This window comes from Mesorhizobium sp. P2_C5_2 (assembly GCF_056404535.1).
In genome coordinates this window covers 57,672-111,450 of the sequence record NZ_JBFUDV010000010.1, presented here as the reverse complement: position 1 = coordinate 111,450, position 53,779 = coordinate 57,672, and the positions used below count along the sequence as shown (strand labels likewise).

General features: G+C 63.6%; 60 protein-coding genes and 1 riboswitch (2 of these 61 only partly in view). Of the genes, 29 read left to right on the top strand and 31 right to left on the bottom strand.

Going from position 1 to position 53,779, the window contains the following annotated elements; genetic code table 11:
• Positions 1–652, top strand: partial view of a diaminopimelate decarboxylase gene (gene lysA / locus AC1D1B_RS29070; protein WP_477336657.1) — the 3' portion only. 617 nt of this gene lie to the left of the window's left edge; the window shows 652 of its 1,269 coding nt (coding positions 618–1,269); its start codon lies beyond the left edge, outside the window; the stop codon is at positions 650–652.
• A 20-nt stretch (positions 653–672) separates the two neighbouring features.
• Here lysA and AC1D1B_RS29065 read toward each other — a convergent pair whose 3' ends face one another.
• Positions 673–975, bottom strand: coding sequence for an ArsR/SmtB family transcription factor (locus AC1D1B_RS29065; protein WP_477263180.1), 303 nt, complete (start codon positions 973–975; stop codon positions 673–675).
• Positions 976–1,025: 50 nt separating this feature from the next.
• On the opposite strand from AC1D1B_RS29065, the gene AC1D1B_RS29060 reads away from it, so the two are divergent.
• From AC1D1B_RS29060 to AC1D1B_RS29050, 3 genes are all read left to right on the top strand, one after another.
• Complete coding sequence (locus AC1D1B_RS29060; RefSeq protein WP_477336655.1) at positions 1,026–1,967, top strand: threonine/serine dehydratase; 942 nt, start codon at positions 1,026–1,028, stop codon at positions 1,965–1,967.
• Between the two features lie 137 nt (positions 1,968–2,104).
• On the top strand, positions 2,105–4,717 hold the full coding sequence (locus AC1D1B_RS29055) for a TIGR02302 family protein (RefSeq protein ID WP_477336653.1): 2,613 nt from the start codon (positions 2,105–2,107) through the stop codon (positions 4,715–4,717).
• Between the two features lie 41 nt (positions 4,718–4,758).
• On the top strand, positions 4,759–5,130 hold the full coding sequence (locus tag AC1D1B_RS29050) for a glyoxalase superfamily protein (protein WP_477336651.1): 372 nt from the start codon (positions 4,759–4,761) through the stop codon (positions 5,128–5,130).
• Positions 5,131–5,148: 18 nt separating this feature from the next.
• Here the strand turns inward: AC1D1B_RS29050 and AC1D1B_RS29045 are convergent, their stop codons facing one another.
• Positions 5,149–6,012 (bottom strand): LysR substrate-binding domain-containing protein, encoded by an 864-nt coding sequence (locus AC1D1B_RS29045; RefSeq protein WP_477336649.1) that lies wholly within the window; start codon positions 6,010–6,012, stop codon positions 5,149–5,151.
• Positions 6,013–6,234: 222 nt separating this feature from the next.
• On the opposite strand from AC1D1B_RS29045, the gene AC1D1B_RS29040 reads away from it, so the two are divergent.
• Complete coding sequence (locus AC1D1B_RS29040) at positions 6,235–7,185, top strand: DMT family transporter (RefSeq protein WP_477336784.1); 951 nt, start codon at positions 6,235–6,237, stop codon at positions 7,183–7,185.
• A 6-nt stretch (positions 7,186–7,191) separates the two neighbouring features.
• Here the strand turns inward: AC1D1B_RS29040 and AC1D1B_RS29035 are convergent, their stop codons facing one another.
• The 3 genes from AC1D1B_RS29035 to AC1D1B_RS29025 all read right to left on the bottom strand — a co-directional run bounded on the left by AC1D1B_RS29035 (position 7,192) and on the right by AC1D1B_RS29025 (position 8,841).
• Complete coding sequence (locus tag AC1D1B_RS29035; protein WP_477336647.1) at positions 7,192–7,563, bottom strand: response regulator; 372 nt, start codon at positions 7,561–7,563, stop codon at positions 7,192–7,194.
• Positions 7,564–7,627: 64 nt separating this feature from the next.
• Positions 7,628–8,170 (bottom strand): hypoxanthine phosphoribosyltransferase, encoded by a 543-nt coding sequence (hpt, locus tag AC1D1B_RS29030; RefSeq protein WP_023673315.1) that lies wholly within the window; start codon positions 8,168–8,170, stop codon positions 7,628–7,630.
• 26 nt (positions 8,171–8,196) lie between these two features.
• Positions 8,197–8,841, bottom strand: a complete 645-nt coding sequence (locus tag AC1D1B_RS29025) for a hypothetical protein (protein WP_477336782.1) — start codon at positions 8,839–8,841, stop codon at positions 8,197–8,199.
• Positions 8,842–9,021: 180 nt separating this feature from the next.
• On the opposite strand from AC1D1B_RS29025, the gene ftsE reads away from it, so the two are divergent.
• The 3 genes from ftsE to AC1D1B_RS29010 all read left to right on the top strand — a co-directional run bounded on the left by ftsE (position 9,022) and on the right by AC1D1B_RS29010 (position 11,523).
• Entirely contained in the window at positions 9,022–9,681 is a 660-nt protein-coding gene (gene ftsE, locus AC1D1B_RS29020; RefSeq protein WP_023685344.1) for a cell division ATP-binding protein FtsE, read from the top strand.
• Positions 9,674–10,663 carry a cell division protein FtsX gene (locus tag AC1D1B_RS29015; RefSeq protein WP_477336645.1) on the top strand — a complete coding sequence of 330 codons (990 nt, stop codon included), beginning with the start codon at positions 9,674–9,676 and terminating at the stop codon, positions 10,661–10,663. Before ftsE ends, AC1D1B_RS29015 begins: the two co-directional genes overlap by 8 nt.
• 134 nt (positions 10,664–10,797) lie before the next feature.
• Positions 10,798–11,523 carry a YdcF family protein gene (locus AC1D1B_RS29010; protein WP_477336643.1) on the top strand — a complete coding sequence of 242 codons (726 nt, stop codon included), beginning with the start codon at positions 10,798–10,800 and terminating at the stop codon, positions 11,521–11,523.
• Positions 11,524–11,594: 71 nt separating this feature from the next.
• Here AC1D1B_RS29010 and AC1D1B_RS29005 read toward each other — a convergent pair whose 3' ends face one another.
• Positions 11,595–12,227 carry a pyridoxamine 5'-phosphate oxidase family protein gene (locus tag AC1D1B_RS29005; protein WP_477336641.1) on the bottom strand — a complete coding sequence of 211 codons (633 nt, stop codon included), beginning with the start codon at positions 12,225–12,227 and terminating at the stop codon, positions 11,595–11,597.
• 115 nt (positions 12,228–12,342) lie between these two features.
• On the opposite strand from AC1D1B_RS29005, the gene AC1D1B_RS29000 reads away from it, so the two are divergent.
• Together AC1D1B_RS29000 and AC1D1B_RS28995 are read left to right on the top strand one after the other, a co-directional pair.
• On the top strand, positions 12,343–13,248 hold the full coding sequence (locus AC1D1B_RS29000) for a LysR family transcriptional regulator (RefSeq protein ID WP_477336639.1): 906 nt from the start codon (positions 12,343–12,345) through the stop codon (positions 13,246–13,248).
• A 115-nt stretch (positions 13,249–13,363) separates the two neighbouring features.
• Positions 13,364–14,164, top strand: a complete 801-nt coding sequence (locus tag AC1D1B_RS28995; RefSeq protein WP_477336637.1) for a lysophospholipid acyltransferase family protein — start codon at positions 13,364–13,366, stop codon at positions 14,162–14,164.
• A gap of 18 nt (positions 14,165–14,182) precedes the next feature.
• Here AC1D1B_RS28995 and AC1D1B_RS28990 read toward each other — a convergent pair whose 3' ends face one another.
• The 3 genes from AC1D1B_RS28990 to AC1D1B_RS28980 all read right to left on the bottom strand — a co-directional run bounded on the left by AC1D1B_RS28990 (position 14,183) and on the right by AC1D1B_RS28980 (position 16,976).
• Positions 14,183–14,809 carry a LysE family translocator gene (locus tag AC1D1B_RS28990; protein ID WP_477336635.1) on the bottom strand — a complete coding sequence of 209 codons (627 nt, stop codon included), beginning with the start codon at positions 14,807–14,809 and terminating at the stop codon, positions 14,183–14,185.
• A 93-nt stretch (positions 14,810–14,902) separates the two neighbouring features.
• Positions 14,903–15,850: an aldo/keto reductase gene (locus tag AC1D1B_RS28985; protein ID WP_477336633.1), complete on the bottom strand. Its 948-nt coding sequence runs from the start codon at positions 15,848–15,850 to the stop codon at positions 14,903–14,905.
• 157 nt (positions 15,851–16,007) lie between these two features.
• Positions 16,008–16,976 carry a GlxA family transcriptional regulator gene (locus AC1D1B_RS28980; protein ID WP_477336631.1) on the bottom strand — a complete coding sequence of 323 codons (969 nt, stop codon included), beginning with the start codon at positions 16,974–16,976 and terminating at the stop codon, positions 16,008–16,010.
• Between the two features lie 158 nt (positions 16,977–17,134).
• Between AC1D1B_RS28980 and AC1D1B_RS28975 the strand changes: the two genes are divergently transcribed.
• Positions 17,135–18,115 (top strand): quinone oxidoreductase family protein, encoded by a 981-nt coding sequence (locus AC1D1B_RS28975; RefSeq protein ID WP_477336629.1) that lies wholly within the window; start codon positions 17,135–17,137, stop codon positions 18,113–18,115.
• Here AC1D1B_RS28975 and AC1D1B_RS28970 read toward each other — a convergent pair.
• Positions 18,105–18,650: a gamma-glutamylcyclotransferase gene (locus tag AC1D1B_RS28970; protein ID WP_477336627.1), complete on the bottom strand. Its 546-nt coding sequence runs from the start codon at positions 18,648–18,650 to the stop codon at positions 18,105–18,107. The genes AC1D1B_RS28975 and AC1D1B_RS28970 overlap by 11 nt on opposite strands.
• 122 nt (positions 18,651–18,772) lie before the next feature.
• Here AC1D1B_RS28970 and AC1D1B_RS28965 point away from each other — a divergent pair, with 122 nt between their 5' ends.
• Positions 18,773–19,771 carry a DUF2125 domain-containing protein gene (locus AC1D1B_RS28965; protein WP_477336625.1) on the top strand — a complete coding sequence of 333 codons (999 nt, stop codon included), beginning with the start codon at positions 18,773–18,775 and terminating at the stop codon, positions 19,769–19,771.
• A 60-nt stretch (positions 19,772–19,831) separates the two neighbouring features.
• Positions 19,832–20,767, top strand: a complete 936-nt coding sequence (locus tag AC1D1B_RS28960) for a sugar kinase (protein ID WP_477336623.1) — start codon at positions 19,832–19,834, stop codon at positions 20,765–20,767.
• Between the two features lie 9 nt (positions 20,768–20,776).
• On the opposite strand, the gene AC1D1B_RS28955 is transcribed toward AC1D1B_RS28960, so the two are convergent.
• Together AC1D1B_RS28955 and hisC are read right to left on the bottom strand one after the other, a co-directional pair.
• Positions 20,777–21,712 (bottom strand): prephenate/arogenate dehydrogenase family protein, encoded by a 936-nt coding sequence (locus AC1D1B_RS28955; protein ID WP_477336621.1) that lies wholly within the window; start codon positions 21,710–21,712, stop codon positions 20,777–20,779.
• A 4-nt stretch (positions 21,713–21,716) separates the two neighbouring features.
• Positions 21,717–22,826, bottom strand: a complete 1,110-nt coding sequence (gene hisC / locus AC1D1B_RS28950; protein WP_477336619.1) for a histidinol-phosphate transaminase — start codon at positions 22,824–22,826, stop codon at positions 21,717–21,719.
• A gap of 128 nt (positions 22,827–22,954) precedes the next feature.
• A riboswitch (SAM riboswitch) is annotated at positions 22,955–23,032 on the top strand.
• 60 nt (positions 23,033–23,092) lie between these two features.
• Between hisC and metX the strand changes: the two genes are divergently transcribed.
• Together metX and metW are read left to right on the top strand one after the other, a co-directional pair.
• On the top strand, positions 23,093–24,262 hold the full coding sequence (metX, locus tag AC1D1B_RS28945; RefSeq protein WP_477336617.1) for a homoserine O-acetyltransferase MetX: 1,170 nt from the start codon (positions 23,093–23,095) through the stop codon (positions 24,260–24,262).
• On the top strand, positions 24,259–24,873 hold the full coding sequence (gene metW / locus AC1D1B_RS28940; RefSeq protein ID WP_112562220.1) for a methionine biosynthesis protein MetW: 615 nt from the start codon (positions 24,259–24,261) through the stop codon (positions 24,871–24,873). The genes metX and metW overlap by 4 nt, the downstream gene beginning before the upstream one ends.
• 8 nt (positions 24,874–24,881) lie before the next feature.
• On the opposite strand, the gene AC1D1B_RS28935 is transcribed toward metW, so the two are convergent.
• Positions 24,882–25,202 (bottom strand): DUF1330 domain-containing protein, encoded by a 321-nt coding sequence (locus AC1D1B_RS28935; RefSeq protein WP_477336615.1) that lies wholly within the window; start codon positions 25,200–25,202, stop codon positions 24,882–24,884.
• Between the two features lie 282 nt (positions 25,203–25,484).
• Here AC1D1B_RS28935 and AC1D1B_RS28930 point away from each other — a divergent pair, with 282 nt between their 5' ends.
• The 3 genes from AC1D1B_RS28930 to AC1D1B_RS28920 are packed head-to-tail and all read left to right on the top strand — an operon-like array spanning position 25,485 to position 27,416.
• The gene (locus tag AC1D1B_RS28930; RefSeq protein WP_477336613.1) at positions 25,485–26,264 is read left to right on the top strand and encodes a glycosyltransferase; all 780 of its coding nucleotides are present in this window, start codon (positions 25,485–25,487) and stop codon (positions 26,262–26,264) included.
• The gene (locus AC1D1B_RS28925) at positions 26,258–26,479 is read left to right on the top strand and encodes a hypothetical protein (RefSeq protein WP_477336611.1); all 222 of its coding nucleotides are present in this window, start codon (positions 26,258–26,260) and stop codon (positions 26,477–26,479) included. Before AC1D1B_RS28930 ends, AC1D1B_RS28925 begins: the two co-directional genes overlap by 7 nt.
• Before the next feature lies 1 nt (position 26,480).
• Complete coding sequence (locus AC1D1B_RS28920; protein WP_181061838.1) at positions 26,481–27,416, top strand: glycosyltransferase family 2 protein; 936 nt, start codon at positions 26,481–26,483, stop codon at positions 27,414–27,416.
• A gap of 52 nt (positions 27,417–27,468) precedes the next feature.
• Here AC1D1B_RS28920 and AC1D1B_RS28915 read toward each other — a convergent pair whose 3' ends face one another.
• The 3 genes from AC1D1B_RS28915 to AC1D1B_RS28905 form a co-directional block, all read right to left on the bottom strand.
• On the bottom strand, positions 27,469–28,263 hold the full coding sequence (locus AC1D1B_RS28915; protein WP_477336609.1) for a DUF1194 domain-containing protein: 795 nt from the start codon (positions 28,261–28,263) through the stop codon (positions 27,469–27,471).
• 64 nt (positions 28,264–28,327) lie between these two features.
• On the bottom strand, positions 28,328–30,151 hold the full coding sequence (locus AC1D1B_RS28910) for an ABC transporter ATP-binding protein/permease (protein WP_477336607.1): 1,824 nt from the start codon (positions 30,149–30,151) through the stop codon (positions 28,328–28,330).
• 137 nt (positions 30,152–30,288) lie between these two features.
• Complete coding sequence (locus tag AC1D1B_RS28905; RefSeq protein ID WP_477336780.1) at positions 30,289–31,071, bottom strand: class I SAM-dependent methyltransferase; 783 nt, start codon at positions 31,069–31,071, stop codon at positions 30,289–30,291.
• Positions 31,072–31,203: 132 nt separating this feature from the next.
• Here AC1D1B_RS28905 and gloB point away from each other — a divergent pair, with 132 nt between their 5' ends.
• Both gloB and AC1D1B_RS28895 read left to right on the top strand, forming a co-directional pair.
• Complete coding sequence (gloB, locus tag AC1D1B_RS28900; RefSeq protein ID WP_477336605.1) at positions 31,204–31,971, top strand: hydroxyacylglutathione hydrolase; 768 nt, start codon at positions 31,204–31,206, stop codon at positions 31,969–31,971.
• A gap of 20 nt (positions 31,972–31,991) precedes the next feature.
• Positions 31,992–32,411, top strand: a complete 420-nt coding sequence (locus tag AC1D1B_RS28895; RefSeq protein ID WP_477336603.1) for a cupin domain-containing protein — start codon at positions 31,992–31,994, stop codon at positions 32,409–32,411.
• Here AC1D1B_RS28895 and AC1D1B_RS28890 read toward each other — a convergent pair.
• Genes AC1D1B_RS28890 through AC1D1B_RS28880 form a run of 3 tightly spaced genes read right to left on the bottom strand, consistent with a single transcriptional unit; the run spans position 32,408 to position 34,796 of the window.
• On the bottom strand, positions 32,408–33,082 hold the full coding sequence (locus AC1D1B_RS28890) for a lysoplasmalogenase (protein WP_477336601.1): 675 nt from the start codon (positions 33,080–33,082) through the stop codon (positions 32,408–32,410). The two genes, AC1D1B_RS28895 and AC1D1B_RS28890, sit on opposite strands and share 4 nt — an antisense overlap.
• Positions 33,079–33,966, bottom strand: coding sequence for an aromatic amino acid exporter YddG (gene yddG, locus AC1D1B_RS28885; protein WP_477336599.1), 888 nt, complete (start codon positions 33,964–33,966; stop codon positions 33,079–33,081). The genes AC1D1B_RS28890 and yddG overlap by 4 nt, the downstream gene beginning before the upstream one ends.
• Before the next feature lie 29 nt (positions 33,967–33,995).
• Positions 33,996–34,796 (bottom strand): DUF3108 domain-containing protein, encoded by an 801-nt coding sequence (locus tag AC1D1B_RS28880; RefSeq protein WP_477336597.1) that lies wholly within the window; start codon positions 34,794–34,796, stop codon positions 33,996–33,998.
• A 262-nt stretch (positions 34,797–35,058) separates the two neighbouring features.
• On the opposite strand from AC1D1B_RS28880, the gene rpmB reads away from it, so the two are divergent.
• The 3 genes from rpmB to AC1D1B_RS28865 all read left to right on the top strand — a co-directional run bounded on the left by rpmB (position 35,059) and on the right by AC1D1B_RS28865 (position 36,897).
• Positions 35,059–35,355 (top strand): 50S ribosomal protein L28, encoded by a 297-nt coding sequence (rpmB, locus tag AC1D1B_RS28875; protein WP_023670682.1) that lies wholly within the window; start codon positions 35,059–35,061, stop codon positions 35,353–35,355.
• 121 nt (positions 35,356–35,476) lie between these two features.
• Positions 35,477–36,157, top strand: coding sequence for a queuosine precursor transporter (locus AC1D1B_RS28870; RefSeq protein ID WP_477336595.1), 681 nt, complete (start codon positions 35,477–35,479; stop codon positions 36,155–36,157).
• A 65-nt stretch (positions 36,158–36,222) separates the two neighbouring features.
• The gene (locus AC1D1B_RS28865) at positions 36,223–36,897 is read left to right on the top strand and encodes a hypothetical protein (protein WP_477336594.1); all 675 of its coding nucleotides are present in this window, start codon (positions 36,223–36,225) and stop codon (positions 36,895–36,897) included.
• A gap of 59 nt (positions 36,898–36,956) precedes the next feature.
• On the opposite strand, the gene AC1D1B_RS28860 is transcribed toward AC1D1B_RS28865, so the two are convergent.
• From AC1D1B_RS28860 to AC1D1B_RS28830, 7 genes are all read right to left on the bottom strand, one after another.
• Positions 36,957–37,433: an SRPBCC family protein gene (locus AC1D1B_RS28860; RefSeq protein ID WP_477336592.1), complete on the bottom strand. Its 477-nt coding sequence runs from the start codon at positions 37,431–37,433 to the stop codon at positions 36,957–36,959.
• Positions 37,430–37,801, bottom strand: coding sequence for an ArsR/SmtB family transcription factor (locus AC1D1B_RS28855; protein ID WP_477263113.1), 372 nt, complete (start codon positions 37,799–37,801; stop codon positions 37,430–37,432). Before AC1D1B_RS28855 ends, AC1D1B_RS28860 begins: the two co-directional genes overlap by 4 nt.
• A 30-nt stretch (positions 37,802–37,831) precedes the next feature.
• The gene (locus AC1D1B_RS28850; RefSeq protein WP_477336590.1) at positions 37,832–38,926 is read right to left on the bottom strand and encodes a hypothetical protein; all 1,095 of its coding nucleotides are present in this window, start codon (positions 38,924–38,926) and stop codon (positions 37,832–37,834) included.
• A gap of 457 nt (positions 38,927–39,383) precedes the next feature.
• Complete coding sequence (locus AC1D1B_RS28845; RefSeq protein WP_477336588.1) at positions 39,384–40,409, bottom strand: esterase-like activity of phytase family protein; 1,026 nt, start codon at positions 40,407–40,409, stop codon at positions 39,384–39,386.
• On the bottom strand, positions 40,406–42,304 hold the full coding sequence (gene cobT, locus AC1D1B_RS28840) for a cobaltochelatase subunit CobT (protein WP_477336586.1): 1,899 nt from the start codon (positions 42,302–42,304) through the stop codon (positions 40,406–40,408). The genes AC1D1B_RS28845 and cobT overlap by 4 nt, the downstream gene beginning before the upstream one ends.
• A gap of 11 nt (positions 42,305–42,315) precedes the next feature.
• Positions 42,316–43,302 (bottom strand): cobaltochelatase subunit CobS, encoded by a 987-nt coding sequence (gene cobS, locus AC1D1B_RS28835; RefSeq protein ID WP_181058211.1) that lies wholly within the window; start codon positions 43,300–43,302, stop codon positions 42,316–42,318.
• 123 nt (positions 43,303–43,425) lie between these two features.
• On the bottom strand, positions 43,426–44,055 hold the full coding sequence (locus tag AC1D1B_RS28830) for a J domain-containing protein (RefSeq protein ID WP_142866468.1): 630 nt from the start codon (positions 44,053–44,055) through the stop codon (positions 43,426–43,428).
• Between the two features lie 168 nt (positions 44,056–44,223).
• Between AC1D1B_RS28830 and AC1D1B_RS28825 the strand changes: the two genes are divergently transcribed.
• Positions 44,224–44,526 carry a BolA family protein gene (locus AC1D1B_RS28825; RefSeq protein ID WP_477336584.1) on the top strand — a complete coding sequence of 101 codons (303 nt, stop codon included), beginning with the start codon at positions 44,224–44,226 and terminating at the stop codon, positions 44,524–44,526.
• A gap of 4 nt (positions 44,527–44,530) precedes the next feature.
• On the opposite strand, the gene AC1D1B_RS28820 is transcribed toward AC1D1B_RS28825, so the two are convergent.
• The 5 genes from AC1D1B_RS28820 to AC1D1B_RS28800 form a co-directional block, all read right to left on the bottom strand.
• A complete protein-coding gene (locus AC1D1B_RS28820) occupies positions 44,531–46,084 on the bottom strand; it encodes an acetolactate synthase large subunit (RefSeq protein WP_477336582.1) in 1,554 nt (517 codons plus the stop codon).
• A gap of 113 nt (positions 46,085–46,197) precedes the next feature.
• On the bottom strand, positions 46,198–46,995 hold the full coding sequence (locus tag AC1D1B_RS28815) for an alpha/beta hydrolase (RefSeq protein ID WP_477336580.1): 798 nt from the start codon (positions 46,993–46,995) through the stop codon (positions 46,198–46,200).
• A 76-nt stretch (positions 46,996–47,071) separates the two neighbouring features.
• The gene (locus tag AC1D1B_RS28810; protein ID WP_477336579.1) at positions 47,072–47,968 is read right to left on the bottom strand and encodes an HlyC/CorC family transporter; all 897 of its coding nucleotides are present in this window, start codon (positions 47,966–47,968) and stop codon (positions 47,072–47,074) included.
• On the bottom strand, positions 47,965–49,089 hold the full coding sequence (gene aroB, locus AC1D1B_RS28805; RefSeq protein WP_477336577.1) for a 3-dehydroquinate synthase: 1,125 nt from the start codon (positions 49,087–49,089) through the stop codon (positions 47,965–47,967). The genes AC1D1B_RS28810 and aroB overlap by 4 nt, the downstream gene beginning before the upstream one ends.
• Complete coding sequence (locus AC1D1B_RS28800) at positions 49,086–49,697, bottom strand: shikimate kinase (RefSeq protein ID WP_477336575.1); 612 nt, start codon at positions 49,695–49,697, stop codon at positions 49,086–49,088. Before AC1D1B_RS28800 ends, aroB begins: the two co-directional genes overlap by 4 nt.
• A gap of 172 nt (positions 49,698–49,869) precedes the next feature.
• Between AC1D1B_RS28800 and AC1D1B_RS28795 the strand changes: the two genes are divergently transcribed.
• The 5 genes from AC1D1B_RS28795 to AC1D1B_RS28775 form a co-directional block, all read left to right on the top strand.
• Positions 49,870–50,022, top strand: a complete 153-nt coding sequence (locus AC1D1B_RS28795; protein WP_142866477.1) for a histidine kinase — start codon at positions 49,870–49,872, stop codon at positions 50,020–50,022.
• Between the two features lie 26 nt (positions 50,023–50,048).
• Positions 50,049–50,960 (top strand): site-specific tyrosine recombinase XerD, encoded by a 912-nt coding sequence (locus tag AC1D1B_RS28790; protein ID WP_477336573.1) that lies wholly within the window; start codon positions 50,049–50,051, stop codon positions 50,958–50,960.
• Positions 50,961–51,058: 98 nt separating this feature from the next.
• A complete protein-coding gene (locus AC1D1B_RS28785) occupies positions 51,059–52,009 on the top strand; it encodes an acetyl-CoA carboxylase carboxyltransferase subunit alpha (RefSeq protein ID WP_181058202.1) in 951 nt (316 codons plus the stop codon).
• 235 nt (positions 52,010–52,244) lie between these two features.
• Complete coding sequence (locus tag AC1D1B_RS28780; protein ID WP_477336570.1) at positions 52,245–53,540, top strand: L,D-transpeptidase family protein; 1,296 nt, start codon at positions 52,245–52,247, stop codon at positions 53,538–53,540.
• A 4-nt stretch (positions 53,541–53,544) separates the two neighbouring features.
• A protein-coding gene (locus AC1D1B_RS28775; protein ID WP_477336568.1) for a sulfurtransferase TusA family protein crosses the window boundary here: on the top strand, positions 53,545–53,779 show its 5' portion. It continues 8 nt past the right edge of the window; 235 of the gene's 243 nt are visible here — the first part of the coding sequence; its start codon is at positions 53,545–53,547; its stop codon lies beyond the right edge, outside the window.

Genomic DNA, 53,779 nt, shown 5'->3' with positions numbered 1-53,779 from the left:
GTTGCAGCCCTTTGACGACGCCTTCGCGCTTCTAGCGGAACTGGTCGGCGCGCTGCGCGCCGATGGCCATGCCGTCGAGCACGTCGATCTCGGCGGCGGCCTCGGCATCCCTTACCGCACCGACAACAGCCCGCCGCCTCTACCCGATGCCTATGCCGAGATCGTCAGGAAGAATCTCACCAAGCTTGGGGTGAAGGTGATGTTCGAGCCGGGCCGGCTGATCGTCGGCAATGCCGGCATCCTGGTCTCGGAAGTGATCTTCGTGAAGGAGGGCGACGCCAAGAATTTCCTCGTCGTCGACGCCGCCATGAACGATCTGATCCGGCCGACGCTCTACGATGCCTTCCACGACATCAAGCCGGTGGTGCAGCCGCCGGCCGACACGCCGCGCATGGCGGTCGATGTCGTCGGTCCGGTCTGCGAGACCGGCGACTATCTCGGCCTCGACCGTGACCTGCCCCGGCTGAAGTCTGGTGACCTGATTGCCGTCGCCACCGCCGGTGCCTATGGCGCGGTCCAGTCCGGCACCTACAACACAAGGCTTCTGGTACCCGAGGTTCTGGTCGACGGCGACTGTTTCCACGTCGTGCGCCAGCGCCAGACCTATGACGAGCTGATCGGCTTGGATTCAGTGCCCGACTGGCTGAAATAGAAGCCGCCGTGCCGGCTGCGCTACAGCCGGTTCTGGATGAGCATCCTTGTGTCGGCGATCCTGTCCTCGTCGCGGCGGTAGAACGTCCATTGCTTGATGCGCTTGGGGCGCAGCAGGCCGGCCTGGGTAAGCACGCGCATATGTTCGGAGAGCGTCGCCTGCGTAATGCCGAGCTTCTCTGCGATCAGCAGCGCGCAAACGCCGTCTTCGACCAGATCGCCGTCTGCCTGGGCCGGGAAATGCGCCCGCGGATCCTTCAGCCAGTCGAGGATCTGCAGCCTGCGTTCGTTGGCGATCGCTTTGAAGACATCAACCTCTTGCATTTAGTTATTTTGCCAAGTTACTAATTGCTGTCAATCCCAAGGAGATGGTCATGACGAACGGCAACACCATCACGCGCGAACGCATTGCCGCGATGGAACCGCGCATCCGCCCCTATGTCAGACACACGCCGGTGCTGCGCGTCGACATGGCCGATTTCGACCGGCCACCGCTGGCAGTCGATCTCAAGCTCGAATGCCTGCAGCATTCCGGTTCGTTCAAGGCGCGTGGCGCCTTCACCAATCTGCTCGAACGGCCGGTGCCCGCGGCCGGCGTGGTCGCGGCATCGGGCGGCAATCATGGCGCCGCCGTCGCCTATGCCGCCATGCGGCTCGGCCACAAGGCGACGATTTTTGTCCCCGAAGTCAGCCCGCCGGCCAAACTGCAGCGCATTCGCGGCTACGGCGCCGAATTGATCGTCGGCGGCGCCCGCTATGCCGAGGCGCTCGCCGCCAGCGAGGCTTTTGCGGCAAAGACCGGCGCGCTGCAGATCCACGCCTTCAACCAGGAAGAGACGCTGGTCGGCCAAGGCACGCTCGGCCTCGAGATCGAGCAGGACCTGCCTGAGATCGACACGCTGCTGGTCGCCGTCGGCGGCGGTGGCCTGATCGGCGGCATCGCCGCCTGGTTTGCCGGCCGCATCAGGATTGTCGCCATCGAACCCGAGGGCGCGCCGACGCTGCATCGTGCCTTCGAGGCCGGCCACCCGGTCGATGCGCCCGCCGAAGGCGTCGCCGCCGATTCGCTTGCGCCCAAGCGCGTCGGCGAAATGATGTTCCCGATCGCCGAGGCCTTTGTCGAACGCTCCATCCTCGTCACCGACGACGCCATCATCGCCGCGCAGAAGGCGCTGTGGGAGCGGGTACGGATCATCGCCGAGCCGGGCGGCGCCGCAGCCTTTGCAGCCCTTTTGTCCGGCCGCTATACGCCGGCGCCGGGCGAACGAATTGCCGTCCTGGTCTGCGGCTCAAACACCGATCCTGCGAAATTCTGATTCTTGCTTTGACTAAATTGCGGGTGGAAACCCGCCAAAGCTCTTCAAGTTTTCCGGAACCGCCTCGCCTTTGCCGTGTTTGCTGGTAAACTTCCATCTGTTGAGTCCGGGCTATCCCGCCCGGGCAGGAAGGGCCGATGACGGAACGCCCCATTTCCAGCGGCGATCGCAGCCTGGCCGGGCGGCTTGCCCTGAGCCGGCTGGCAACACGGGTCTCGATGACGGTCGAGCGCGGCTGGCCGCTGCTTCTGCCGCTGCTCATCGTCGCCAGCCTGTTCATCAGCCTCTCCTGGCTCGGCCTCTTTCCCCGCCTGCCTGATATTGCGCGCATTGTCCTGGTCACGGCTTTCGGCATTGCCGTGCTTGCGGCGCTCTATCCACTGCGTTTCTTCAAGCTTCCATCCGCCGCTGAAGTCGACCGCCGCATCGAGGCGGCCAACCAGTTGCAGCATAGCCCTGTGCTGGTGCAGACCGACCGTCCGAGCGGCAAGGAAAGCATCTTTTCCCAGGCGCTGTGGCGCGAACATCAAAAGCGCATGGCCGACAAACTGGGCAGCCTTGGCGCCGATCTGCCGCGGACCCGCGTGCCGGAGCGCGACCCCTGGGGGCTGCGCGCCGTGGCGGCGCTGCTTTTGGTCACCGCTTTTGCCTTTTCTTTCGGCCCGTCCGGCGGCAGGATATCCGATGGCTTCCGCGCCCATGCGGCGCGCGACATCGTACCGCCGCGCATCGATGCCTGGGTGACCCCGCCCGCCTATACCGGCAAGCCGCCCATTTTCCTGACCACCCCAGTCATCGACAACAATGCCAAGCAGGCAACCGCCACCTTTACCGTGCCGCAAGGCAGCGACGTCTCTCTGCGCGTCACCGGCGGCTCCGGCGAGGAAACGCTTAGCTTCGCCGACAAGGGCGGCAACGCCCGCGCCATCGACCCGACGGGTCCGCAGGCGGCAGCCGTCAAGGCAGCAGCAGTGAACCCGGCGACACCCAAGCTGCGCCAGTTCACCGGCAAGCTGACGGCCGACGGCACGCTGACGCTGAAATCGGGTGAAGCCGATCTCGGTCAATGGGCCTTCGCCGTGATCCCTGACAAGCCGCCGACGATCCGCTTCGTCGGCGAGCCCAAGCGCGCCGTCAACGGCGCCTTCGAGCTCAACTACCAGATCGACGACGACTATGGCGCGGCCACCGCCAAGGCGGTTTTCGCGCTGGCCGACCCGGCGGCGCCCGATGCGCATCCGCTCTATGGTCCGCCTGAAATGCCGCTGGCGCTGCCGCGTCGTGGCGGCAAGGCGAACGCCGCCAAGACCACCAAGGACCTCACCGAACACGTCTGGGCCGGCGCCAGCGTCAAGCTGTCGCTTGTTGCCACCGACGATGCCGGACACACTGCGACCAGCGAAACCAAGACGTTGTTCATGCCCGAACGGCCCTTCGCCAACCCGCTGGCGCGGGCGGTGATCGAGCAGCGCCGCCTGCTGGCGCTCGACGCCAATGCCAAGCCGCGCGTGCTCGACCTGATGGACGCCATCACGCTTCGGCCCGAAGACACGTTCGACAACATGTCGCATTACCTCGCCATCATGAGCGCTAGCAGCCGGCTGAAGATGTCCGACAGCGACGACCAGCTGCGCAACGAGGTTGCCTATCTCTGGGAAATCGCGCTCGGCATCGAGGAAGGCAATCTTTCGGCCGCCGAAAAGCGCCTGCGCCAGGCGCAGCAGGCGCTGCAGGACGCCATCAAGCGTGGCGCCAGCGACGAAGAGATCGAAAAGGCGATGAAGGAACTGCGCGAGGCGATGAACGAATTCCTGCAGGAATTCGCCGAGCGCGCCAAGCAGAACCCCAACGCGCCGCAGATGCAGCAGAACGGCCGCGAGCTGCGCCAGAGCGACATCGACCGCATGATGGACCAGATCGAAAACCTGGCGAAATCTGGCGACCGCGACAAGGCGCAGGAGCTGCTGTCGCAGCTGGAAAACATGATGAACAACCTGCAGGCAGGCCGTCAGCAGCAAGGCGGCGAGCAGGACAGCGAGATGCGCCAGCAGATGGACAAGCTGGGCGAGATCATGCGCCGCCAGCAGGAGATGATGAACGACACCTATCGCATGGACCAGATGCAGCGCGGCCAGGGTCAACGAGATCAAGACCAGCAGCAGGATGGCGACCAGCAGCTCGGCGGACAGGATCAGGACAAGCCCGGCCCCGGTGACGACCGCGATCCTCTCGCCAAACCGAAGCCGATGACGCCGCAGGAATTCGCTGATGCGATGAAGCAGTTGCAGGAAGGCCAAGGCCAGCTGCAAAGCGAGCTCGACAAGTTGAAGAAGGGCCTGGAAGGCATGGGCATGCAGCCCAATGAGGGATTTGGCGACGCCGGCAAATCCATGGGCAATGCTGAAAAGTCGCTTGGTGAAGGTGAAGGCGACCAGGCCGTCGGCCACCAGGGTCGCGCGCTGGAAGCGCTGCGCAAGGGCGCCAAGGAGATGATGAAGCAGCTGCAGGCGATGCAGGGCGACCAGGGCGGCAGCCAGGAAGGCGGCCGCCAACAGGATGCCGACCGCGATCCGCTCGGCCGGCCGCGCGCCAGCCGCGGACCCGATTTCGGCGATTCAGTGAAGGTACCCGACGAGATCGATGTGCAGCGCGCCCGCCAGATCCTCGAAGCAATCCGCAAGCGGCTCGGCAACGCGCTCAGCCCCGACATCGAGCGCAGCTATCTCGAGCGCCTGCTCGAGCTGAAGTAGCCTCCAAGGCAACATCCGTCGAACTGAATGGTATCAGCGCCATGCCGAAACTCGGTGCCGTAACGCCCATCCTGCGCATCTTCGACATCACCAAGGCGCGCGAATTCTATCTCGACTTCCTCGGCTTCGAGGTCGAGTTCGAGCACCGCTTCGACGACAATGCGCCGCTCTATATGGGTGTAATCCGCGACGGCTGCGTCCTGCATCTCAGCGAACATCACGGCGACGGCGCGCCGGGCATAGCCATGCGCATCAAGGTCGAGGACATAGCGGCGCTGCACCGCGAACTCATCGGCAAGAAATACCGCTTCGCGCGGCCGGGTCTTGAAACCACGCCATGGCAGAGCCGCGAAGTGTCGGTCTCCGACCCCTTCGGCAACCGCCTGCATTTCTATGAAGATACGGCGGGCTGAGCAGGTCCAGGGGGGAGCCTAATCGGACCTGTTGACGAACGCGTCGCGGATCGCCTCCTGCATGCCGTCGATCGCCTCGCCTGAGGCATTGGGATTGCGATGCATCACCACATTCGAGGAATCAATGTGGCCGAACCCGTCGGCGGCGGTGAGCTCGCGGCAGCCATCGGGAATGTTGCTGTGCGAGATCGGCGCGATCGCCAGGCCAGAGGTGACGGCGAGCTTCAGGCCGCCGGTGGTGTCGCTGGTGTAGGCGACACGATAGGCTAGCCCGCGCTGCTCCAGCGATTTGATGGCAAAATCCTTGCACCAGCCGGCCCGGTTGTAGAGCGCGATCGGTACCGGCCGGTCCTCATGCATGTGATGCAGGCTCGATGTCACCCACACCGTCGGATCGTGCATCAGCACCTCGCCACCGCCAGGATCCTGCCATTCGAAGACCACGGCGAGATCGAGCTCGCCGGCGGCCAGCGCCGCCAGCTGCGCGCCTGAATGTGCGTATCGTACGGTGACCTCAACCTTGGTGTGGCGCTTGGAGAAAGCGCCGAGCGCGCGCGACAGAATGGCGTGGCCATATTCCTCCGGGATACCGATACGAACCGGCCCGCCGAGCGGGGCCGCCGCCATCGAGGCCGCCGTTTCGTCAAGCAGGGAAACAATGCGACGGGCATTGACGATCAGCTCGCCGCCACGGCGCGTCAGCGCGACGCCGCGCGAGCCGCGTTCGAACAGGCTGTCGCCGACCAGCTCCTCGAGCTTCTTCATTTGCATCGACACCGCCGACTGGGTGCGGCCGGCCTGCTCCGCCGCGCGGGTGAAATTGCCCGCTTCGGCAATGGCGACGAAGGTGCGCAGGAGATCGCTGTCGAGGGTTGGTCGCATCGAATCCGTCATAAGCAAATTTGATTGCTGGTATCATTCCAATTCGTTTGCAACATGTCAAACGCCGGACGATAGTCCGCCTACCCATTGGATATGCGGCCGCGAAATCGGTTGCGGACCAATCGAAGAGTCCTCACTCATACCCGCTGCCCGAAACGGTGGCGGGTTCTTTTTACCCCACGGCCGGGCGGCTACGGGCAGGCAAGGGGCCACTTGAACGACATGCGCAACCGGATCGTTCTCGGCATCATCAGCCTGTGCCTTGGGGTGCTGGTGTTCTCGCTCCAGGACCCGCTGGTCAAGGCGGTGTCGGGCGGCTATCCCGTAACCGAGGTAATGTGGATCCGCTCGATCGTTGCCTTGCCGATCCTGATCGTTCTCGTTCGCGCCGATGTCGGCTTGCGGGCCATTGCCTCGAAGCGGTTTGGCCTGCTGACGATACGCGCCTTCATCCAGTTCAGCTCCTATACCGTCTACTATCTGGCGATCGCCGCTCTGCCGCTCGCCGACGCGGTGGCGCTCTACTTCATGGCGCCGCTGTTCATCATGGCGATGGCCGGCCCCTATCTCGGCGAACGCGTCTCCTGGCAGACGCTCGCCACCGTGCTGATCGGCATGTTGGGCGTGGTCGTGATGCTGCGCCCGGGCGCCGGCCTGCTCGACTGGGCGGCGCTTTTGTCACTGGGCTCGGCGCTGCTCTACGGCTTTTCGCAGCTGATGGCGCGCAAGATCGGCGACACCGAATCCTCCACCGTCATGGCGTTCTACCAGAACGGCGCCTATCTCGTCGGCGCTGCCCTGGTTGCCGGTACATTCTGGCTTGCCGGCATTACCCACGCCGTCCATCCCAGCCTCGAATTCCTGGTGCGGCCATGGGTCTGGCCGACGACACCGGACTTCCTCAAGATGGCCGCCTGCGGTTTCGTCGCTTCGGCGGGTATGATCCTGCTGTCGCAGGCCTACCGGCTGGCGCCCGCCAACCGCGTCGCCACTTTCGAATACACAGGGATCATCTGGTCGCCGCTGTGGGGCTTTCTGTTCTTCAACGAGGTGCCACGCTCGACCACCGCCATCGGTGCCGCGCTGATCATCGGCGCCGGCTTGCTGGCGCTTAACACCGAACGGCGCAGGAGTGCCGGCCCGGTCCTTGCTGCAAGCCAGGATGCTGCCTGAGGCGTATCAGGCGAAGCAGGCCAGCGCCTGTTCGACCCGCGAGCGGATTTCGGCGAGTGTGAAGGGTTTCTGCACGACGTCAATAATAATGCCGTTCAACTCCTCGGCGCGCTCGCGCTGGTCGGCATAGCCGGTCATCAGCAGAATCTTCATCGCCGGGAAGAGCCTGGCCGCGGCGATCGCCATCTCGATGCCGTCCATCTCCGGCATGCGGATGTCGGAGACGACGAGATCGTAGCCGCCGCCCGCCGCGCTGATCATCGCCAGCCCCTGTGCGCCGTCGGCGGCGATATCGATTGTATGCCCGGCGCGTTCAAGCGCGCGGGCGGCGAGGGTGCGGACGGACTCATCGTCCTCGACGATCAGAAGCTTTGCCATGGGCCGGAATTTGGCGGGCAAAAGTTGACTTTTTCTGAAAATTTGAAGCGTCAGGGGCCTTTTCTCAGGCATCACCTTTCACGACGCCGACAAACGGCAATTCGCGGAAAGCGTGGGCGACGTCCATACCGTAACCGACGACGAAATAATCGGGGCAGTCGAAGCCGACATAGTCGGCGTTGAGCTCGGTCTGGCGGCGCATGCGTTTGTCGAGCAGCACCGCGATGGCGCAGCTTTTGGCGCCACGCGACAGCATCAGATTGCGGGTGAAGGACAGTGTCTTCCCTGATTCGAGGATATCGTCGATCAGCAGCACGTCGCGGCCGGCGACCTCATTGTCGATGTCGCGCAGCACCCTCACCTCGCCACTGGTGGTCCCGGCGCCGTAGCTGGAGATGAAGATGAACTCGACCTCCGGCGACAGTCCGACATCGTGCATGGCGCGAATGAGGTCAGCGGCGAAGATGAAGGAGCCCTTCAGCACCGAAATCACCAGCAGGTCGTGATAGTCGTGCTCGGCGATCTCCTTGGCGAGTTCAAGATTGCGCCGCGCGATCGCGGACGCCGAAAACAGGACTTCGATGTCCTTGCCGCGCACAACTGGCATCAATAACCTTTCCGAGAGATCGTCGCCTAACCGGCGAAAGTGACCGAGACGGCCTTCACACCGTTTCTAGGCACGTCGAGACGGCTGGAAAAGCCGAATCTTTCGCCGGGCGCCAGCGAACGGTTGGATGTCCCCAACGTATAGCGGGTGATGCGGCTGTCATTGCCGGTGACGCGGATCTCGAGCGGCGGCAACCGCCCGGCTTTCAGCCCGCCATTGACGGCCTCGCCATCGACGAACAGAACCGGGGTGGTGCCAGACGCATCGACACGCGAGGTGACGCCGGCGATGCTGAGTACGGCGCCCGCCGGCTGCTCAGCCGCAAAGAACGGCGTCTGCCGCACCAGCGCGTGGCCGCCCGCGACCCAGAAGGCAGCAAAGGCCGCACCGACGCCGGCGATCCAGAAGATTGGCCCGCCACGCGATGCCGGCGGCCGCACGGTTGCGGCTTCCGGTTTGCGCAGCATCTCCATGCCCGCCATCGACGGCGTTGCAATACCGCGTTCCGGCAGCGACGCCGCCTCGATGCGCGGAACCAGGCGCGGGAGCACCTCATAGTCAGCATCGACGATGTCGGTCGCCACAGGACGCAATTCCGGCGCGCCATTTGTCCCCAGCCCGGTCATGATTTCGCCGGAAACCGGGCGCGCGGTTCGTTGCTCAGCCATTATGGCCCCGCTGTTCGCTCTTCGTTTCTTTTTCGTAAATGGAAATGGTTAACGCTTCCCCACCGGAACCTTTGTGACGTATTCAAAAACAGCGAAAATTAACCGACGGTTAACCATGGCGGCCGATGGTCGTTGGACAGAAAGGGCTGGCACGCCGCCGCCACACATTTCAGGTCGTCGCACGTGATCCGCTTTGAAAATGTCGGCCTCCGCTATGGCATGGGTCCGGAAATCCTCCGCGACATCTCCCTGCACATTCCGGAGAGCTCCTTCCAGTTCCTGAGCGGGCCCTCCGGCGCCGGCAAGACGACGCTGCTGCGCCTTCTGTTCATGTCGCTGAAGCCGACACGCGGGCTGATCACCATTTTCGGCAAGGACCGCTCGCGCATCTCGCGCGCCGAGCTGCCGCATCTCAGGCGCCGCATCGGCGTGGTGTTCCAGGATTTCCGCCTGCTCGACCACATGACCACCTATGAGAATGTCGCCTTGCCGCTACGCGTGCGCGGCCGCGAGGAAGCGAGCTATCGCACCGACGTCACCGAACTTTTGAAGTGGGTTGGGCTGGGCGAGCGCATGCATGTGCTGCCACCGGTCCTGTCGGGCGGCGAAAAGCAGCGTGCCGCGATCGCCCGCGCACTGATCGAACAGCCCGAAATCCTGCTCGCCGACGAGCCAACCGGCAATGTCGACCCGCCGCTGGCGCGCCGGCTGCTCAGGCTGTTCATCGAACTCAACCGTCTCGGCACCGCGGTGGTAATCGCCACCCACGACCTCGGCCTGATGGAGCAGGTCGACGCGCGCCGCATGATCCTGGCCGGCGGAAGGCTGGATATATATGACTGACTTGTCCGCCGAACAGCTGCATGAAGAGGTCGCGGAGCCGGCGGCAACGATGCAGCGCGTCCAGCGCCGCATGGCGCCGATCGTGCCGGCGCAGAACATTGCCGGCCGCGCTTTGGTGCTGGTCATCGCCATCATGACCTTCCTCTCCTGCCTAACCTTCGGCGCTGTGACGCTGGTGCGCGACACCGCCTCGGTGTGGGAGAACCAGATCTCGCGCGAGGCGACGATCCAGATCAAACCTGTCGACGGACTCGACATGGAGGCGGCCCTTGCCCAGGCCTCGCAGATCGTCGGTGAATTCCCCGGCGTGAAAGCGACCAAGATCATCGACCGCGATGCGACGGCCCGCCTGTTGGAGCCATGGCTAGGCTCGGGGCTGAACATCGACGAACTGCCGGTGCCGCGGCTGATCATCGTCACCATCGACGAGACCAACCCGCCCGACTTTGCCGCCATCCGCGCGGCGATCACGCCCAAGCTGCCAAGTGCTTCGCTCGACGATCACCGCACCTGGGTCGACCGGCTGGTCGCCATGGCCCGCACCACGGTCACCATCGGCATCGCCGTTCTGGTGCTGATGCTGTCGGCGACGGTGCTCACCGTGGTGTTCGCGACGCGCGGCGCCATGGCTGGCAACGGCCATATCATCGAAGTGCTGCATTTCGTCGGCGCCGAGGCGCGCTTTATCGCGCGCGAATTCCGCTGGCATTTCCTGGTCACCGGTATGAAGGGCGCTGCCGCCGGCGGGGCCGCCGCGATCCTCGTTTTCATCGTCTTTTCCTGGTGGTCGTCGCGCAACATGGCAACGCCGCAGGCCGACCAGGCCACCGCTTTGTTCGGCAATTTCGCCATCGGATCGGCCGGTTATCTCGGCGTCGGCCTGATGGTGCTGGTGATCGGCGGACTGACGGCAGCAACGTCGCACGCCACCGTCGTCGCCTATCTCAGCGACATCGATGTCCGCCAGCCGGATGCAAGTTGAACAATGACAGCAGAGGCGAAAAACAGGTCGGGGGCCAAGGACAGGAACAACGGGGCGATCACGGATCGAAAAACGACGTAACGCAATGTGCGCTTTTTTCCTTATCAAAGCGGCATTTCAGGATTAACCATAGGATGATGGACGCGCGGAACTCGACCGGGACGGCTGGACAGATGCCAGTGGTGGGTGCGCGTTCGCGTGTGCGCACCGGCCCGAATCGTTTGCGGACCGCGCTGCGGCTCGCTTCCCTCTGTCTGCTGCTGCTGGTGGCGCTGTTTGCCGGCGGCTTTGGTTGGTTCGCCAGCAAGGTCAGCCACATGACCACCCCGGCCAATCCGGCCAAGGCCGATGCGATCATCGTCTTGACCGGCGGCCAGGCCCGCCTTGACGCCGCACTCGATCTCCTTGCCTCCGGCAAGGGCGAGCGGCTGCTGATCTCAGGCGTGCATCCCTCCGCCAGCCGCCGCCAATTGCAGGCCGCAACCGGCGGCGACAAGGCGCTGTTTTCCTGCTGCATCGACATCGACCGCGCCGCGCTCGACACGATCGGCAATGCCGAGGAAAGCGCCAAATGGGTGGAGAGCCACGCCTATGGCAGCGTCATCCTCGTCACCAACAACTACCATATGCCGCGCAGCCTCTTGGAAATGGGCCGCCTGCTGCACGGCGCCAAGCTTGAACCCTATCCGGTGGTCAACACCAATCTCGACAATGGCGACTGGCTGACCAAGCCGGAAGCGCTGCGCGTGCTGCTGACCGAATACAGCAAATACCTGCTGGCGCTGGCGCGCGGCATCGTACCGGTCCGCCAGGCCGCCGACAGCGTCGCGCTGGCCGAGGTTTCGACCGCCAAGGACTAAAGCAATTCCAGGAAAAGTGCGTAGCGGTTTTCCTGGATTTGCGCAAAAAAGACGGCTCTCACGGCGCCCGATTATCCCTTGGCCGCGCCGTCCGAGGCGCCGCGCAGCCGCGCAATTTCCTGTTCGAGTCGCTCAATCCGCTTGTCGCGTTCGGCAAGCGCTACCGCCACATCGGCGGCCTCGAAGCGCTGCGGAATGTGTTGCGGACAATTGGCATCCCAGGCCGAGACGGTGAACAGGATGACCTGCTCGGGGCGCGCCTTGTAGTCCTGCGGCATCAGCTTTGCCAAAAGCTCGGCATCGTCCTCGACGACGCGCGCCGTGCCCCAGATCTTGACGCGCTGCCGATGCGCATAGTCGATCAGGAACAGGAACGCCTGATTGTTGTCGGCAAGATTGCCCTGGGTGATGAACTGCCTATTCCCCGAGAAATCGGCAAAGCCGATGGTCTTCTCGTCCAACACGTTGAGGAAGCCGGCAGGCCCGCCGCGATGCTGGATATAGGGCTGGCCCTCGCCATTAGCCGTCGACAGGAAGACGCTTGTCTGCGCCGCGATGAAGTCGGCGAGGTCTGGCGTGATATGGGCGCGCCATCCGCCGCGCTCCTCGGCGCTGGCATAGCCCTTGCGCGATCCTTTGCGGGTCTGGATTGCCTTGACCGTCGGCGTGAAAGCGACATCGCTGGTGAAGGTATGAGCGTTCATGGAAGCGTCCTCGAGGCCAAACCTTTGGCCATCGTACGGGTAGATGTAGAGGCTTCCATGTTTTGGATGTAGATGGCATATTCGTAACAAACCCTTCCAATTTTCGGAAGAAGCTATGGATCGCCTCGAAGCCATGTCGCTGTTCGTCGCCGCGGTGGAAGCCGGCAGCCTTTCCGCTGCCGCCCGCCGTTTCGGCATCCCCCTGGCGACGGTCAGCCGCAAGGTCTCCGACCTCGAAAAGCACCTGAAGACGCGCCTGCTGAACCGTTCGACCCGGCAGCTGACGCTGACCGATGCCGGCCAGGCCTATCTCGCTGCCTGCCGCCGCATCCTGGGCGAAGTCGGCGAAGCCGAGCGCACCGCCGCCGGCGAATACAGCACGCCGACCGGCGACCTGTTCATCACCGCGCCGATCGTCTTTGGCCGCCTGCATGTTTTGCCGGTCGTCACTGACTTCCTCGCGGCCTACCCGCAGGTGAACATCCGCCTGACGCTGGCCGACCGGGTAACCCAGTTGGTCGATGAACACCTGGATCTCGCCGTCCGCATCGGCCAGCTTCCAGACTCGAACATGATCGCCGTCCGCGTCGGCTCGATCCGCCGCGTCGTGTGCGCGAGCCCGGCCTATCTGGCCAGGTATGGCGTGCCACAAATCCCGCAGGATCTCGCGGCGCACGCGTGCATCAGTTTCGAGGGATCGGCAGCTCTTGCCAGCTGGAGCTTTGCAACCGGCAAGGGCGAACTGACCGTACCGATCCGCTCGCGGCTGCGCGTCAACACCGCGGAAGCGGCGATCGATGCCGCGATCGCCGGCGCCGGGGTGACGCGGGTGCTGTCCTACCAGATTGCGGACGCGGTGCGCTCCGGCGTGCTCGTCCCTGTACTGCGGTCCTTCGAGCCGCAGCCATGGCCGGTGAACCTCGTCCATGCCGGCCAGGGCCTGCTGCCAGTGAAACTCAGGGCGTTTCTCGATTTCGCCGCTCCCCGGCTGAAGCAGCGGTTGCTGCAGGCGACATGGTAAGCTGGGGTTGCCTGCGAACCTATGGACCCCGGCCAGTCTGCGGCCATTGCGGCGTTTCCTTTTTGCCCGCGCTTGGTGTAACCAACGCACACCTCCTCAACGGGCCCTTCCCCGCATGCTCTATATCCGCTCGCTGGCGTTCAACTTCGTCTTCTACGTCAATCTGGTCGTCCAGATGATCCTCTGGACCCCGTACTATTTCCTGTCGCCGCGCCACCGCGCCTGGTTCGTGCCGAAATTCTGGTCGCGCACCAGCCTGTGGCTCTACGACAAGATCGCCGGCACCAGGAGCGACATCACCGGCGTCGAAAACCTGCCCGAAGGCTCCTTCATCCTGGCGCCGAAACACCAGTCATTCTGGGACGCGATCGCTTTCTTTCCGTTCCTCCACGACCCGCTTTACATCCTCAAGCGCGAGCTGACCTGGATCCCCTTCTTCGGCTGGTACATCCTGAAGATGCGGATGATCCCGGTCCACCGCGGCAGCCGCTCCAAGGCGTTGAAGCAGGTCGTTGCCTCCACCAAGGAGGAGATGGGGCGCAATCCGCGCCAGCTGATCATCTATCCCGAAGGCACGCGCCGCGCGCCGGGCGACGAGCCGGCCTACAAATACGGCATTGTCGAACTTTACGCGCAGCTTGGCGTTCCGGTGGTGCCGGTCGCCCATGTCGCTGGCCTCTACTGGCCGCGCCGCAAATTTCTGCGCTTTCCCGGCACCATCAAGGCCCGCTTCCTGCCGCCGATTCCGCCCGGGCTCGCCAAGGACGAATTCATGGACCGGCTGATCGGTGAGACGGAAGCCGCTTGCGACCAGCTGCTGGTCGAGGCGTCACAAGCGCCGAACCCGCCGTCCATGCCGCCGACGGCGATCAAGCGGCTGGCCGAACTCGCAGCCGCCGCGAAGATCAAAGCCTGATTCTCGGCGCCGGTTGGCTCACGGCCATGCCGCTAAAGCGGTGGTCAGCACCAGCGTTGCCGCGAACACCAGGTTGATGATCCGCGACGCCAGCGGCTGGCGCAGATACCGCGCGAATGCCGCTCCGGCCAGAAGCCACAGCACATGGATGGCGACGATCATCAAGGTGAGAACCGCCAGCCTGGCCGGGACACCGAGAGCATCGGCGCCGGCGGCCGTCGAGGAGCCGACAAGGACCGCGGCAATCGCCACATAGGCTTTCGGGTTGGCGACAGCGAGCAGTAAGCCACCGAGGAAGGTTGGGAGAACCGCACTGCTGTCGCGCGCGGCCAGCGGCGGCGCCGTCGCGATTCTGAAGGCGAGATAGAGGATATAGGCGGCGGAAGCGATCGCCAGCAGCGGCGCTACCCCCGGCATCGAGGTGAGGACAGCCGTGATGCCGGTGGCCACCACCAGCAGCACAGTGACCGTGCCGAGAACGATCCCCGAGGCATAGCTAAGCGAATTGCGCAGGCCGAAGGCCGCGCCTATCGCCGTGACGCTGATCGTCGCCGGGCCCGGACTGCCCATGACGACGGTTGCCGCCAGCACCAGCGCCAGCAATTGCTGCCAGGGCTGCGCCTGCGAAACAATTTCTGCGGCCATGCTGCTCCCTCTCCCACGATACTGAAGAGCAGTGTGGCAAGGCGGACTGCCGTCGTCTTGAACGATCGTGCCGAACCTGATCGGCGGCCTTTGCTAGGCACTAGCCTTATCCAGCGCCGCGAGATCCTCCGCGCTGAGCTTCAGCGATGCCGCGCGAACCAGGCTATCGACCTGGTCTAGCGTCGTGGCGCTGGCGATCGGCGCGGTGATGCCTGGCTGCGCCATCACCCAGGCGAGCGCCACTTCGGCCTGTTTGGCCGAATGGCGCGCCGACACAGCGTCGAGCGCCGCAAGGATGCGCATGCCGCGCGCATTGAGATAGGCTTTCACGCCACCGCCGCGCTCACTTTTGCCAAGATCGGCCTCACTGCGGTATTTGCCGCTGAGAAACCCCTTGGCGAGGGCGAAATAGGTGATGACGCCGATATCCTCCGCCGCGCACAGATCATGCAGCGGCCCGTCGAAGGAAGATCGATCATAAAGATTGTATTCCGGCTGCAGCACGGCATAGCGCGGCAGCCCGCGCAGGCTGGCCACATCGAGCGCGGCGCGCAGCTGGCCGGCGTCGAGGTTCGAGGCGCCGATATGACGAACCTTGCCCGCGGCGAGCAGCTTCTCGTAGGCGCCGAGCGTCTCCTCGTAAGGCGTGGTCGGGTCCGGCCAGTGCGACAAATAGAGGTCGATCACATCGGTCTGCAGCCGCTTGAGCGACGCCTCGACCGCCCTTTCGATATGGGCGGCGGACAGGTCCTTCTTGCCTTGCCCCATATCCGAGCCGACCTTGGTGACGACGACGATCTTGTCGCGGTTGCCACGGCTTTTCATCCATTTGCCGATGATCGTCTCGGACTCGCCGCCCTTGTGGCCGGGCACCCAGCGCGAATAGGCGTCCGCCGTATCGATGGCGTTGAGACCGGCGCCGGCGAACCGGTCGAGCAGGTCGAAGGAGGTCTTCTCGTCGGCGGTCCAGCCGAAGACATTGCCGCCCAGAACCAGCGGCGCGATGGAAAGGTCGGTTTGACCGAGACGACGTTTCTGCAAGACTGGGCTCCGTGATGCTGGCGGCGGGCGAACCCGAATGCTTCGGGCCGCAGCTAAGCTAGGTCTCGCCGCGCCGAGGTCAAAGGCCTCAGCCAATTTTCCAGCGGACCAGCGCTTCACAAAGGCGCGACCGCTTCGCCCATAACCTGGCCAATGTCTACTGGCTTTGGCGCCGGTATTCGCCGGGTGGCAGTCCGACTATGCGGTTGAAAAGCCGGCTGAACGAGGCCGCATCCTGATAGCCGACCTGATAGCATATCTCCGCAATACCAAGCCTGGTGCTTTCGAGAAGCGTCTTGGCGGCCTCGAGCCGTTGGTCCTGAATCCATCGGCCGGGAGTCGTGTGCAATTCATCGGCAAACCGGCGCGCCAGCGTTCGCGGCGACAGGCCGAGTTGCGAGCCAAGCAGTGCAAGGTCGAGCGTTCTGAGCTGTTTTCGTGCCAGGGCTTCGAGCCGGTCACGCAACGGCTCATGCAAGGGCAGCAGATCGGCGAGCGGGAATTCATATGGCGCCTGGCTCTGGCGCGACGGCGGCAGCACCAGCAGCTTGCGAACCAGCCGCTCCTCCTGGACGAAGCCAAGATCCTTGAGAAGCGCCTTGCCGAGTTCCAGGCCTGAAAAGCCGCCGCCGCAAGTATAGATCCGGCCGTCCCCGACCAGCACGCGGGAAGCGTCCCAGCGCACTTTCGGAAAGCGGTGCTGGGCATCGGCCTTCAGCCACCAGGAGATCGTCGCCCGTTTTCGATCGAGAAGGCCGGCATCGGCCAGGAAATAACCGGCGCCGCAATGCGCGGCGATGATGGCGCCGTCGCGCTGCGCTCTGGCGATCAGCGGCGCGGCATGGCGGCTCTCTTGGGCCAGCGCGGCAACAAGCTCCGGCACCTGCATGCCGGGCATGGCAAGCAGGATCAGCAGGTCCATCCGCTGCGAGGGTTCACGTTTGGTGTGAAAGGAAATTCCCGGCGTCGTCGTGGCATCGGCCTGCCGCGCCACGAATTCGAAGGAAATCGCCGGTGCGCCGCGAATGGTGTTCACCAAGTCGAACATTTCGACCAGCGTGGCGGCGACCGCCGAATAGAAAGTCGACGGCAGCCAGATCACGGCGTGGACGGGACGTTTTTCCAAGATGTGTCCTCAAATTAGCAGTATGGCAAGTTTAGCATATCGATTGTCAATTCTGCCAATTCTGGTTTTTCCCAGCCGACCTAAATTCCGCGGTGCCGATGCAAATGTCGGTGCTCGCGGTCTGGTCGCCTCCAAGCCGCTGCCATTTGGAGACCGACATGAAAGCAATTGTGTTCGACGAGATCGGCTCGCCGCGGGACGTGCTCTACCTGGACGACGTTCCCACGCCGCGGATCGGCGATGGCGAGGTGCTGGTCAGGATGGTCTCGGCTTCGGTCAACCCGGGCGACTTTCTGTTCATCCAGAACCTCTATCCCGAACCGAAGAAGCCGCACTTTCCCCGGCAGATCGCCGGAAATCATGGTGCAGGCATTGTCGAGGCGGCAGGGACAGGCGTCGCGCTGCAACCCGGCACGCTTGTCGCGTTCAGCCACTACAACACCTGGGCCGAGTACGCCGCCATTCCCGCTGAATGGCTGATCCCTTTGCCCGCCGACTATCCCACCGAACGCGCCGGGCAGATGGTGAACCCCATCACGGCCTGGGACCTGCTGGTGGATTCCAGGGTGCAGCCTGGCCAGTGGCTGGCGGTCACGGCCGGCTATTCTTCGATTTCAACCATGGTGATGCAGTTCGCCCAACGGCGCGGCATCAACGTCATCGCGGTGGTGCGACGTCAGCATCAAAGCCCAGACCTGAAGGAGCTTGGCGCCACCGCCATCCTCGATCTGTCGGACGTGAAGGGCGACATCCGGGAGGCCGTCATGGACATGACCGGCCGCGCCGGACTGAACGGCATCATCGACAATGTCGGCGGGCCCGCCAGCGGCGAGTTGATCCGCACCCTTGCTCTTGGCGGGCAGATGGTCATCAACGGCGGCATGAGCGCGGAGCGTTTCGAACTGCACAATTTCGACGTGCTGCTGAGCGGCGCCGAAATCAGGGCAAACATTTATCGCTACTTTTTTTCGCCGCCTGTCGAAGCCGACCGGCCGATACTGCGCGAGATTGTCGACATCTTCGGCCAGCCTGGCTTCCATATCCCTGTCGGCGGCATCCATCCGCTGACCGAATTCAAGCTTGCCGTCGCAAACAGCCTGGATCGCGCCGATCTGGGAAAACAGATTTTCACGATGTAGCGTTGGGCGCGACCTGTCTCGCCACCTCTTCCAGCCAGTGATCCCTGATACCCAGTGCCTGGAGGTGGTTGACCGTGCTCAGCACATAGTCCTCATTGTTTCCGGACTGGCCGACGGCACCCCGGATGACGCTTGCGGCATGCATGGCATCGAGTCCGCCGGCATATTGTTCATGCTGGCGGTCGACGATGTAGGCGACCGCTTTCACCCTCTCACCTGTAGCCGCGCCATTCCCGTCGAGGCGGATCTCGAGCACGCGCTCGAGATAGACGTTGGTGACCAGTTCGCGCTCGCGCAGATAGGCGAGCACCTCATCGCGCAACTCGCCGGGCACGCGAAAGGCCAGCCCGATGCAGGAGCCGCCGCGGTCGAGGCCGAGCACCAGACCCGGCCGGTCACGCGTGCCGCGATGCACGAAGGAATAGACGCAGAGTGACCGGCGATAGCCGTAAAGGCGGGCGCGGCGGGTCTCGACATGCGCGAATCCCGGCCGCCACATCAGCGAACCGTAGCCAAAAACCCAAAAATCGCCCATATCGCGAAGCCTGATTGCACGAGAGTGACGACGCCTCATCGGAATCGGTGCTCTTCTGTCTATTTGCTTGTTGCGTAAACCACAGTCCACCAGCAACACGCCGCGTTAATGAAAGCCGCAGCATGACGTCAACTGACGAGCGTCCGTCAAAATTTCGCCGCCGGCTGTTCTGGCTCGCCGCTGTCGTCGTGATGCTGTTCAGCGTCTACAGCGCGGTCTGGTTCTATGTTGCCGGCCGCGTCAGAAGCGAAGCCGACAAGGCGGTGGCGCAGCTGAACACCAAAGGCATTGAGGCCGGCTGCGCCAACCTTACGGTCAGCGGCTATCCGCTGAGCTTTGCCGTCTCCTGTGACACGCTGGCCTACGAGGACGACACCAGGAACGTCGCCGCATCGACCGGCAGCTTCAACTTCGTGGCCGAACTCATCCGCCCGCTGTCGCCCGCCGCCGAACTGCGCGGGCCTCTGCGGACGTCAGTTCCCGGGATGACGCCTTTATGGATCGACTGGGACAATCTGCAGGCGAATGCAAAGCTGTCCTGGCCCTTGCCTCGCAGCATTTCGCTGCAGGCCGAGGGCCTGTCCGGTCAGACCGATCCGGCTGATGACACCGACCCGGTCTCGCTGTTCAGCGCCGGAACGGCGGCGGGGGCGCTGCAGCCCGACGGCCTGGACGTCGGCTATGTCGGGAGCTTCACCGACCTTGAGATCGATGCCGACGCGATCGGCGGGCGCGTGCTGCCGCCGCTCGACGGCAGCGGCGATGCGACGCTGAAGAATGGCGTGGCGCTGATGAAGACGCAGGCCAGGAGCCTGCGCGGCCAGGCGGCCGACATCCACAAACTCGACCTGTCGTCGGGAACCGCGCGCATCACCGTTTCGGGCCCGGTATCGGTCGACGAAAATGGTCTGGTCAATGCCGACCTGACGATCAAGCTCAAGGATCCCAAGGCCGTGGCGGCAATCCTCGCCACCGCGATCCCCGAGCAGAAGAGCCAGATCGAGCAGGGCTTTGCCGGCCTGGCTTTGCTCGGCAACGAACCGTCGATGCCGCTTAAGGTGGTGAAGGGCAAGGCCTCGCTCGGCTTCATTCCGCTGGGCAAGATCAAGCCACTCGATTAGAGCATGATCCCAAAGCGGGAACCGCTTTTGGGGAGAGATCATGCTCAAGCAAGCCAACACATGAGCCGGCCAGTAAAACTGCTCAGCGTTGGCGCGCTGACGCTGGATACGATCCTGCGTGTCGAAACCTTGCCCACGCATCAGGGCAAGTTCATCGCCTCGGACGGCGTCCAGATCGCTGCGGGCATGGCGACAAGTGCGGCCTGCGCCGCACGCCGTCTCGGCGCCGAGGTATTCCTGTGGGCAAGTGCGGGTGACGATGCCGTCGGCGATCAGCTGCTGGCCGGCATCGAGGCCGAATGCGTCGATTGCAGCTTTGTCCGCCGCGTCGCAGGCGCCCGCTCGGCGCTGGCGTCGATCCTGGTCGACGCCCATGGCGAACGCATCATCGTGCCCTTCTATGACCCGAAGGCGCAGGCCGACCCCGAGGCGCTGCCCGTCGCCGACCTCGCCGCCTTCGACGCCGTGCTGGTCGATGTACGCTGGCCTGGTGCCGCCGCACTTGCTTTGACCGCCGCGCGCGACGCCGGTCGCCCGGCGATCCTCGACGCCGACACCGCGCCGCTCGAAGTGCTGGAGCGTCTGTTGCCGCTGGCGTCGCACATCGTCGCTTCGGAGACGGCCGCGCGTATCGTCTGCGGCCACGCCCTGGATCCGGAAACCGCCTGTGCCGACCTCGCCAGCCGCACCGACGCCTTCGTCGCGGTGACCGGTGGCGCCGCGGGGAGCTGGTGGCATGATCGGTCCGCCGGCGGCGTTCGCCACATCGCAGCGCCGAAGGTCAAGGCGGTCGACACGCTGGCCGCCGGCGACGTGTTTCACGGCGCCTTTGCCGTCGGGCTCGCGGAAGCTATGCCCATCGAGCAAGCCTTGCGCTTCGCCAGCGCCGCCGCCGCGCTCAAATGCCAGCGCTTCGGCGGCCGGCTGGGCGCACCCGACCGGGCCGAGACGATGGCCATGGTCGCGGCGACCTGGCCTACATCCCAACAAGGCTAAGCGTGAATATCAGCTCCCTTTGGGATGCTCGACGGCCTGGCGGCCGAAGTCCGGCACATCAATGTCCTGGCCGGCCTCGATGATCGAACGGCGTACGGCGCGGGTGCGGGTGAAGAGGTCGAACAGCTTGTCGCCGTCGCCCCAGCGGATCGCCCGCTGCAGCGAGGAGAGGTCTTCCGAAAAGCGCGCCAGCATTTCGAGGATTGCGTCCTTGTTGTGCAGGCACACGTCGCGCCACATGGTCGGGTCGGAAGCGGCGAGACGGGTGAAGTCGCGGAAACCCGAGGCCGAATATTTGATCACTTCCGACTTGGTCACCGACTGCAGATCGTCGGCGGTGCCGACGATGTTGTAGGCGATGATGTGCGGCAGATGCGAGACGATTGCCAGCGTCATGTCATGATGCTGCGGGTCCATCGTGTCGATGTTGGAGCCGCAGCGCCGCCAGAACTCAGAGAGCTTTTCCAGCGCGGCCGGATCGGTGCCCGGCAGCGGCGTAAAGATGCACCAGCGGTTTTCGAACAGCTCGGCGAAGCCGGCATCCGGGCCCGACTTCTCGGTTCCCGCCAACGGATGTCCCGGGATGAAATGCACGCCGTCAGGCACATAGGGCTGCATTTGCGCGATCACCGAGGCCTTGGTCGAACCGACATCGGTGAGGATGGCGCCCTTCTTCAGCGCCGGCGCGATCTCTTCCGCCACCTCGCCCGACGATCCCACAGGCACCGAAACGATGATCAGGTCGGCGTCACGTACGGCTTCCTTGGCGTCGGTGGTGTAGCTCTCGCCAAGACCGAGCTCCTTCGCCCGCGCAAGCGTGGTCGGGCTGCGCGTCGCGATGGCGACATGGCGGGCCAGGCCCTCGCGGCGGATGACACGGGCCAGCGACGAGCCGATCAGGCCGATGCCGACCAGCGCGATTTTCTCGAACATCGGTGATGTCATAGCTTCAGCTTTTCAGGAATGTCGTGAGGGCGTCGATGACGCCGCGATTGGCTTCTTCGGTGCCGACGCTCATGCGCAGCGCGTTGGGAAAGCCATAGCCGGTAACGCGCCGCAATATGTAGCCGCGCTGGGTGAGATAATCGTCCGCCGCCTCTGCCGAATGCTTCTTGTCCTGCGGAAAGTGGATGAGGACGAAATTGCCGACGCTGGGCGTCACCCTGAGCCCAAGCTTCGTCAGCTGTTCATTCAGCCAGGTCAGCCAGGTCTCGTTGTGCAACGAACTGCGCTCGACATGGGCGCGGTCACGAATGGCGGCAATGCCGGCCTCGATCGCCGTTGCGTTGACGTTGAAAGGGCCACGGATGCGATTGATGGCGTCGACGATGTGCAGCGGGCCATACATCCAGCCGATGCGCGCGCCGCCAAGGCCGAGCTTGGAGAAGGTGCGGGTCATGACCACGTTCTGCGCGCTGCCCGCCAGCTCGATGCCGGCCTCATAATCGTTGCGCCGGACATATTCGGCATAGGCGGCATCGAGCACCAGAAGCACATTGCCCGGCAGGGCGGCATGCAAACGGCGGACCTCCTGGAACGGCAAATAGGTGCCGGTCGGATTGTTGGGATTGGCGAGGAAGACGATCTTGGTCCGCGGCGTCACCGCGGCGAGGATCACGTCGACATCGGCGCGCTCGTCGGTCTCCTTGACCGTCACCGGTGTGCCGCCGGCCGACTGGATGTAGATCTTGTAGATCATGAAGGCGTGTTCGGTGATGATGGCCTCGTCGCCGGCCGCCAGATAGGTTTGCGCCAGCAGGCCCAAAATCTCGTCGGAGCCGTTGGAGCAGATGATGTTTGCCGGGTTGAGGCCATGCACTTCGGCGATCGCCTCGCGCAGCCGGCGGGCCGTGCCATCGGGATAGACATCGAGCTTGCTGGCCACTTCACGCGCGGCCTCGATCGCCTTCGGCGACGGGCCGAGCGGGTTCTCGTTCGACGACAATTTATGGACCTTGGCGACGCCGGCCGGCGCGGTGCTCTTGCCAGGCACATAGGCGTCGATGTCCATGATGCCCGCGCGGGGCGTTGGCCGTGCCTTGTCCGCTGTCTTGTCCATGTCGCAAATCCGTCGAGAATACCTCCGTCCGGAGGCCGCAGCGGAAATACAAGCCGTGGCCACGAATGTCGAGAGGCGGCGGCAATAGCTTGCCGTTGACGCCGGGCCGCGCGAGTTCTAGAAGAACGCAACAGTTCCGTGGTGATTTGGCCGGTCGGCTTGCAGCCACGTTAAACAACTCGCTAAAGGGCCGTTTGCGTGACGTAACCGGCTTTGCGATCGCATTGCCGGTTTTTTATTGCCTGACGGCGGGCAAGGAGAGTCACATGACCGCGCTCCGCGCTGCAAAAACCAACAACGAGGCCGACAACCCGTCGAGCCCGGTGTTGCGTTTCGGCCCTGACAAGCCGCTCAAGCTCGACGCCGGCACGCTTTTGTCGCCGTTCCAGATCGCCTACCAGACCTACGGCACGCTGAACGACGCGCGCACCAACGCCATCCTGGTCTGCCACGCGCTGACCGGCGACCAGCATGTCGCCAACACCAATCCGGTGACCGGCAAGCCCGGCTGGTGGGAAGTGCTGATCGGCCCTGGCAAGATCATCGACACCAACCGTTTCTTCGTCATCTGCTCCAACGTCATCGGCGGCTGTCTCGGCTCCACCGGCCCGGCCTCGACCAATCCCGCCACCGGCAAGCCTTACGGGCTCGACCTGCCAATCATCACCATCCGCGACATGGTGCGGGCGCAGCTGATGCTGGTCGACCATTTCGGCATCGAGAAGCTGTTTTGCGTGCTCGGCGGCTCGATGGGTGGCATGCAGGTGCTCGAATGGGCATCGTGCTATTCCGAGCGCGTCTTCTCGGCTTTGCCGATCGCCACCGGCGCGCGCCATTCCTCGCAGAACATCGCCTTCCATGAGGTCGGCCGTCAGGCTGTCATGGCCGACCCGGACTGGCATGGCGGCAAATATTTCGAGCACGGCAAGCGCCCTGAAAAAGGGCTGGCGGTGGCGCGCATGGCGGCCCACATCACCTATCTGTCGGAAGCCGCCCTGCACCGAAAATTCGGCCGCAATCTGCAGGACCGCGACGCGCTGACCTTCGGTTTCGACGCCGACTTCCAGATCGAGAGCTATTTGCGCCATCAGGGCATGACCTTCGTCGACCGCTTCGACGCCAACTCCTATCTCTACATGACCCGCTCGATGGACTATTTCGACCTTGCCGCCGACCACGGCGGCCGGCTGGCCGATGCATTTACTGGCACAAAGACGCGCTTCTGCCTGGTATCGTTCACCTCGGACTGGCTGTTCCCGACCGAGGAGAGCCGCTCGATCGTGCATGCGCTGAACGCCGCCGGCGCATCCGTCTCCTTCGTCGAGATCGACACCGATCGCGGCCATGACGCCTTCCTGCTCGACGAGCCGGAACTGTTCGCCGCCATCAACGGCTTCATCGGCTCGGCCGCTCGCGCCAGGGGGCTCGCCTCATGAGCGTCAACCGCGCCCAGCGCGTCGACCTCGAAGTCGTCGCCGGCCTCATCCCGCCGCTCTCGCGGGTGCTCGACGTCGGCTCCGGCGACGGCCTGCTGCTCGAATTGCTGCAGGAGACCAAACAGGTCGACGGCCGCGGACTGGAACTGTCGCAGCGCGGCGTCAACGAATGCGTGGCGCGCGGCCTCTCGGTCATTCAGGGCGATGCCGACACCGACCTCGAATTCTATCCCGACAAGGGTTTTGACTTCGTCGTCCTGTCACAGACCCTGCAGGCGACCCGCAACCCGAAGCTGGTGCTCGACGAACTGTTGAGGATCGGCAATCGCGCCATCGTCTCCTTCCCCAATTTCGGCCATTGGCGGGTGCGGCTGTCGCTGTTCTTCAAGGGAAGGATGCCGGTGACCGAGGACCTGCCCTATTCCTGGTACGACACGCCCAACATCCATTTCTGCACCATCCGCGACTTCGTCAACCTGGTCGAGGAGCTCGGCGCCTCGGTCGAGAAAGCCACCGCGCTCGACGGCAACGGCCAGAAGATCGGCCTGTCGATGCCATGGTGGTTCTGGAATTTCTTCGGCCAGCAGGCGGTGTTCTTGCTGAAGCGCTAGGGTTTGCCCTATTCCAGCACGTCTGTGGCCTTGTGCGGGTGCCTGACCCCGTCGGCGATGACCACATCGGCTTGGGAATTGTCGGTACGCAAGGCCAGGATCTCCCGATAGGCAGGCGAATCATACCAGCCGCGCGCATTTTCCCTGTCCGGAAACTCGATGACGATCAGATGCCCGGGCCATTCGTTCTCGATCACGTCCAGGTCGCCGCCATGGACTAGAAAGCGGCCGCCGAACGGCTCCAGCGTGGCGTCGATCCTCTGCAGATACTCGACAATCTGCGGTCCCATCGTGACTTGACGCATATGGGCGACGGCGTAAGCGGTCATGACGGAACTCCCTGTTCAAACGGAGCCGAACGACCGGCTTCGTGGGCGCAATCTGCCGGGACGATGGCCATCGGTCGATTACGCCTGAGGTAATAGGAACGCGGCCATCGAGGTGGCACGCCTATCCTCCCTCCAACGCACGGCTCCCGATCCTGCGAGGGTGTTGCCATTGGGGCGCGAGGCTCGAAATTCGTCATTTCAGGCTGGTCGCCGCTCGCATCGCGTGATGACATGGGAACATGTTCTTTGTAGCGTTGCCTCGCAGGTGATACTGAGCGGGGCATGGAACGGAAAAATCCGACCTATTCGATTGTTGTCGAAATGGAGAATGCCAAGTCCATCAACGAAGATGAGATTGGCGTTGCATTCACTGCTTTGGCGCGCGAGATCGAAGAGGCAACGGCGGACGAACAGTACGCCAAACCGGAGCTTATTATCGTCCACAGCGGGCAGAATACCGATACGCCGCTGCTCCAGCAGCGTATCTGCGAACTTGTCCCGCGACTTGGCACGGTAGCAAACCTGGTCTTCGGCGCCTGCACCGGCGGCCGATACTATGAGGTCAAAAACAAGGGCGCCCAGTGTGCAACGGGCGACGTCGTCATTTTCACCGATTCGGATACGGTTGTAGAGAAAGGCTGGCTGTCGGCGCTGCTCAAACCGTTGGGGGACCCGGCGAAGACTGCCGTGAGTGGCTACACCTATCTCGACTGTGACGATTTCGCCTCGCGGACCTTTGCCCTTCTGTGGTTCTTCCCCCTGCGCGAGGGTGACCAGCGTTTCGCTTCAAAGCGGGCAATGAACGCCAACAATTGCGCTTTTCGTAGAATCTGGTTAGCCAACCACCCCTACCCTACCAGCAACGGTTTCAAGGTTTCTTGCACATTGCTGACGAGCCAGTTACGAGAAAGCGGGTATGACTTTGTCAGGGTCGATGCTCGGGCCAGCCATTATGCCCCCGCGGCTGGCGCTTTTTCTTCTGGCGTGCCCTGGTTACCGGGCGCGACGCGGACCGCAAATATGTGGCGCTGGAATCATCATCGCAAGGCAGGCGCATGCTGAAGGCGACAAGGCACTGGTTTTCAACATCCTGGCGATTGAGCCAGCGCGTCGTTGCGCATGCGGCACCACTCGGAATGCCAATCTGGCAGATTCCGTTTGCCCTGATCGTCGGGTTGGTCTTTTGCACTCTGGTTTTTGTTTCCCAGATGGCCATGGCGCTTGGTCTGATCCGGGATGAACCGGAACATGTGCCTCTTTATGTGGGTCATAGCTGAAATGGCCAAGACCTTGGATATCGAGCCCCTTATCTCGGTGATCACGCCCACGCACAACCGGCGCAGCAAGGTCGTGCGCGCCGTCGAAAGCGTTCTGGCGCAGAATTTTACCCGATTCGAACACATTGTCGTCGATGACGGCTCGACCGACGGCACGGCCGCGGCACTTGCCGAAATCCGTGACCCGCGGCTGATCTATGTCGGTTCGAAATGGCGCGGCGCCAATGCCGCCCGCAATGCCGGTATCGAGCGGGCGCGGGCGCCGGTGGTGGCGTTTCTCGATTCAGACGATGTCTATTTGCCCGACCGGCTGGAGCGGACGCTGCAGCGATTCGACAACAATACCTCGCTCGAAGTGCTGATCAGCTCGTTTGTGTCGCTGAAGGGCAATCGCCGCACCAACTGCGTCAATCGCGAGGCGTTTCTGAGCCGCGACACACTAGAGCGGGCCCTCGTCGCGCAAACGATCTTCATTGCAGGCTCGGCAATCACTGCCCGGCGCGAGTCGCTGCTGGCCATCGGCGGTTACGACAGCGACGTCACGCGCATGCAGGATCGCGAATTGCTGCTGCGCTTTGCCCGTCGCAGCGGCGCGCAACTGTCCGAAGTGATCGACTGGAAAAAGTACAATTCGGAGAATTCGATCTCCGGGCAGCGCGACGGCTATGTCGAAGCCTATGCCAGTTTGATTGACAAGCACCCTTACATCGCCGACCGCTATCCCGACATTCCGCCCTACATGATCGCCCGGCAGATCATCGCCGACGCGCTCAAGGGCAGGGTTTCGCAGGCCTTCTCCGGCTATATCGCCAACCGATCGTCGAAGGCGCTCGGCTATTCGGTGCCGCAACTGTTGCGCGGCTATGTCGGAGGCCGGCGCTGGCGCCGCGATCTCTACGCCGAATTTCGCGACAAATACGGTGCCCGGCCGGCCTGAAACTTCCCGGGAAGCCGCACGGCTGCTTTCCCTCCGGAAATGCCTCAAAACCTCATTTGTCGAGTTCCGGGAAATACGGATCGGAATAAAACCGCCGGTCGCGTTCGCCCTGCAGGCAATCCATCGGTGCGGCCGCATCGATCGGGACCATGGTCGCATCGGCAATGCTGCTCACCTCCAGGATCAGCTTGCGGCGTATGGCGGTGGCGAATTCGGAGGCCGCGTAGATCGGCAGCACGAAGGAGCCGGGCCCGCCGGTGACGCAGTCGTCATAGTATTGGTCGAGATGACTGAAGGTCGGCGACGGGCTGATCAAGATCGGCAGGCCGTTGATGACGATGCCCTTGGCCACCGCGGCATCGCGTGTCGTGGCGACCGGCAACCCGGTATTGTTGGGACCGTCACCGGAAATATCGATGACGCTGCGTGGCGCATCGAACCCGGTGCCCTCGAACAGTCCGGCGCCGAAGGCAAGCGCGCCGGAAATCGAGGTGCCGCGAAAGCTGCGGAACGGCCGCGCGGCTATTCTGTCGGCGAAGGCGTTGGCGCTCTCTTGGCTGTCGATGACCTGCCAGGCGATGACGCCATCCTCGCGCACGACGCCTGCCCATTCGAAATAGGCAAGCGCGATGCGGCCGGTCGTGCCCGAGCGCACCGCCTTGATGAAATCGGGATGCCTGAGCGCCTCTACATAGCCGGCGCGCTGCAAGGCGAACTCCCTCTCGTCCATCGACTGCGAGATGTCGACGGCCAGCACCAGTTCGACATCGACGGCAACGCTGTTGGCCGGGGCAGCCACGGGCGTGGTGCAGGCAAGGCAGGCAAGCAGGCTGAGCGCATCCAGCATGGCCGCACCACGGATGTTTCGATCCGCAAATCTTCGCCGCGATCGCGGCGAAATAAAGCCGTGGCTACTTCTTTCGCGGGCGAGCCCCTCTCGGCGGCGGGTCGATGGCGCCGGCCCTGACGCGAGCGGGCTTCAGCGCCGGCGCACCGGAATCCTTCACGATCGTCAGGCCGCGCGGAAAGAACTGAGTGTTGTACTGGCCGCGCCCGATATTGATGATCGCGGCTCCCTTCAGATGCTTTTCCAGCATCGCCAGCACGCGCCTCAGCGAGGGTCCGTCGAACGCATCCATCGCTTCGTCGATGATCACCCACTTCGGCTGCCGCAACGCGAGCCTGGCCACGCCCAGCAGGCGCTGTTCGTCATCGGCCAACTCATGGTCCCAGCGCCCCACGCGGTCGAGCGACGATGACAGCCGTTCAAGACCAACCTCGGCCAGCACGGCCGAAATGTCGGCATCATTGGCGGGCGCATGCCCGTTCGCGTGATTGAGCACCTCTCGCAACGTGCCGGCCGGCAAATACGGGACACGCGGCACGAAGATGAGGGTTTCTCCAGCCGGCAGGCCGATTTTCCCGCTGCCCCATGGCCACAGGCCTGCAATGGCGCGGAAGAACAGCGTCTTGCCGGCGCCCGGCTCGCCGGTGATCATGACGCGTTCGCCGGGATGGATTTCGACATGTTGGTCGGAAAGCTTGGTGCAGCCTTCCGGCGAGGCCACTTCAAGCTTCTCGAAGGTTAGGCTGCCATTGGCGTTGTCGCCGAACTCGATGCGCCTTTCCTTGTCGTGCAGCACATCGGTTTCGTCGAGCGCGATGCGGAAGTCGGCGACGCGCATCAGCGTCGCGCGCCAGTCGGCGATGCCGCCAATATTGTTGATGAACCAGCGCAGGGATGAATGCACCTGGTTGAAGGCGCCGACCGCCATCATCAACCCGCCAAAGCTTATATCGCCCGAGAAATAGACCGGCGATGCGACCAGGATGGGCGCCACCACGGTTATCCAGCCATAGGTGTCGGTGACCCAGGACAGGTTGATCTGCGCGGTGTAGATGCGCCGCATGGCGCCCAGCACCGTGCCGAGGTCCATTTCGAGCCGGCGCCTGGCATCGGCTTCGCCATGGTAGAGCGCAATGGCATCGACATTCTCGTTGACGCGCACCATCGAGGAACGCAGCTCGGCTTCACGCGTGTAGCGGTCGCTGTTGAGACGGATCAGCGGCCGCCCGACCAGCCAGCTCAGCCAGGAGGCGATGCCGGCATAGAGAAACGCGGCCCAGACCATGTAGCCCGGTATCGCCAGCGACCAGCCATTGATGTGGAAGACGAAGCCTGACGACAATTGCCACAGCACGCCGACGAAGGACACCAGCAGGATGAAGGATTGCAGCAGTCCGACGCCGAGGTCCGTCGACAGGTCGGACAGGTGCGCGGCATCCTGCTGCATGCGCTGGTCGGGATTGACGCCGATGGCGCCGGCATTGGCGAGCCGGAAGGCCCTTGCCGGCCGCATCCATTGGTCGATCAGGTCGAGCGTCAGCGCCTCGCGCAATTTCAGCCGGATCATCTGGTTGAGCCAGGTCTGAGCGATGTTGAGCACCAGCAGCGTGCCGGCGATCATTGCAAAGATCATCAGCTGATGCAGGAAGGCCCCCATGTCACGGCGCGCCAGCGCATCGTAGAAGGGCTGGTTCCAGCGGTTGAGCAGAACCTGGCCGATCGACGTTGCGACGATGACCGCCATGATGCCGACTGACGTCCAGACCAGCCATTTGCGCACTGGCGAGCCGACCAGCGCCCGTTTGATGGTCGCCACCTGATCGCGCAGGCTGCTGGCTTCGACCGTTACCGGCTGGGCGGCGGCGTTGGTGTCCGGGTGATCAGCCATGGCCTGGGTCCTTGCGTTCAACAGCGGTGCTGAAACCGGATGGAGGGATTTGAAGGCATCCGCCGCTCAAACGGACCGCGAATGCATCTGCGACAGATAGGTGGGAGAACCCCACGCAACACCAGTTTTCATCATGATCACGAAGGTGTCACCTGACGCGCGGTCGATGTCATCCCTTCGGCCCGGCGGCCAAGCCGCGTCGCGCCGTGCGGCGACAACGCCGGCACGAAGACGCGGCGCGAGGCGCGCTGCGCGGCCGGCACGCCCTGATAGAGCCGCTTCTGCGCCTCGACCACGATGACACCGGAAAAGATCGGCCAGAACCGTCGGCCGGCGCGCTCCAGCACATTGTGGAACCGCATCATGAAGCGCCGCGGCGATGGCGGGAAGAACAGCGCATCGGACCAGGAGGCCGGCGTGAAGTTCGCCTCGCGCAGCAATTCGGTGAGCTGGCCGCGCGAGAACGGCCGGCCATTGCCGAACGGCGTGTGCTCGAACCGGGCCCAGACACCGCGCCGGTTGGGCACGACGATGACGACGCGGCCCGCCGGCGACAGCACCCGCCAGATCTCGTTCAGCGTTTCGCGCGGGTTTTCGACATGTTCGAGCGAATGCACCAGCAGCATGCGGTCGATGCAGGAATCGACCAGCGGCAATTCCTCGTCGAAGACCAGTGCCGTCGAAGTCGGCCCGCTCGCCGGCCAGACCACGGCGCCCTGCGTGGCCGGCATGAAGGCAAAGACCCGCTCGGCATCGGTGCCGAACCGCTCCAGCCACGGCAAGGTATAGCCAAGCCCGACCAGCCGCTCGTTGGGCACGGCAGCCCATATCGAGGACAGCGCCATGGTGATCGAGCGTTCGGCCAAGCGACCGAGCGTAGTCGAGTAGAAGGAACGGAGGTCGACGATATCGGAATGCATGCGCGGGACGGTAGCTGCGATGCCGCGCAAGTTCAACAAAGGCGCCCAGCTCAACAAGAGCTAAGTTCAACAAAGCCCGATGACATCGGCGGCCAAGCGCCCTATGTCTGCGGCGACAGATGGAGAGATGAAATGCCGGTCGAAATCGAACAGTTCATGTGCCGCAGCGACAATTTCGGTGTGCTGGTGCATGACCCCAAAAGCGGCGAGACCGCCATCATCGACGCGCCCGAGGAGGCGCCGATCCTGGCCGCGATCGAGCGTACCGGCTGGAAGCCGACGATGATCCTGACCACCCACCACCATGTCGACCATGTCGAGGCCAATCTGGCCCTGAAGGAGCGTTTCAAGCTGCGCATCGTCGGACCGGAGGCGGAAAAGGAAAAAATCCCCGGCATCGACGAGACCGTCGGCCAAGGCTCGGTCGTCCATCTCGGCGGCGAGCGGATCGACGTCATCGCCACGCCTGGCCACACGGCCGGCCATGTCTCTTATCACCTGCCGGCCTCTAAAGTCGCCTTCACCGCCGACACCTTATTCGCGCTCGGCTGCGGCCGGCTTTTCGAATGCAAGCCGCCGGTAATGTATGACTCGCTGAAGAAGCTGGCGGCACTACCGGCCGACACGGTCATCTATTGCGGCCATGAATATACGCTGTCCAATGCCCGCTTCGCGCTGACCGTCGACCCGACCAATTCGGCGCTGAAGGAACGGGCGGCGAAAATCGAGACGCTGCGCGCCGACAACAAGGCGACGCTGCCGACCACGATCGGCGAGGAACTGTCGACCAATCCGTTCCTGCGCTGGCACGACCCGGCGATCCGCAAGCATCTCGGCATGGAAAAGGCCAGCGATGCTGACGTGTTCGCCGAAATCCGCAAGCGCAAGGACAATTTCTGAGCATCGTTCTGGGAACAGCCATGACCAGCGCCGCTGAAATCATCGCCACGCTTGGCCTCAAGGCTCATCCGGAAGGCGGCTGGTATGCCGAGACCTTTCGCGACGGCGCCGGCGGCGCGCGTGGTCATTCGACAGCGATCTATTTTCTCCTGGAGCAGGACCAGATTTCCGCATGGCACCGGGTCAAGGACGCGGCCGAGGTCTGGCATTTCCATGCCGGCGCGCCGCTGGCGCTGTCCATGTGCGAGGAAGGCAGTGCGATGATCGAGCAGGTGCTCGGCATTGAGCTTGCGGCGGGCGAGCGGCCGCAGATCGTCGTGCCGGCCGGCTGGTGGCAATCGGCGCGCAGCCTCGGCGAATGGACATTGGTCGGCTGCACCGTGGCGCCGGGCTTCGACTTCGCCGCCTTCGAGATGGCCGAACCCGGCTGGGAGCCCTAACCTAGCAAGAAACCGAGCGTAATGGCCAGTTGTGCGGCGTAGTACAGCGCCCAGACCGCGTAGCGGATGCCGGCGCGATAGGGTGCGATGGCCGGCACCAGGAATTTCTCGGCGGCAAGCAGACCGTCCGATGCCATGAACATAACGGCGCCGCCGATGACCCACGGATTGTCGAGCGTCAGCGCCGAGATGCCCATGGCCAGAATGGCCGCGATATAGACGGCGATCGGCAGGCGCAGGCCGGGGCCGACACGGCGCCAGAGTGCCGCCAGCATAACGACCACGAAAGCCGCCATGGCGAGTGCGATGGCGCCGCGCCATGTCTCGGTGCCCAGCACATCCAGCCCGCCGCCGCTGCGCACGAAGAGCGGCACATAGAGGATATGCGCCGCCAGGAAACTGGCCAATCCACCGAGGAAGGCCTTTTCGCCGTCACGCGACAGGAAGGCGTCGCCGACGGCGCTGAGGGCAAGTGCCGCGACAAGCAACAGCGGCCCTCCTTGCATGAAGGCGAGCACGGCAAGCATGGCCACGGCCAGCGTCTTTGCCGCCGAGCGGGCAAGTGTGGGCCGCATGTCCAGGATGAAGGCGTAGATCACCGCCGCCACCAGCGAAAAAATCAATGTCGCATTGGCGTTGGCGTCGATACCGCCGGCAAACGGCATCGTCATGCGCTTGCTCCACCCGTTGCAGGCTTGCGCAGGAACAGCGATTTCGCCGCCAGGGCCGCACCGCCAGTGATCAGCACGCAGGCGGCAAGGATACGCAGGGATGGCTCGGCGACGCCGGCCGCGATCAGCACCAGCGTCGACAGCAGCGGCGCCGCATAGCTTGCCGCGCCCAGCACCTGGATGTTGCCGCGCTTGACGCCGATATCCCAGGCGTAGAAGGCCGCACCCACCGGCATCAGCCCGAGACCGAGCACGGCCAGCCACTGGCCGGGACCGTCGGGCAGTACCGTCTTTTCCAGCAGGAGATGGCAGACGAGGGAAAGCGCTGCCGTGGCTGCACAGAACCAGGTGACGATCGAGGTCGGCACCGCCGGAAAGCGCCGCGACAGCAGCGAATAGGACGACCACAGCAGCGCGCAGACCGCCGCCATCGCATAGCCAAAGGTATAGCGCGCATCGAAGGCAAGACCGCCGCCCTTGGTGACGATGAGAACGGTGCCGGCGAGCCCGAGCAGCGCGCCGACGACATGGTTCCAGGCCAGCTTCTCGCCCGGCATCAGCGCCGAGCCGAGCACGATCAGCAGCGGCCATAGATAGGCGATCAGGCTTGCTTCAACCGCTGGCGCGTTGCGCAACGCGGTGAAGTAGAAAAAGTGGTAGCCGAACAGGCCGGCAATGCCGATCACCCAGACTTGGCGCGGGATCTTCTGGCTTTTATCGGTAGCCGGCATGAACAGCCGGGCAACCAGCCCGACCGCCGTGCCGATGGTGAAGGTGATGGCCGACAAAAGAAAAGGTGGCACGGCGCCTGATGCGTCGGTGAGCAACGCCAGCAGCGCCCACATGGCAACCGCCGAGAAACCGATCAGTGTTGCGCGCGCCATGCCCATCTCCGGCAGCGCGCAAAGCACGCCTATTCAACAGCTTCGAACCGCCCCGCGCTGACGGTCAAGGTGCCGATCTGCGTCCCGACCGTGGCGTGGATCGGCGCATATACGCCGGTTTGGCCGAGCGGTGCAAACGTCACCATCATCTGGCTCTTGTTCTTCAGGTAATTCAGCGCCTTGCGGCCCTTTCGGTAGCCTGCCACCGGCTCGAAGCTCATCTTGCAGGTGACGGTGTCGCCCTTATAGCCCTTGACCGAGATCGAGCCTTTCGAGGCGTAGGTCAGGGTCAGGTCGGCGCGCATCTCGCCATCATAGAACTTCACCTTGCGTCCGCAGACCTTGTCGAGGCTGTCGGCATGGATGACGGTGGCGGCCATTGGATCGAGCACCGACGCCAGGTCGCTGCTGCCCAGCGGTATCCAGGTCTTGGGATTGCGCTTTTTTGGCTCGGGGATGACCTGGGTGGCGGTAACCGCGCCATTGGCAAAGCGGATGTCGACCACGGAAGCCTTCTTGCCGGACTTGTAATCGGCGCGAAACGCCTGCGGCTGCATCTGCTGGCCCAAGATCTTGCCCTTTGACGAGATGGTGCCGCTCGTATCGTCGAACAAAGTGGCGATGCCTGCGCTGGAGACGGTGCCGTCGATGGAATAGCTATCGCCCTGATAATGGCTGGAAAATTTCGCCTTTGCCACCGAAAGGCCGAGGAACGACACCGTATATTCGCCCTTGAAGGACTGTGCGGTAGCTGCCGGTGCGGCGGCAAGCGTCGAGGTTGGCAAGGCAGCGGCAAGCATGGCGACAACGGCATGTGACGAGCGAAGCATGGCGGGGATCGTTCCTTGAATTTTCCAAGCCGCAGATGGGCAACTCCGGCCTAGCATGTCCCTATGCGACCGCTTATAGGCTGAATTCCGGCCTTAATATGAAAAGGCCGCCGCATGTCAGGGGAAGCCGGAGCTTGACGCCTCGGCGAAATGCAACTATGGAACGCCAACTTTTTCCATAAGGCCGCCTGACCGAAACCGCGCGCCACCCGGCGCGGGAACGAAGGTTTGGCAGGCTTAGAAAGAACTGAAGGTTAGAACCATGTCCCGTACCTGCGAACTCACTGCCAAGGCAGTCCAGACCGGCAACAATGTGAGCCACGCCAACAACAAGACCAAGCGCCGCTTCCTGCCGAACCTCGTCAATGTGACGCTGATTTCGGAAGCGCTGAACCAGAATGTGCGCCTACGCATTTCGGCCAACGCGCTGCGTTCGGTCGAGCATCGCGGTGGCCTCGACGCCTTCCTGGCCAAGGCCGACGCCAAGGAATTGTCGCAGCGCGCGCGCCTCTTGAAGAAGCAGATCGCCAAGAAGCTGGCCGACCAGCCCGCTGCTTAAAGACTTTAAGGCGGGGGACGACCGCCTTGGGCATCGGAGCGATCCGATGCTCAAAATCATAAGGCAGCGCGATCCGGACTGCGGATAGCGCCTGGCTGGTTCCATTACCCAGGATAAAAAAATGACTTCCTTCTCGCGATATTTGCCCTTTGTGGCCGCCATGGCGCTTGTCGTCGTGGCATCGAACATCCTCGTGCAGTTCCCGATGCAGGGCCAGGTCGGCGGACTGTCGCTGGCCGACATCCTGACCTGGGGCGCCTTCACCTACCCCTTCTCCTTCCTGGTCACAGACCTTGCCAACCGCCGCTACGGCCCGACCGTCGCGCGCCGCATCGTCTTTGTCGGCTTCATGACGGCGGTGGTCTGCTCGATCCTCATCCCGCCCTTCCTGTTTCGCCACGGCCTGATCGAATTCGAGACCGCAGCCGACCGGCTGGTGCGTATTGCGGCGGCTTCCGGTGCAGCGTTCCTCTGCGCGCAATTGCTCGACGTCACCGTGTTCAACCGGCTGCGCAGGCAGAGCTGGTGGCGGGCGCCGATCGTCGGCACGCTGGTCGGCTCGGTGTTCGACACCGTCGTGTTCTTCAGCGTCGCCTTCTCCGCCCTTTTCGCCTTAGCCGGCCCGAACGACAGCTTCGCGCTGGAGACGGCGCCGCTGATGGGCGTGCTGCCGGTCGAGACCATGCGCTGGGTATCCTGGGCGCTCGGTGACCTCTCGGTGAAGCTGATCATCGCCGTGGTGGCACTGATCCCCTACCGGCTGCTCGCCACCCGCTGGAGCCAGCCGGCCGTGGCCGCTTAAGCCATGATCCTGAAAAGTGGTTTCCGGTTTTCGGAAAAGATCATGGCCACACAAAGAGACCGCCCGTGATCCCCTGGGTTCAGCTCGACTCGGCTAAAACGCCGGACGGCGGCCAGGAACTGCGCCTCAAGCAACGTGGCAATGAGTTCTCGATCATGCTCGGCACCAACGAGCTGATGAACAGCCGCCTCAGCGGCTCCGAGGAAGCGCTGGCAAAGCTTTCCTGCGAGAGGATCGTCGGCCGCAGCCAACCGAAAATCCTGATCGGCGGCCTCGGCATGGGATTTACGCTGCGTGCAGCCCTTGCCGAGCTTGGCGCCGACGCAGGCGTCACTGTCGCCGAGCTTGTCCCCGCAGTCGTCGCCTGGGCACGCGGCCCGATGGCTACCCTTTTCGCCGGCTGCCTCGACGATCCCCGTGTGAGCGTCCGCGAAGCCGATGTCGGGCACATCATAAGATCCGACAAGGCGGCCTGGGATGCCATCCTGCTTGATGTCGACAATGGTCCCGAAGGCATCGTCCACAAGGGCAACGATGCCCTCTATGGCGCCGCCGGCCTCGGTGCGGCGCGTGCCGCACTGAAGCCGGGCGGTGTGCTGGCTGTTTGGTCGCAAGGGCCGGACAGCGGCTTTACGCGCAGGCTCAAGCAAGCGGGCTTTGTCGTGGACGAGGTGAAGACGCGCGCCAACGGCAAGCGCGGCGCCCGCCATGTCATCTGGATTGCCAGCAACCGTCCGTAGCCGCTTTGCAAGGGACGGCGGCGGATCGCTCCGATCCCGCCCGCCAGCGATGGCGAAGCCTATCTCGACAGTTCGGCGGCAAGGGCTTCCAACAGTCCGCGCGTGCCCTCTTCGCGGCCTTGCGCCGAATCGACGCCATCGAAAAACACGCCCTGTTCGGTGAAGGTCAGGCGGGTGCCGTCACCGGAGGGCGACAACTCGACGGTGGTCAGCGACGCCGACATTGGCTGCGGCCCGACTGCCATCCGGTAGGAAAACACGATGCGCTGGTCGGGAACAATGTCCTGGAACTGCGCGTCGAGCTTGATCTCCGGGCCGCCCTCGTAGCTGAACCGCGACACCTCGGCGCCGCCGACACGGAAGTCGAAGCTGAACTCGGCGATGGTGAAGCCGTGGCCTTCGACGCGCCAGCGCCGCACCGTCGCCTTGTCGGCAAAGGCATGGAAGACTTTGGCGGGCGATTGAGGATAGGTCCGCTCGATGGTGAAGGTGGAGTGGATGGCGGAGTGCTCTTCTACGGGGGCGATCTGGTTCATTGCTCTTGGTCCTTGTCCTGATTTTTCTTGGGGGATTGGTCTTTGGGGTCCGTCTCGGCCAGGATCTGGCCAAGGCGGTCAAGGTGGCGTTCCGCCGGAATGCGGCGTTCCGCGATCCAGTCGGCGAGCGGAGCGAGCCCGCCCGGCTCGATCCGGCAGGTGCGCACCCGCCCGATCTTTTCACTGCGGATCAGCCCACAGGCTTCCAGCGCCTGCAAATGCTGCAGCACGGCGGCAAAGGTCATGCCGAACGGCTCCGCCAGCTGGCTGACGGTCGCCGGTCCGCGGCTTAGTCTTTCCAGGATCTGGCGGCGTGTCGGCTCGACAAGAGCTCGCAGGATGCTGTCGATCTCGGAATAGTTAAGCATGGACTTGAGTATTCCGGCGTAAGAAAATTGTCAAGCCGCGACTAAAGTATTTTCACGAAGTGACGCGATCGACCGGCTCAAGCCAGGCAGGATTGAAAGCGAGGGACAAACGAAAAGGCCAATCGTAAGGATCGCAACTGCCGCAGCAAGGCGGTCGGCAGTGAAAAAGCGGATGCGCCTTACCTCCACGCCGTGAGCGTCGAAATACCGGTACAGGGTGGAAGCATTCCAGCCATGCGGCGCTTCGCGACGGACATCGACATGGTCTGTGTCCTCGAAGCTCAATTCGGGCGTGGATCCTTTCAACGTCGCCGCGCTGTAATCCAGCGTCACGGAGTCGCCCGTGTCGGCAAAGGAGATGGTGATCTTGCCGTCGCCATAGCTGATGTCGGCGTCGTCGATCGAACGCTCGGCGAAGACGATCGTTGTCTCTCCGGCAACGCGGACGACGTCCTTGCCGTCGCCGCGATCGAAGAACAGCTTGGCCTTGCCGGTGCCGGTAAGATCGATCCTGTCGTCGCCCAACCCGCCCGAAATCGCGTCGGCTGTGCGTGCATTGATCCTGATCGTATCGTCGCCGCGACCACCTTCGACGCGATCGACCTTCGCGATGGCGATGGCGTCGTCACCATCGTCCCCACGGATGCCAACGACGGCTTGCCCGCTCGCGATAGTGATGATGTCAGAGCCTTGGCCGCGGGAAATGTCACCGACCGTTCGCCCGGCGACAGTGATGATGTCGCGGCCCTGGCCGCCTGAAATACTGCGCGCTTCATTGCCGGCCGCAACGGTGATGATGTCGTCGCCGGCGTCCCCGGTTATGTTGTCGATGTTCATTCCACCGGCAAGCGTAAGCACATCGCGTCCGTCGCCGCCCCAGATGCCTGAGATGTCCCGTCCCGCGGAAACGGTAAGCGTGTCGTCGCCTTCGCCGGCCGAGACGCTATAGACATCCCGTCCGGCAGCAATGTTGACGACATCATTGCCGGCGCCGGCGAAGATGCCGCGACCGTCTGGCACGAAGACGGAGATTTCGTGGTTGACGGCATCGGATGCCTTCAGCGCCATGGCGCCTGCCGTTGTGCTGCCCTGCCAGTAGTCTGATGTGGCATCCTCTGTGGCCACCAGATTGAGCGATCGTTTCCGTCTCCGAGCGAGATGTAGTTTGGAGCGGTGTCATCGCCGGACGAGGTAATGTTGACCGTGTCGTTGCCGGATCCGCTTTCGATGAACTCTGCGTTGACGGGCACCACGACCAGAAATCCATTGCTGGCCCAGGCCCCTTCCATCGACAGCTTGATGATCCTCTCCAGCGCACTTTTCTGCGCGCTGTCGCCTCGGCGAAGGCTGGGCCATCGGTCAGCAGGCCGATCGGTTTCGGCTTTTCACCGGAATCGCCTCTCAGCAGCAATTGCAGGGCCACCTGCTGTCGAGATACGGATGAGACGCTCATCATGGGTCCGGAACCGGTTGCACGGTTCCAGACAAGCGTCGCCGACTGAAACCAGGGATTGCACGGCAGTTTGCCGATTCGGCGTTACCAAACCGCATGGTGCAAACGGGAAGCCGAAATCCGGTCGGCTCAATCCTCGTGCAGGATGAATTCCAGGTAGAGGTTGCGCTGCAGGATCGAATGGTTGTCGTCCGAGATCAGCGACACCATCAGCGCGCCGTCATCGCGGGTCCAGACGTCGAGCCCTTCCATATTGTCGATCTGGTAGCCCATGTCGGCTTCCATCAGCACCGGCCCGTCGGCAACAGCGCCCCTCTCGACGCTTTCGCCATAGATGCGCCTGAGCCGCATCCTAACCCCGCCAGCCATCGAAAAACTGCGCTCCAAAAGCAGCAGGTCGCCATCCGGCAGGAAGGCGCCGTCGGTGATGTCGAAATCGCCATTGCGCTTGACCGTGAAGACGCCCTTGTGCGGCCCTTCGATGATGGCGGCATAGATGTTGCCTGATTTGTCGAGGCTCTTTTCCGAGACCACGACCAGCCCGCCCGCGTGCTGGCCGTGAGGATTGGCGTGGGTAACGGTCTCGAAGCCGCGGTTCTGCCGGAGCTCGTGAGCCGGAACCAGAAAGTTCAGCTGCTTGAACGGCGCCTTCATATTGTCGGGGTCGATCTTGAACTGGGCGACGCGCTGGTCGCGCTCGAAGCCGACGGTGGCGATACCATCCTTGACCGCAAGGCCTTCGGCGTCGACCTCCCATTTCTTGTCGATCGGCCGGCCCGATGCATCGACCATCTGCTGCATGCGGAAATTCTGGATACCGGACGGCCGCTTGTCGGCATCGTGGGTCAGCGTGCCGAAGAACCAGAAACCGGTATCGGCGACGCCGATGAAATCACCGCCGGGTTTCAGGAAGCGAAGCGCCGACAGCGCTCCGAAATCGCGCGTCGTCGAGGTCATCTCAAGACCGCCGACGAATTCCAGCGAGCCGAACTGTTTGTCGGCGCTGCCGATATGGAAGGCGCCGATCGGCCGTGCCGAGACTTCAACCGGCTCGACCGAGCTTGGACCGGCGGCGATGGCCGGTGCCAAAGCCATGCCGAACAAGGCAGTGGCGGCGAAAAGCGTCTGCCCGAAGCCGCCGCGCAAGAAGATCATCCGGCGCGCCGATAGCCGCCGCGGCGCGTGTCGCGCGCGTTTTCCTCGGCAAACAGCGAGGCCAGCTGCTCGGTCATGGCGCCGGCCAGTTCCTCGGCATCGACAATGGTGACGGCGCGTCGGTAGTAGCGAGTGACATCGTGGCCGATGCCAATGGCCAGAAGCTCGACCGGCGAGCGCGTCTCGATCAGTTCGATGACAGCGCGCAGATGCCGCTCGAGATAATTGCCTGGGTTGACCGACAGCGTCGAATCGTCGACCGGGGCGCCGTCCGAGATCATCATCAAGATCTTGCGCTGTTCGGGCCGGGCGATCAGCCGGTTGTGCGCCCACAGCAGCGCCTCGCCGTCGATGTTTTCCTTGAGCAGGCCCTCGCGCATCATCAAGCCGAGATTGCGCCGCGCCCGCCGCCAAGGATGGTCGGCGGATTTGTAGATGATGTGGCGCAGATCGTTGAGCCGGCCGGGGTTTGGCGGCTTGCCGTCCTTGAGCCACTTTTCGCGCGCCTGGCCACCCTTCCACGCCCGCGTTGTGAAGCCGAGAATTTCGACCGAGACGCCGCAGCGTTCCAGCGTGCGCGCCAATATGTCGGCGCAGGTGGCGGCCACCGTGATCGGCCGGCCGCGCATCGAGCCCGAATTGTCGAGCACCAGCGTCACCACCGTGTCGCGGAATTTGGTGTCGCGCTCCTGCTTGAACGACAGCGGCTGCATCGGGTCGATGACGACACGCACCAGCCGGGCCGGATCGAGATAGCCCTCTTCGAGGTCGAAATCCCAGGAGCGGTTCTGCTGCGCCATCAGGCGCCGTTGCAGCCGATTGGCGAGCCGCCCGACGACGCCGGAAAGATTGGCCAGCTGCTTGTCGAGGAAGGCGCGCAGCCGGTCGAGTTCTTCTTCCTCGCACAGCTCCTCCGCACCAACCGTCTCGTCGAAGGCGGTGGTGAAGATCTTGTAGTCGATTTCCTTCGGCAGATTGGTGAAGGGATTGTCGTTGCGGCGGGCTTCACCGGGCGTCTCGGCGTCCGCATCGTCATCGTCGGAGAGGTCGTCGGCGGTGGCGTCGGACGCCTCCGTCTCGGACGACTGTTCGTCGTCAGCCGACGCCTCGGCATCCTCGGATTGCGACTGCTCGGAGCCGGAATCGTCTTCGCCGCCCTCCTCGCTCTGCTCCTCACCTTGCGGCTGGTTCTCGTCATTGTCCTCGGAGTCTTCGGTTTCCTGGTCGTCGCCGAGTTCCTCGGCCATCTCCATGGACGCCAGCATATCGCGCACGACGCGGGCGAAGGCCTGCTGGTCGCCGAGCTTGGCCGACAGTCCGTCGAGGTCTGCCTTGGCCTTCTCCTCGACCCAGGGGCGCCAGAGTTCGACCAGCCGCTCACCGCTCTTCGGGATCGGACGTCCGGTCAGCTTCTCGCGCACCATCAAGGCGAGGGCTTCCTCGATCGGCGCGTCGGCCTTGTCCTTGACGTCGACGAGGTTGGCCTTGGCGTATTTGTCCTCCAGCATCGAGCCGATATTGTCGGCGACACCCTGCATGGCGCGGCTGCCGATCGCCTCGACGCGGGCCTGTTCGACGGCGTCGTAGATCGAACGCGCCAGCTTGCCTTCCGGCGCCAGCTTGGTGTGGATGCGCTGATCGTGGCAGGCGCGCTTCAGCGCCATGGAATCGCCGAGGCCGCGGGTAATGGCGATATCCTCTTTCGAGGCTTTCTTCGGCAGTTCCGGCAGCCGGGCCCGGCTGCCGGCGAGTGCCGGCCTGTCCTTGGCGAAACCGACTTCGAGTTCCTTGTCGCCGGCAATGGCGCGCATGCAGACGGTGACGGCGCGCTTGAAGCTGTCGGCTTCAGACCCCGTCTTCGACTTGTTGCGCGTGTTGTCGCCCGGACCCGCCATCGAGGCTGTGCTTAGCCCAGCACCACATTGGCGGCGCTCTCGGGCAGATCCTCGCCAAAGGCGCGCTGGTAGAACTCGGCCACCACCGAGCGCTCCAGCTCGTCGCATTTGTTGAGGAAGGTCAGCCGGAACGCCATGCCGATATTGCCGAAGATCTCGGCATTTTCGGCCCAGGTGATGACGGTACGCGGGCTCATCACGGTCGACAGATCGCCATTGATGAAGGCCGAGCGCGTCATGTCGGCGACCCGCACCATCTTGTTGACGATCTCCTTGCCCTTGCCGTCGCGATAGTGCTTGGCCTTGGCCAGAACGATGTTCACCTCATTGTCGTGCGGCAGATAGTTCAGCGTGGTGACGATCGACCAGCGGTCCATCTGCGCCTGGTTGATCTGCTGCGTGCCGTGATAGAGGCCGGTGGTGTCACCGAGGCCGACCGTGTTGGCGGTCGAAAACAGCCGGAACGCCGGATGCGGGCGGATGACCCGGCTCTGGTCGAGCAGCGTCAGGCGGCCCGACGATTCCAGCACGCGCTGGATGACGAACATGACGTCCGGACGGCCGGCGTCATACTCGTCGAAGCAGAGCGCGACATTGTGCTGGTAGGCCCAGGGCAGGATGCCGTCACGGAATTCGGTGATCTGCAAGCCGTCCTTGACGACGATGGCGTCCTTGCCGACGAGGTCGATACGGCTGACATGGCTGTCGAGGTTGACGCGCACGCAAGGCCAGTTGAGGCGGGCGGCGACCTGTTCGATATGCGTCGACTTGCCGGTGCCGTGATAGCCCGACACCATGACGCGGCGGTTGTAGGCAAAGCCGGCCAGGATCGCCAGCGTTGTCGCCTTGTCGAACAGATAGTCCGGATCGATGTCCGGCACATGCTCTGATGTCACCGAATAGGCCGGCACCACCATCTTGGAGTCGAAGCCGAATTTGTCCTTCACCGACACTGTCGTGTCCGGCAAATTGGCGATGTCGCGATCGACCTTGTTCATCTCTATCCACGTCTCCACGGGCGAAATGCCTCATTTCGCCGGCAATCGATTTTGTCCGGGGGCGGTCTTAGAGCCTTTTCCACCCTTATGAAAGTTGGAAAACGACACGAACCGTTGGGTCGCTCAGCACAAACCCGCCTGCTTGAGCACGCGATAGGCCTGCAGCACATCGCGGAACCGGTCTTCCGAACCTCTATCGCCGCCATTCGCATCCGGATGGTGACGCTTCACAAGTTCCTTATAGCGCGCCTTGATGTCCTTGCCAGTCGCCTTTGTATCAAGGCCAAGCGTTTCCAGCGCCTTGGCCTCAAGCGGCTTGGCCTTGCGTTCGCGCGCCTCGCGCGGGTCTTTCGGGCCTTTGAACAGGTCGAAAGGGTCGCGCATGCGGTTGTAATAGCCGGCGCGGCCGGAACGCATTTGCGCCATATCGGGCGAAGAGCGGGTCGAGGCGCCGGCGAGGCCCATCTTCCATGTCGGCCGGTGGCCGGTCATCGCTTCCTTCTGGAAGCGGGCGATCTCGGTGTCCGGGACGCCGGAGAAGTAGTTGAAACCCTTGTTGTATTCACGCACATGGTCGAAGCAGAACTGGAAATACTCGCCTTCCTTCATGCGTCCGACCGGCGCGCGATGGGTGCCGGCCTCCTTGCAGCCGTCCCACTGGCAGATTGGCGAGCGCGACTTCAGCTCCGCGTCCTTTTCGGGACGGATCCGAATCTTCTCGAAATATTTGGGGTACGGTTTCATCTCACCCATTTATGGGCTGTTCGCACGTGCGAAACAAGAATTGACATTTTCGCGATGATCGCCCTAACCGCTGAATCGCGGCATAAAGCAAGGCGAATGGTGATTTTTGAGGCGGCCCGGCGAGATCGATCCCGATTTCCCGATCACGCCTTGCAGATATGGTGAAGGGAAACGGCGATGTCCATACAGGCGACCATGGAAGACAAGCTGAACAAGGCGTTTTCGCCGGAGCGGCTGGTGATCGTCAATGAAAGTCACCTTCATGCCGGCCACCATCATCACGGCTCCGACCATCACGGCGCCTATGACGGCACTGGCGAGACGCATTTTCGCGTCCGCATCGTCTCATCAGTCTTTGCCGGCATGAGCCGCATCGACCGCCACCGCGCCGTCAACGAACTGCTGGCGGCGGAGCTGCAGGCCGGCGTCCATGCGCTGGCAATCGAACCGGCAGCACCGGGCGAAAAGACCCGCTGGTAGGGCTTCAGATCACCGCTTCGATCAGAAACGGCCCGGGGCGCGAGAGCGCACTGTCGAGTAACGCATCGAACCGCTCGCATGTATCGGCGCGGGCCGCTTCGACGCCCATGCCGTTGGCCAGCGCAACCCAGTCCAGCGCCGGATGGTCGAGATCGAGCATGCGCCTGGCGTTCTCGCCGAACGCATTCACACCGACATTGCGCATTTCGCCATGCAAGATGGCGTAGGTCCGGTTGGAAAAAATGATGGTCACGACGTCGAGCTTTTCCCTGGCCTGCGTCCACAGTCCCTGCACCGTGTACATGCCGCTGCCGTCGGCTTCGAGATTGATCACCTTGCGATCCGGGCAGGCGATCGCCGCCCCGGTTGCCATCGGAATGCCGCCGCCGATCGATCCGCCCGTGCCCATCATGTAATCGTGCGGCGCGGCAAAGGCCGACAGCGCAAAGGACCGCCTTGCCGAGGTGATCGCTTCGTCGCAGACGATGGCATTGGCCGGAAGTTTGCGCGCCACGGAAAGCGCGATCGCATCGTCCGTCAGCGTGCCGCTTGGCGCTGGTTCATCTGGGAAGGCCGTTGCGGCGGTGAATTGCTGCGTCGGCTTGATGACGAGTTCGTCGGCAAGCGCTTCCAGCGCCGCCTTCAGATCCTCGCCATGCGCCGCCAGCGAAAGTACCTGGCAATCGTCTCGAACCAGCCGCCCAGGCTTGCCGGGATAGGCGAAGAAGGCAACCGGCTCCATGGCGCCGACCAGCACCAGCACGTCGATATCCCTCAGCGTGGCAGTCGCGGCATCGACCGGATACGGAATGCGGGTCGGCGCGACGCGGCCGCGACCGCGCTGCATGCGGGCGATCAGAACCTCGCTGAACAGGCGGACATCGCCGGCCGCCGAGATTCGACCGGCGATTTCAAGCGCATCGGCTCGCGCCGCCAGTCCGCGCACCACCATGCCGACACGGCCCGGCGCGGCGCGGATTGCTTCGGCGACCTTGCGCACGGAATCCATGTCGACGGCTGCTGGCGGCGCCAGCTTCACTTTGCCAGGTGAGACCGCATCAACCTCGCCCCAGGCTGCATCCGCCGGCAGGATCAGCGTCGAAACACCTGGCGGCGTCAGCGAGGCACGGAAAGCCGCCTCTGCAGCCGGGGCGATGTCGGCCGGCCCCTTGACGCGGCCAACCCAGTTCGACATCGGCGCCGCTAGGCCCTCTATATCGCTGGTCAGCGGCGCGTCGAGCGGCAGATGGTAGGAAGCGTGATCGCCGACAATGTTGATCATCGGGCTCCGTGCACGCCTTGCGTTGTGCATGTTGGCAAGCCCGTTGGCCAAGCCCGGCCCGGTATGCAGCAGCGTCGCTGCCGGGCGGTCGGTCATGCGCGCATAACCGTCGGCGGCACCCGTCACCACGCCTTCGAACAGGCCAAGCACGCAACGCATCTGAGGTTTGCGGTCAAGCGCGGCAACGAAATGCATTTCGGATGTGCCGGGATTGGCGAAGCAGACGGTGACGTCATTGGCCAGGAGCACGTCGCACAGCAGGTCGGCGCCATTCATGAAATTCTCCCCCAATCACCAGTCGGAGAGTGCAATAGCACCCGTAAGCACCGGCACGGCAATATCCCGCCGGCGCTTTTGGTCTGATCCAGGACACCTTCGAGGATTGGCGATCAGCTAACCGCAGATTTGAGGAACGCCAGCGCGGCGGCGGTCAACGCGTCGCCGTCTTCACCAAAGTCATGATTGATCGACATATGCGTGTAGGCGCTGCCGTCGAAGAGTGTCACCGCCGTGCCAGTGGCCCGCAGGCGCTTGGCAAAGGCCGTCGATTGCTCGTCGCGGCCATCGGCGCGCGAATATGCGATGAACGTTGGCGGATGTTTGTGTCCATCGACATAGCTCGCTGGCGAGAGTGCCGCCCATTGAGCAGGGTCGGAAAAGACGCGGGCATAGGCCCGGACCATGCCGCCGCTTTTCTCAAGCGCGGCAAGGTCATAGGCCCTGGTATCGTCGAGAAGCAGCCCGGCAACGCCGGGCAGTCCGCCGCGCATGCCGGTCAGTGCGATAAGGTGGCAGCCGGCCGAATGGCCCATGCCGACGATGCGGTTGGGGTCACCGCCGTGCTCAGCGATGTTGGCCCTGATATAGGCATAGGCCTTTTCGACATCGCCGGCCTGGGTGGCGACATCGGCCTCGGGCAGCATGCGATAGTCGATGGAGACGAAGCAGAAGCCATTGGCGAGCAGGAAGGCAGGCTTGGCGCCGACCTGGCTGCGCTTGCCGAACTGCCAGGTGCCGCCATGGACGAAAAACACCACCGGCCGGCCCCTGTCGCCGTCGGGCGCATAGATGTCGAGCTTGGCCGGCCCGTAGTCGAAGCTCTGGGGAGACGGCCTCCCCGATGCCGCGGCGCCGCCGGCCGGCAACAACGCCATCGAGGCCAGAAGCAGAGTTCGCCGGTCTATCATCATCGTCTCCTGACCTCCCGAGCGTGAAAATGCACCCCGGCGCCGTCGAGTTCCAATGAAGGATTGGTAATGCGGGTCAGGTCTCCCCGGCCGGCCTGATCCTGATCCTGGCGATCCGGTTCTTGTCGCGCTTCATCACCACGAAGCGCTTGCCGTGGAAGGTAAAGGCCTGCTTTTCCTCGGGGATCGACTGCGTCTCGTGGATGACAAGACCCGCAATGGTGGTGGCTTCCTCGTCGGGCAGGTTCCAGTCGAGCGCCCGGTTGAGATCGCGGATCGGCACGGTGCCATCGACGACGACGGAGCCGTCGGCTTCCTGCTTGACGCCCTGAATGTCGACATCGTGCTCGTCGGCGATCTCGCCAACGATCTCCTCGATAATGTCCTCCAGCGTCACCAGCCCTTCGACCTCGCCATATTCGTCGACGACGATGGCGAAATGCGCCTTGGCGCGCAGGAAGGCGTTGAGCTGTTCCTGCAAGGTCGTGGTGTCGGGCACGAACCAAGGCTTCGACGCGATCTTCATCACGTCGATTTTGGTGAAGTCGTTGCCAACCTCGTTCAGCGCCCGAAGCAGGTCCTTGGCGTGCAGCACGCCGACAATGTTGTCGAGTGAGCCCTTCCACAACGGCATGCGGGTGTGCGGGCTCTGCAGGATCTCGCGCACCACCGCTTCCGGCGCATTGTCGGCGTTGACTGAGCGCATATTGGTGCGGTGGACCATGATGTCGGAGACTTCGAGTTCGGCGAGGTCGAACAGGCCGCCGACGCGGTCGCGGTCCTCGCGCACCATCTGGCCGTCACGGCGGAAATCGTCGACCGCGCCGCGCAATTCATCCTGCGTCGAGCGCTGCGGTTCGATGCGCGACAGCTCATAGCCGAACATCGCAAGCAGGCGCGTGCGCACGGCAACGACCAGCAGGATGAGGATGGCAAGGACGGCGACGACGATCCAGCCGGGCTCATCGGTCATTTTGGTTGGCCCGGATGGTTCTCTCTTAGGAACGAAAGCACTTCGGACGCCGGCACGTCCTTGGCAATAAAAGCCTGGCCGATGCCGCGCGTCAGGATGAAGGTCAGCGCACCGCGCGACACTTTCTTGTCCTGGGTGATGAAGCCCAGCAGCGCCTCGGCGTCGGGCAGTTCGCCGGGGATGTCTGACATGCGCCAGGGCAGGCCGACGGCGTGCAGATGCGCCTCGACCCGTGCCGCGTCATCGGGGCTCGCCAGGTTGAGCCGTGCGGAAAAACGGTGCGCCAACGCCATGCCGATGGCGACGCCTTCGCCATGGACGAGACGGGCGCCGTCATACTGTGTGGCACCTTCCAGCGCATGGCCGAATGTATGGCCAAGATTGAGCAAGGCGCGATCGCCGGTTTCGAACTCGTCGCGGGCGACGACATCGGCCTTGGCCCGGCAAGCCTCGGCGATGGCCTCGGCCCGTTCCGCACCGCCAACAAATACTTTTGTCCAGTTCCCTTCCAGCCAGGCGAAGAAATCCGGCCGGTCGATCAGCCCATATTTGGCGAGTTCGGCATAGCCGGCACGGAATTCGCGGATCGGCAGCGTGTCGAGCACCTCGGTGTCGGCCAGCACCAGCTTCGGCTGGTGGAAGACGCCGACCAAATTCTTGCCGCGCGGGCTGTTGATGCCGGTTTTGCCGCCAACGGAGGAATCGACCTGCGCCAGCAGCGAGGTCGGGATCTGCACGAAATTCATGCCGCGCCGAACGATGCCTGCAGCAAATCCGGTGAGATCGCCGATGACGCCGCCGCCAAGCGCGATGACGACGTCGCCGCGCTCCAGCTTGGCGGCAAGCACGCCGTCGACCACCTCTTCGAGATGGGCAAAGCTCTTGGTCTTTTCGCCGGCCGGCAAGGTGATGACCGCAGGCTGGATACCGCCTTTTTCGAGGCCCGCCTTCAGCGTCTCGAGATGTGCCGCCGCGACATTGTTGTCGGTGACCACGGCCGCCCTCGTGCCGGGCAGACGGCGCGACAGTTCCACGCCGGCGCGCGCCAACAGGCCGGGGCCGATAAGGATGTTATAGGCGCGCTCGCCAAGGCCGACCTCGACAATGACCGGTTCGCTCATGACCGCACCTCGCCCAGCGCCGTGGTGGCTGGAACGCCGAAATGCCCGCACAGCGCGTCGACGACCTCGGTTGCGATGACTTCCTTGCGGTCATCGCGTGTCGGCACGGTGATGTTAGACGTGGCATAGACCGGGTAGCGCTCGCCCATCAGCCGCTCCAGCACGGCGCGCGGATCGGGGCTTTTGAGCAAGGGCCGGTTCTGTTTCTTGGACACGCGCTCCATCAGCAGATCGAGTTCGGCCTTCAGCCACACCGAAACGCCATGCGACGCGATCGCGTCGCGCGTCTGAGCATTCATGAATGCCCCACCGCCGGTCGACAGCACCTGCGGGCCATTTTCCAAGAGGCGCAGGATGACGCGCTGCTCGAGCGCGCGGAATTCGGTTTCGCCATAGCGCTCGAACAGTTCCGGTACCGTCATGCGCGACACGATTTCGATCTCCTGGTCGCTGTCGATGAAGGGCAGCGACAGCATGGTCGCCACCTTGCGGCCGATCGCTGTCTTGCCGGCGCCCATCAGGCCGACAAAGACAATCGAACGACTGCCCAGCCTGTCGAGCAGCTCGGCATGGCTCTCGCCGGGAGGGTTTGCTGGTGGCGCGTTCATGAGATCATGCTGTTTCTAAGCCGTCTTTGCCGGCGTATCGACATCAAAAGCCCGTTTGCGTCAAGCATGGCACCCCTGGCACACAGAACCCTTCGTCCTTGAATTGACGGAATTAGCGTCCCATAAGGGCACAGGGTTTGGAATCGCAAAGCAAGAAGACGGGCGAAGATTGATGCCGACACTGTTCCGCTTTGTCGTGACACTGATGATTCTTGCCGGCATTGCCTATGGTACGATGGTGGCGCTGGCGATGTTCGTCGAGCCGAAAAAGGCGGAAATTACCGTGCGCATTCCGCCGGAAAAGCTGAACCCGAAGAAAAACTGACCCTAGAGAAAAACTGACTTCAGGAAATGAACAGCGCGGCTCGCATCGAAGCCTTTCTCGAAATGATGAGCGCCGAACGCGGTGCCGCCGAAAACACGCTGTCTTCCTATCGCCGCGATCTCGAAGACGCCTCGCAGCAGATTGGCGGCGGACTTGCCGGTGCTGCCGCGGCCGACATCCGCGCCTATCTCGACGACATCGCCGCGCGCGGCTTTGCGCCGACCTCGCAGGCGCGAAAACTGTCGGCGATCCGCCAGTTCTTCAAGTTTCTCTATGCCGAGGGCCTGCGCGGCGACGACCCGACCGGCACGCTCGACAGCCCGAAAAAGGGCCGCCCGCTGCCCAAGACGATGAGCGAGGCCGATACCGGCCGGCTGCTCGACCGCGCGGCCCTCGAGGCAGGCGATGACGTCAATGGCGACCGGCCGGCGGCACTGCGCCTGCACGCGCTGGTCGAGGTGCTCTATGCCACCGGCCTGCGCGTCTCCGAACTGGTCGGCCTGCCGGTGACCGTCGCCCAGCGCGACGACCGCTTCTTCATGGTGCGCGGCAAGGGCGACAAGGAGCGCATGGTGCCGCTGTCGGTCAAGGCGCGCGTGGCCATGCGGGCCTGGCTCACGGCCCGGGCGATGGTGCCGGCTTTCGCCGACAGCCCGTTCCTGTTTCCGGCCGCCGGCGACCGCGGCTTTCTCTCCAGGCAGGTCTTTGCCCGCGACCTGAAGGGCCTTGCCGCGCGGGCCGGCATATCGGCGGCGAAAATATCGCCGCACGTGCTGCGCCATGCTTTCGCCAGCCATCTCTTGCAGAACGGCGCCGATCTCAGGGCGGTGCAGCAGCTGCTCGGCCATGCCGATATCTCGACCACGCAGATTTACACGCATGTGCTGGAGGAGCGGCTGGTGCGGCTGGTCAACGATCATCATCCGCTTGCCGACTAGGCCTCATATCGCTATGTGAAGGCACGTTCCACCGCGCGGAGCCGCCATTTCCCGGGTCCCGCCAGTCTTTGCCTTCCGACGCATCGGTCCGCTCAAGAATGTACAATTACCTCGATTTCGAAAAGCCGGTGCAGGACCTTGAACTCAAGATCCTCGAGCTGAAGAAGCTTGCAGAGAATGGCGAGGCGGTCGATGTCGGCGATGAAATCAGCCGGCTCGAGAAGCGCGTGCGCGACGCGCTGCGCGACATCTACAAGGCGCTGACGCCGTGGCAGAAGGTGCAGGTGGCGCGCCACACCGACAGGCCGCATTGCCTCGATTACATCAAGGGCCTGTTCAACGATTTCACGCCGCTCGCCGGCGACCGCAATTTCGGCGAGGACCAGGCCATCATTGGCGGCTTCGCCCGCTTCCGCGGCGAGCCGGTGGCCGTCATCGGCCAGGAAAAGGGCTCGGACACGGCGAGCCGGCTCAAGCACAATTTCGGTTCGGTGCGGCCTGAAGGCTACCGCAAGGCGGTGCGGCTGATGGAGCTTGCCGACCGTTTCAAAATCCCCCTTCTGACGCTGGTCGACACCGCCGGCGCCTATCCCGGCGTCGGCGCCGAGGAACGCGGCCAGGCCGAAGCCATTGCCCGTTCGACCTCGGCCTGCCTTGGTCTCAAAGTGCCGTCGATCTCGGTCGTCATCGGCGAAGGCGGCTCGGGCGGCGCCATTGCCATCGCCACCGCCAACCGCGTCTACATGCTGGAACACGCTATCTATTCGGTGATCTCGCCGGAGGGCGCCGCCTCGATCCTGTGGCGTGACACCACGCGTTCGAAGGATGCGGCGACCAACATGAAGATCACCGCCCAGGATCTTCTGGAAATGAAGATCATCGACGCCATCATTCCCGAACCGCTCGGCGGCGCCCAGCGCGCGCCCGAAACGGTGATCGCCGCCACCGGCGACCTCATAGCCAAGACGATGAAGGATTTTGCCGGCGCCAACACCGATTTTCGCGAGCAGCGCCGCGAAAAATACCTGGCGATGGGCCGCAGCCTCTGATTTCAGGCCGGCCGCGCGCCGCAATGTGGCGTCGGGAGCAATTTCGCCACAAAAATGCCGCCGCATTCAGTTCAATGAAAAGTCCGTGACATCGAGCGAATTGCCGTGGGGGCAGCCATCCGGAGCTTGCGGTAAGGAATTTTCAAGGTTAACGGGCTTAGGGTCCGTGAAGGTTTAGTGTGTTGGCCTGCGGCTGCGAAGCCCCACGCCCCGGGAAAAAGACATAGCCGTAACCATGTTTGCCAAGCTTGCCCGCACCGGAATCCTGATCGCCGCCCTTGGCGTTGCCGGCTGCAACGATTCCTCGATGAAGAATTTCGCGCCGGAGGCCAGCAAGCCGCTGCCGGACAAGATCCTCGCCGACATGAAGGCCAAGGGCATGGTCCGCACCTCCTCGGTGATGGCCCGCATCTTCAAGGAAGAGGGCAAGCTCGAGATCTGGAAGGCCAAGACCACCGGCCGCTACGAGATGGTCGCCAGCTACGACATCTGCAAATGGTCGGGCAAGCTCGGGCCGAAATACACCGAAGGCGACCGCCAGGCGCCGGAAGGGTTCTATACGGTTCGCCCGTCACAGATGAACCCGCGCTCGAACTATCACCTGTCCTTCAACATCGGCTACCCCAACGCCTATGACCGCGCCAATGGCCGCACCGGCGCCAATCTGATGGTGCACGGCGCCTGCTCGTCGTCGGGCTGCTATTCGATGACCGATCCGCAGATCGAGCAGATCTATGCTTTCGGCCGCGATGCCTTCCAGGGTGGCCAGACCGAGTTCCAGATCCAGGCCTTTCCGTTCCGCATGACCGCCGCCAACATGGCGCGCTATCGCAACGACCCGAACTACGAGTTCTGGAAGATGCTGAAGGTCGGCTACGACAATTTCGAGATCACCAAGGTGCCGCCGAAGGTCGATGTCTGCGAGAAGCGCTATGTCTTCAACCAGGTGGCGCCTGACGGCACGACCTTCGATCCGACCGGCGCTTGCCCTGCGAGCACGCAGCCGGATTCGCTGAAGAGCGCCTACAACGCCTATCAGAGCAGCTATGACGCGGCCTTCACCGGCGCGGTCAAGGCCAGCGTGCCGGCGCCCAAGCCGACCATTGCCGGCATCAAGGAAGCCAGCATCGTTTCCGACTGGTCGAAGCGCCGCGCCCGCGGCGAGCGCGTGCCGATCGATCCGCCGTCACTGAATTCCGACGGCACGGTGACCGAGACGGCGCGCATGGGCCGCATCGATTCGCCCGCCGGCCGCAAGATGGCGGCGCTCGACGCCGAGAAGGAAGCCAAGCGCAAGGCCGAGGAACAGCGGGTTGCGGCCATCGAGGCAGCGAAAGCCGCCAAGGCCCAGGCACTGGCCGAAAAGGAAGCTGCCAAGGCCCAAGCGCTGGCCGAGAAGGAAGCCGCCAAGCAGGCCGCTCAACAGCCGGTCGCCACCGCCAGCGTCGAGGCAGCGCCCGCCGAGCCGCCGGCCGACGAAAGCCGGATGTCAAAGATCAAGAACAAGCTGCTCGGCATGTTCGGCGGCTGAGCCTTTGGCCAAGCGCGCATCCGTCTATGATCTCAAGGGGCTGAATTGCCCCCTGCCCGTTCTTAAGGCGAAAAAACGCCTGGCGGCGATGCGGCCGGGCAGCCAGCTTTGGCTGGAGACCACCGATCCGCTGGCCGTCATCGATATCCCCGCCTTCTGCGCCGACGCCGGCCACCAGCTGGTTGAAACAACGGCTGTATCCGGCGGGCATCGTTTTCTGGTCGAGCGCGGCGAACCGC

Excerpts from the sequence above, each read along its gene's own strand:
- AC1D1B_RS29065 (WP_477263180.1), bottom strand. The coding sequence starts at position 975 with ATGCAAGAGGTTGATGTCTTCAAAGCGATCGCCAACGAACGCAGGCTG.
- AC1D1B_RS29060 (WP_477336655.1), top strand. The coding sequence starts at position 1,026 with ATGACGAACGGCAACACCATCACGCGCGAACGCATTGCCGCGATGGAA.
- AC1D1B_RS29055 (WP_477336653.1), top strand. The coding sequence starts at position 2,105 with ATGACGGAACGCCCCATTTCCAGCGGCGATCGCAGCCTGGCCGGGCGG.
- AC1D1B_RS29050 (WP_477336651.1), top strand. The coding sequence starts at position 4,759 with ATGCCGAAACTCGGTGCCGTAACGCCCATCCTGCGCATCTTCGACATC.
- AC1D1B_RS29045 (WP_477336649.1), bottom strand. The coding sequence starts at position 6,012 with ATGCGACCAACCCTCGACAGCGATCTCCTGCGCACCTTCGTCGCCATT.
- AC1D1B_RS29040 (WP_477336784.1), top strand. The coding sequence starts at position 6,235 with ATGCGCAACCGGATCGTTCTCGGCATCATCAGCCTGTGCCTTGGGGTG.
- AC1D1B_RS29035 (WP_477336647.1), bottom strand. The coding sequence starts at position 7,563 with ATGGCAAAGCTTCTGATCGTCGAGGACGATGAGTCCGTCCGCACCCTC.
- hpt (WP_023673315.1), bottom strand. The coding sequence starts at position 8,170 with ATGCCAGTTGTGCGCGGCAAGGACATCGAAGTCCTGTTTTCGGCGTCC.
- AC1D1B_RS29015 (WP_477336645.1), top strand. The coding sequence starts at position 9,674 with ATGACTGACTTGTCCGCCGAACAGCTGCATGAAGAGGTCGCGGAGCCG.
- AC1D1B_RS29010 (WP_477336643.1), top strand. The coding sequence starts at position 10,798 with ATGATGGACGCGCGGAACTCGACCGGGACGGCTGGACAGATGCCAGTG.
- AC1D1B_RS29005 (WP_477336641.1), bottom strand. The coding sequence starts at position 12,227 with ATGAACGCTCATACCTTCACCAGCGATGTCGCTTTCACGCCGACGGTC.
- AC1D1B_RS29000 (WP_477336639.1), top strand. The coding sequence starts at position 12,343 with ATGGATCGCCTCGAAGCCATGTCGCTGTTCGTCGCCGCGGTGGAAGCC.
- AC1D1B_RS28995 (WP_477336637.1), top strand. The coding sequence starts at position 13,364 with ATGCTCTATATCCGCTCGCTGGCGTTCAACTTCGTCTTCTACGTCAAT.
- AC1D1B_RS28990 (WP_477336635.1), bottom strand. The coding sequence starts at position 14,809 with ATGGCCGCAGAAATTGTTTCGCAGGCGCAGCCCTGGCAGCAATTGCTG.
- AC1D1B_RS28975 (WP_477336629.1), top strand. The coding sequence starts at position 17,135 with ATGAAAGCAATTGTGTTCGACGAGATCGGCTCGCCGCGGGACGTGCTC.
- AC1D1B_RS28970 (WP_477336627.1), bottom strand. The coding sequence starts at position 18,650 with ATGGGCGATTTTTGGGTTTTTGGCTACGGTTCGCTGATGTGGCGGCCG.
- AC1D1B_RS28965 (WP_477336625.1), top strand. The coding sequence starts at position 18,773 with ATGACGTCAACTGACGAGCGTCCGTCAAAATTTCGCCGCCGGCTGTTC.
- AC1D1B_RS28960 (WP_477336623.1), top strand. The coding sequence starts at position 19,832 with ATGAGCCGGCCAGTAAAACTGCTCAGCGTTGGCGCGCTGACGCTGGAT.
- AC1D1B_RS28955 (WP_477336621.1), bottom strand. The coding sequence starts at position 21,712 with ATGACATCACCGATGTTCGAGAAAATCGCGCTGGTCGGCATCGGCCTG.
- hisC (WP_477336619.1), bottom strand. The coding sequence starts at position 22,826 with ATGGACAAGACAGCGGACAAGGCACGGCCAACGCCCCGCGCGGGCATC.
- metX (WP_477336617.1), top strand. The coding sequence starts at position 23,093 with ATGACCGCGCTCCGCGCTGCAAAAACCAACAACGAGGCCGACAACCCG.
- metW (WP_112562220.1), top strand. The coding sequence starts at position 24,259 with ATGAGCGTCAACCGCGCCCAGCGCGTCGACCTCGAAGTCGTCGCCGGC.
- AC1D1B_RS28935 (WP_477336615.1), bottom strand. The coding sequence starts at position 25,202 with ATGACCGCTTACGCCGTCGCCCATATGCGTCAAGTCACGATGGGACCG.
- AC1D1B_RS28930 (WP_477336613.1), top strand. The coding sequence starts at position 25,485 with ATGGAACGGAAAAATCCGACCTATTCGATTGTTGTCGAAATGGAGAAT.
- AC1D1B_RS28925 (WP_477336611.1), top strand. The coding sequence starts at position 26,258 with ATGCTGAAGGCGACAAGGCACTGGTTTTCAACATCCTGGCGATTGAGC.
- AC1D1B_RS28920 (WP_181061838.1), top strand. The coding sequence starts at position 26,481 with ATGGCCAAGACCTTGGATATCGAGCCCCTTATCTCGGTGATCACGCCC.
- AC1D1B_RS28915 (WP_477336609.1), bottom strand. The coding sequence starts at position 28,263 with ATGCTGGATGCGCTCAGCCTGCTTGCCTGCCTTGCCTGCACCACGCCC.
- AC1D1B_RS28910 (WP_477336607.1), bottom strand. The coding sequence starts at position 30,151 with ATGGCTGATCACCCGGACACCAACGCCGCCGCCCAGCCGGTAACGGTC.
- AC1D1B_RS28905 (WP_477336780.1), bottom strand. The coding sequence starts at position 31,071 with ATGCATTCCGATATCGTCGACCTCCGTTCCTTCTACTCGACTACGCTC.
- gloB (WP_477336605.1), top strand. The coding sequence starts at position 31,204 with ATGCCGGTCGAAATCGAACAGTTCATGTGCCGCAGCGACAATTTCGGT.
- AC1D1B_RS28895 (WP_477336603.1), top strand. The coding sequence starts at position 31,992 with ATGACCAGCGCCGCTGAAATCATCGCCACGCTTGGCCTCAAGGCTCAT.
- AC1D1B_RS28890 (WP_477336601.1), bottom strand. The coding sequence starts at position 33,082 with ATGACGATGCCGTTTGCCGGCGGTATCGACGCCAACGCCAATGCGACA.
- yddG (WP_477336599.1), bottom strand. The coding sequence starts at position 33,966 with ATGGCGCGCGCAACACTGATCGGTTTCTCGGCGGTTGCCATGTGGGCG.
- AC1D1B_RS28880 (WP_477336597.1), bottom strand. The coding sequence starts at position 34,796 with ATGCTTCGCTCGTCACATGCCGTTGTCGCCATGCTTGCCGCTGCCTTG.
- rpmB (WP_023670682.1), top strand. The coding sequence starts at position 35,059 with ATGTCCCGTACCTGCGAACTCACTGCCAAGGCAGTCCAGACCGGCAAC.
- AC1D1B_RS28870 (WP_477336595.1), top strand. The coding sequence starts at position 35,477 with ATGACTTCCTTCTCGCGATATTTGCCCTTTGTGGCCGCCATGGCGCTT.
- AC1D1B_RS28860 (WP_477336592.1), bottom strand. The coding sequence starts at position 37,433 with ATGAACCAGATCGCCCCCGTAGAAGAGCACTCCGCCATCCACTCCACC.
- AC1D1B_RS28855 (WP_477263113.1), bottom strand. The coding sequence starts at position 37,801 with ATGCTTAACTATTCCGAGATCGACAGCATCCTGCGAGCTCTTGTCGAG.
- AC1D1B_RS28845 (WP_477336588.1), bottom strand. The coding sequence starts at position 40,409 with ATGATCTTCTTGCGCGGCGGCTTCGGGCAGACGCTTTTCGCCGCCACT.
- cobT (WP_477336586.1), bottom strand. The coding sequence starts at position 42,304 with ATGGCGGGTCCGGGCGACAACACGCGCAACAAGTCGAAGACGGGGTCT.
- cobS (WP_181058211.1), bottom strand. The coding sequence starts at position 43,302 with ATGAACAAGGTCGATCGCGACATCGCCAATTTGCCGGACACGACAGTG.
- AC1D1B_RS28830 (WP_142866468.1), bottom strand. The coding sequence starts at position 44,055 with ATGGGTGAGATGAAACCGTACCCCAAATATTTCGAGAAGATTCGGATC.
- AC1D1B_RS28825 (WP_477336584.1), top strand. The coding sequence starts at position 44,224 with ATGTCCATACAGGCGACCATGGAAGACAAGCTGAACAAGGCGTTTTCG.
- AC1D1B_RS28820 (WP_477336582.1), bottom strand. The coding sequence starts at position 46,084 with ATGAATGGCGCCGACCTGCTGTGCGACGTGCTCCTGGCCAATGACGTC.
- AC1D1B_RS28815 (WP_477336580.1), bottom strand. The coding sequence starts at position 46,995 with ATGATAGACCGGCGAACTCTGCTTCTGGCCTCGATGGCGTTGTTGCCG.
- AC1D1B_RS28810 (WP_477336579.1), bottom strand. The coding sequence starts at position 47,968 with ATGACCGATGAGCCCGGCTGGATCGTCGTCGCCGTCCTTGCCATCCTC.
- aroB (WP_477336577.1), bottom strand. The coding sequence starts at position 49,089 with ATGAGCGAACCGGTCATTGTCGAGGTCGGCCTTGGCGAGCGCGCCTAT.
- AC1D1B_RS28800 (WP_477336575.1), bottom strand. The coding sequence starts at position 49,697 with ATGAACGCGCCACCAGCAAACCCTCCCGGCGAGAGCCATGCCGAGCTG.
- AC1D1B_RS28795 (WP_142866477.1), top strand. The coding sequence starts at position 49,870 with ATGCCGACACTGTTCCGCTTTGTCGTGACACTGATGATTCTTGCCGGC.
- AC1D1B_RS28790 (WP_477336573.1), top strand. The coding sequence starts at position 50,049 with ATGAACAGCGCGGCTCGCATCGAAGCCTTTCTCGAAATGATGAGCGCC.
- AC1D1B_RS28785 (WP_181058202.1), top strand. The coding sequence starts at position 51,059 with ATGTACAATTACCTCGATTTCGAAAAGCCGGTGCAGGACCTTGAACTC.
- AC1D1B_RS28780 (WP_477336570.1), top strand. The coding sequence starts at position 52,245 with ATGTTTGCCAAGCTTGCCCGCACCGGAATCCTGATCGCCGCCCTTGGC.